General features: G+C 52.6%; 65 protein-coding genes, 1 riboswitch and 1 other annotated feature (2 of these 67 only partly in view). Of the genes, 60 read left to right on the top strand and 5 right to left on the bottom strand.

Annotated features, from left to right (window positions below):
- The 11 genes from NSQ46_RS19430 to NSQ46_RS19380 all read left to right on the top strand — a co-directional run.
- Positions 1-847, top strand: partial view of a site-specific tyrosine recombinase gene (locus tag NSQ46_RS19430; protein ID WP_342574433.1) — the 3' portion only. Its footprint begins 38 nt before the window's first position; 847 of the gene's 885 nt are visible here — the last part of the coding sequence; its start codon lies off the left edge, out of view; the stop codon is at positions 845-847.
- A gap of 66 nt (positions 848-913) precedes the next feature.
- Entirely contained in the window at positions 914-1,738 is an 825-nt protein-coding gene (locus NSQ46_RS19425; RefSeq protein WP_007129761.1) for a purine-nucleoside phosphorylase, read from the top strand.
- 180 nt (positions 1,739-1,918) lie between these two features.
- Positions 1,919-3,106, top strand: a complete 1,188-nt coding sequence (locus tag NSQ46_RS19420) for a D-alanyl-D-alanine carboxypeptidase family protein (protein ID WP_007129762.1) — start codon at positions 1,919-1,921, stop codon at positions 3,104-3,106.
- Positions 3,107-3,197: 91 nt separating this feature from the next.
- Positions 3,198-3,551, top strand: a complete 354-nt coding sequence (spoIIAA, locus tag NSQ46_RS19415; protein WP_007129763.1) for an anti-sigma F factor antagonist — start codon at positions 3,198-3,200, stop codon at positions 3,549-3,551.
- Complete coding sequence (spoIIAB, locus tag NSQ46_RS19410) at positions 3,548-4,006, top strand: anti-sigma F factor (protein ID WP_007129764.1); 459 nt, start codon at positions 3,548-3,550, stop codon at positions 4,004-4,006. The genes spoIIAA and spoIIAB overlap by 4 nt, the downstream gene beginning before the upstream one ends.
- A gap of 11 nt (positions 4,007-4,017) precedes the next feature.
- Positions 4,018-4,773 (top strand): RNA polymerase sporulation sigma factor SigF, encoded by a 756-nt coding sequence (sigF, locus tag NSQ46_RS19405; protein WP_007129765.1) that lies wholly within the window; start codon positions 4,018-4,020, stop codon positions 4,771-4,773.
- 222 nt (positions 4,774-4,995) lie between these two features.
- The gene (locus NSQ46_RS19400; RefSeq protein ID WP_007129766.1) at positions 4,996-5,640 is read left to right on the top strand and encodes a stage V sporulation protein AA; all 645 of its coding nucleotides are present in this window, start codon (positions 4,996-4,998) and stop codon (positions 5,638-5,640) included.
- Positions 5,637-6,065 (top strand): stage V sporulation protein AB, encoded by a 429-nt coding sequence (locus NSQ46_RS19395; protein WP_007129767.1) that lies wholly within the window; start codon positions 5,637-5,639, stop codon positions 6,063-6,065. The genes NSQ46_RS19400 and NSQ46_RS19395 overlap by 4 nt, the downstream gene beginning before the upstream one ends.
- Positions 6,066-6,090: 25 nt before the next feature.
- Positions 6,091-7,728 (top strand): spore germination protein, encoded by a 1,638-nt coding sequence (locus tag NSQ46_RS19390; protein WP_007129768.1) that lies wholly within the window; start codon positions 6,091-6,093, stop codon positions 7,726-7,728.
- A gap of 117 nt (positions 7,729-7,845) precedes the next feature.
- Complete coding sequence (gene lysA / locus NSQ46_RS19385) at positions 7,846-9,177, top strand: diaminopimelate decarboxylase (protein WP_007129769.1); 1,332 nt, start codon at positions 7,846-7,848, stop codon at positions 9,175-9,177.
- A 304-nt stretch (positions 9,178-9,481) separates the two neighbouring features.
- On the top strand, positions 9,482-9,913 hold the full coding sequence (locus NSQ46_RS19380; RefSeq protein WP_007129770.1) for a peptidylprolyl isomerase: 432 nt from the start codon (positions 9,482-9,484) through the stop codon (positions 9,911-9,913).
- Between the two features lie 397 nt (positions 9,914-10,310).
- Here NSQ46_RS19380 and NSQ46_RS19375 read toward each other — a convergent pair whose 3' ends face one another.
- Positions 10,311-10,715 (bottom strand): thioesterase family protein, encoded by a 405-nt coding sequence (locus NSQ46_RS19375; RefSeq protein ID WP_007129771.1) that lies wholly within the window; start codon positions 10,713-10,715, stop codon positions 10,311-10,313.
- Between the two features lie 208 nt (positions 10,716-10,923).
- Positions 10,924-11,075: riboswitch (FMN riboswitch) on the top strand.
- A gap of 260 nt (positions 11,076-11,335) precedes the next feature.
- Here NSQ46_RS19375 and ribD point away from each other — a divergent pair.
- Genes ribD through NSQ46_RS19360 form a run of 3 tightly spaced genes read left to right on the top strand, consistent with a single transcriptional unit; the run spans position 11,336 to position 14,427 of the window.
- Entirely contained in the window at positions 11,336-12,439 is a 1,104-nt protein-coding gene (gene ribD / locus NSQ46_RS19370) for a bifunctional diaminohydroxyphosphoribosylaminopyrimidine deaminase/5-amino-6-(5-phosphoribosylamino)uracil reductase RibD (protein WP_007129773.1), read from the top strand.
- Positions 12,440-12,466: 27 nt separating this feature from the next.
- Positions 12,467-13,132 carry a riboflavin synthase gene (ribE, locus tag NSQ46_RS19365; RefSeq protein WP_007129774.1) on the top strand — a complete coding sequence of 222 codons (666 nt, stop codon included), beginning with the start codon at positions 12,467-12,469 and terminating at the stop codon, positions 13,130-13,132.
- 53 nt (positions 13,133-13,185) lie between these two features.
- A complete protein-coding gene (locus NSQ46_RS19360; protein ID WP_007129775.1) occupies positions 13,186-14,427 on the top strand; it encodes a bifunctional 3,4-dihydroxy-2-butanone-4-phosphate synthase/GTP cyclohydrolase II in 1,242 nt (413 codons plus the stop codon).
- A 245-nt stretch (positions 14,428-14,672) separates the two neighbouring features.
- On the opposite strand, the gene NSQ46_RS19355 is transcribed toward NSQ46_RS19360, so the two are convergent.
- Positions 14,673-14,936, bottom strand: a complete 264-nt coding sequence (locus tag NSQ46_RS19355) for a hypothetical protein (RefSeq protein ID WP_342574429.1) — start codon at positions 14,934-14,936, stop codon at positions 14,673-14,675.
- 675 nt (positions 14,937-15,611) lie between these two features.
- Between NSQ46_RS19355 and ribE (NSQ46_RS19350) the strand changes: the two genes are divergently transcribed.
- The 16 genes from ribE (NSQ46_RS19350) (at position 15,612) to NSQ46_RS19275 (ending at position 30,059) form a co-directional block, all read left to right on the top strand.
- A complete protein-coding gene (ribE, locus tag NSQ46_RS19350; RefSeq protein ID WP_007129777.1) occupies positions 15,612-16,079 on the top strand; it encodes a 6,7-dimethyl-8-ribityllumazine synthase in 468 nt (155 codons plus the stop codon).
- A gap of 51 nt (positions 16,080-16,130) precedes the next feature.
- The gene (locus tag NSQ46_RS19345) at positions 16,131-16,940 is read left to right on the top strand and encodes a segregation/condensation protein A (RefSeq protein WP_186311073.1); all 810 of its coding nucleotides are present in this window, start codon (positions 16,131-16,133) and stop codon (positions 16,938-16,940) included.
- Positions 16,909-17,511 carry an SMC-Scp complex subunit ScpB gene (gene scpB / locus NSQ46_RS19340; RefSeq protein WP_007129779.1) on the top strand — a complete coding sequence of 201 codons (603 nt, stop codon included), beginning with the start codon at positions 16,909-16,911 and terminating at the stop codon, positions 17,509-17,511. Before NSQ46_RS19345 ends, scpB begins: the two co-directional genes overlap by 32 nt.
- 271 nt (positions 17,512-17,782) lie before the next feature.
- Positions 17,783-18,466 (top strand): DUF2953 domain-containing protein, encoded by a 684-nt coding sequence (locus tag NSQ46_RS19335; RefSeq protein ID WP_210094618.1) that lies wholly within the window; start codon positions 17,783-17,785, stop codon positions 18,464-18,466.
- Complete coding sequence (ytfJ, locus tag NSQ46_RS19330) at positions 18,439-18,888, top strand: GerW family sporulation protein (RefSeq protein ID WP_007129781.1); 450 nt, start codon at positions 18,439-18,441, stop codon at positions 18,886-18,888. Before NSQ46_RS19335 ends, ytfJ begins: the two co-directional genes overlap by 28 nt.
- 179 nt (positions 18,889-19,067) lie before the next feature.
- The gene (locus NSQ46_RS19325) at positions 19,068-20,186 is read left to right on the top strand and encodes a D-alanyl-D-alanine carboxypeptidase family protein (RefSeq protein WP_244152701.1); all 1,119 of its coding nucleotides are present in this window, start codon (positions 19,068-19,070) and stop codon (positions 20,184-20,186) included.
- Between the two features lie 63 nt (positions 20,187-20,249).
- Positions 20,250-20,882 carry a nucleoside recognition domain-containing protein gene (locus NSQ46_RS19320; RefSeq protein ID WP_007129783.1) on the top strand — a complete coding sequence of 211 codons (633 nt, stop codon included), beginning with the start codon at positions 20,250-20,252 and terminating at the stop codon, positions 20,880-20,882.
- A 6-nt stretch (positions 20,883-20,888) separates the two neighbouring features.
- Positions 20,889-21,422, top strand: a complete 534-nt coding sequence (locus tag NSQ46_RS19315) for a spore maturation protein (protein WP_007129784.1) — start codon at positions 20,889-20,891, stop codon at positions 21,420-21,422.
- Between the two features lie 161 nt (positions 21,423-21,583).
- The gene (locus tag NSQ46_RS19310; RefSeq protein ID WP_007129785.1) at positions 21,584-21,925 is read left to right on the top strand and encodes a hypothetical protein; all 342 of its coding nucleotides are present in this window, start codon (positions 21,584-21,586) and stop codon (positions 21,923-21,925) included.
- A gap of 21 nt (positions 21,926-21,946) precedes the next feature.
- On the top strand, positions 21,947-22,702 hold the full coding sequence (locus NSQ46_RS19305; protein ID WP_007129786.1) for a pseudouridine synthase: 756 nt from the start codon (positions 21,947-21,949) through the stop codon (positions 22,700-22,702).
- A 124-nt stretch (positions 22,703-22,826) separates the two neighbouring features.
- Positions 22,827-23,354, top strand: coding sequence for a redoxin domain-containing protein (locus NSQ46_RS19300; protein ID WP_342574421.1), 528 nt, complete (start codon positions 22,827-22,829; stop codon positions 23,352-23,354).
- Positions 23,351-25,045 (top strand): cytochrome c biogenesis protein ResB, encoded by a 1,695-nt coding sequence (locus NSQ46_RS19295; protein WP_007129788.1) that lies wholly within the window; start codon positions 23,351-23,353, stop codon positions 25,043-25,045. Before NSQ46_RS19300 ends, NSQ46_RS19295 begins: the two co-directional genes overlap by 4 nt.
- Positions 25,042-26,295, top strand: coding sequence for a c-type cytochrome biogenesis protein CcsB (ccsB, locus tag NSQ46_RS19290; protein ID WP_342574420.1), 1,254 nt, complete (start codon positions 25,042-25,044; stop codon positions 26,293-26,295). The genes NSQ46_RS19295 and ccsB overlap by 4 nt, the downstream gene beginning before the upstream one ends.
- Before the next feature lie 98 nt (positions 26,296-26,393).
- Positions 26,394-27,110, top strand: coding sequence for a response regulator transcription factor (locus NSQ46_RS19285; RefSeq protein WP_007129790.1), 717 nt, complete (start codon positions 26,394-26,396; stop codon positions 27,108-27,110).
- Between the two features lies 1 nt (position 27,111).
- Positions 27,112-28,542: an ATP-binding protein gene (locus tag NSQ46_RS19280; protein ID WP_007129791.1), complete on the top strand. Its 1,431-nt coding sequence runs from the start codon at positions 27,112-27,114 to the stop codon at positions 28,540-28,542.
- 156 nt (positions 28,543-28,698) lie between these two features.
- Positions 28,699-30,059 (top strand): IS1182 family transposase gene (locus tag NSQ46_RS19275; RefSeq protein WP_251535842.1). Its coding sequence is split into 2 segments (ribosomal slippage): positions 28,699-29,266 and positions 29,266-30,059, totalling 1,362 coding nucleotides; the frame shifts between segments, so codons are not numbered across the junction.
- Between the two features lie 156 nt (positions 30,060-30,215).
- Here the strand turns inward: NSQ46_RS19275 and serA are convergent.
- The gene (serA, locus tag NSQ46_RS19270; protein WP_028403649.1) at positions 30,216-31,808 is read right to left on the bottom strand and encodes a phosphoglycerate dehydrogenase; all 1,593 of its coding nucleotides are present in this window, start codon (positions 31,806-31,808) and stop codon (positions 30,216-30,218) included.
- 186 nt (positions 31,809-31,994) lie between these two features.
- Positions 31,995-32,227 (bottom strand) — a binding site (T-box leader).
- A 237-nt stretch (positions 32,228-32,464) separates the two neighbouring features.
- On the opposite strand from serA, the gene NSQ46_RS19265 reads away from it, so the two are divergent.
- Genes NSQ46_RS19265 through NSQ46_RS19255 form a run of 3 tightly spaced genes read left to right on the top strand, consistent with a single transcriptional unit; the run spans position 32,465 to position 34,276 of the window.
- Positions 32,465-33,064, top strand: a complete 600-nt coding sequence (locus NSQ46_RS19265; protein WP_007129793.1) for a CPBP family intramembrane glutamic endopeptidase — start codon at positions 32,465-32,467, stop codon at positions 33,062-33,064.
- Entirely contained in the window at positions 33,051-33,464 is a 414-nt protein-coding gene (locus tag NSQ46_RS19260; protein ID WP_342574415.1) for a hypothetical protein, read from the top strand. Before NSQ46_RS19265 ends, NSQ46_RS19260 begins: the two co-directional genes overlap by 14 nt.
- Positions 33,461-34,276: a metallophosphoesterase gene (locus NSQ46_RS19255; protein ID WP_342574413.1), complete on the top strand. Its 816-nt coding sequence runs from the start codon at positions 33,461-33,463 to the stop codon at positions 34,274-34,276. Before NSQ46_RS19260 ends, NSQ46_RS19255 begins: the two co-directional genes overlap by 4 nt.
- A gap of 61 nt (positions 34,277-34,337) precedes the next feature.
- Here the strand turns inward: NSQ46_RS19255 and NSQ46_RS19250 are convergent, their stop codons facing one another.
- Complete coding sequence (locus tag NSQ46_RS19250) at positions 34,338-35,252, bottom strand: polysaccharide deacetylase family protein (RefSeq protein ID WP_342574411.1); 915 nt, start codon at positions 35,250-35,252, stop codon at positions 34,338-34,340.
- 93 nt (positions 35,253-35,345) lie between these two features.
- Between NSQ46_RS19250 and NSQ46_RS19245 the strand changes: the two genes are divergently transcribed.
- The 6 genes from NSQ46_RS19245 (at position 35,346) to NSQ46_RS19220 (ending at position 39,790) form a co-directional block, all read left to right on the top strand.
- Positions 35,346-35,717 carry a hypothetical protein gene (locus NSQ46_RS19245; protein ID WP_007129797.1) on the top strand — a complete coding sequence of 124 codons (372 nt, stop codon included), beginning with the start codon at positions 35,346-35,348 and terminating at the stop codon, positions 35,715-35,717.
- A gap of 202 nt (positions 35,718-35,919) precedes the next feature.
- A complete protein-coding gene (locus NSQ46_RS19240; RefSeq protein ID WP_007129798.1) occupies positions 35,920-36,531 on the top strand; it encodes a genetic competence negative regulator in 612 nt (203 codons plus the stop codon).
- A 57-nt stretch (positions 36,532-36,588) separates the two neighbouring features.
- A complete protein-coding gene (gene prsW / locus NSQ46_RS19235; protein WP_007129799.1) occupies positions 36,589-37,284 on the top strand; it encodes a glutamic-type intramembrane protease PrsW in 696 nt (231 codons plus the stop codon).
- Between the two features lie 76 nt (positions 37,285-37,360).
- Positions 37,361-37,507: a hypothetical protein gene (locus NSQ46_RS19230; RefSeq protein WP_007129800.1), complete on the top strand. Its 147-nt coding sequence runs from the start codon at positions 37,361-37,363 to the stop codon at positions 37,505-37,507.
- An 89-nt stretch (positions 37,508-37,596) separates the two neighbouring features.
- Positions 37,597-38,946 carry a germination protein YpeB gene (ypeB, locus tag NSQ46_RS19225; protein WP_028403646.1) on the top strand — a complete coding sequence of 450 codons (1,350 nt, stop codon included), beginning with the start codon at positions 37,597-37,599 and terminating at the stop codon, positions 38,944-38,946.
- A gap of 181 nt (positions 38,947-39,127) precedes the next feature.
- On the top strand, positions 39,128-39,790 hold the full coding sequence (locus NSQ46_RS19220; RefSeq protein WP_342574408.1) for a flagellar brake domain-containing protein: 663 nt from the start codon (positions 39,128-39,130) through the stop codon (positions 39,788-39,790).
- 56 nt (positions 39,791-39,846) lie between these two features.
- Here NSQ46_RS19220 and NSQ46_RS19215 read toward each other — a convergent pair whose 3' ends face one another.
- Positions 39,847-40,035, bottom strand: coding sequence for a hypothetical protein (locus NSQ46_RS19215; RefSeq protein WP_040738557.1), 189 nt, complete (start codon positions 40,033-40,035; stop codon positions 39,847-39,849).
- Between NSQ46_RS19215 and NSQ46_RS19210 the strand changes: the two genes are divergently transcribed.
- The 21 genes from NSQ46_RS19210 to NSQ46_RS19110 form a co-directional block, all read left to right on the top strand.
- Positions 40,018-40,158: a YpfB family protein gene (locus NSQ46_RS19210; RefSeq protein ID WP_245255945.1), complete on the top strand. Its 141-nt coding sequence runs from the start codon at positions 40,018-40,020 to the stop codon at positions 40,156-40,158. The two genes, NSQ46_RS19215 and NSQ46_RS19210, sit on opposite strands and share 18 nt — an antisense overlap.
- 192 nt (positions 40,159-40,350) lie before the next feature.
- On the top strand, positions 40,351-41,049 hold the full coding sequence (cmk, locus tag NSQ46_RS19205) for a (d)CMP kinase (protein ID WP_186332844.1): 699 nt from the start codon (positions 40,351-40,353) through the stop codon (positions 41,047-41,049).
- On the top strand, positions 41,046-41,639 hold the full coding sequence (locus tag NSQ46_RS19200) for a lysophospholipid acyltransferase family protein (protein ID WP_007129804.1): 594 nt from the start codon (positions 41,046-41,048) through the stop codon (positions 41,637-41,639). Before cmk ends, NSQ46_RS19200 begins: the two co-directional genes overlap by 4 nt.
- 117 nt (positions 41,640-41,756) lie before the next feature.
- Positions 41,757-42,980, top strand: coding sequence for a 30S ribosomal protein S1 (rpsA, locus tag NSQ46_RS19195; protein WP_007129805.1), 1,224 nt, complete (start codon positions 41,757-41,759; stop codon positions 42,978-42,980).
- 209 nt (positions 42,981-43,189) lie between these two features.
- Positions 43,190-44,512: a ribosome biogenesis GTPase Der gene (der, locus tag NSQ46_RS19190; RefSeq protein WP_007129806.1), complete on the top strand. Its 1,323-nt coding sequence runs from the start codon at positions 43,190-43,192 to the stop codon at positions 44,510-44,512.
- Positions 44,513-44,523: 11 nt separating this feature from the next.
- On the top strand, positions 44,524-45,153 hold the full coding sequence (gene plsY, locus NSQ46_RS19185; RefSeq protein ID WP_007129807.1) for a glycerol-3-phosphate 1-O-acyltransferase PlsY: 630 nt from the start codon (positions 44,524-44,526) through the stop codon (positions 45,151-45,153).
- On the top strand, positions 45,146-46,186 hold the full coding sequence (locus tag NSQ46_RS19180) for an NAD(P)H-dependent glycerol-3-phosphate dehydrogenase (RefSeq protein ID WP_007129808.1): 1,041 nt from the start codon (positions 45,146-45,148) through the stop codon (positions 46,184-46,186). Before plsY ends, NSQ46_RS19180 begins: the two co-directional genes overlap by 8 nt.
- 64 nt (positions 46,187-46,250) lie before the next feature.
- A complete protein-coding gene (locus tag NSQ46_RS19175) occupies positions 46,251-46,526 on the top strand; it encodes a stage VI sporulation protein F (RefSeq protein ID WP_007129809.1) in 276 nt (91 codons plus the stop codon).
- Positions 46,527-46,670: 144 nt separating this feature from the next.
- Complete coding sequence (locus NSQ46_RS19170) at positions 46,671-46,850, top strand: DUF2768 family protein (protein ID WP_007129810.1); 180 nt, start codon at positions 46,671-46,673, stop codon at positions 46,848-46,850.
- Between the two features lie 42 nt (positions 46,851-46,892).
- Positions 46,893-47,483, top strand: a complete 591-nt coding sequence (locus NSQ46_RS19165) for a hypothetical protein (protein ID WP_342574402.1) — start codon at positions 46,893-46,895, stop codon at positions 47,481-47,483.
- 60 nt (positions 47,484-47,543) lie between these two features.
- A complete protein-coding gene (locus NSQ46_RS19160) occupies positions 47,544-47,903 on the top strand; it encodes a 2Fe-2S iron-sulfur cluster-binding protein (RefSeq protein ID WP_007129812.1) in 360 nt (119 codons plus the stop codon).
- Positions 47,904-47,921: 18 nt separating this feature from the next.
- Entirely contained in the window at positions 47,922-48,680 is a 759-nt protein-coding gene (locus tag NSQ46_RS19155) for a hypothetical protein (protein ID WP_312889585.1), read from the top strand.
- A 459-nt stretch (positions 48,681-49,139) separates the two neighbouring features.
- The gene (spoIVA, locus tag NSQ46_RS19150) at positions 49,140-50,618 is read left to right on the top strand and encodes a stage IV sporulation protein A (protein WP_007129814.1); all 1,479 of its coding nucleotides are present in this window, start codon (positions 49,140-49,142) and stop codon (positions 50,616-50,618) included.
- Between the two features lie 258 nt (positions 50,619-50,876).
- On the top strand, positions 50,877-51,149 hold the full coding sequence (locus NSQ46_RS19145) for an HU family DNA-binding protein (protein WP_007129815.1): 273 nt from the start codon (positions 50,877-50,879) through the stop codon (positions 51,147-51,149).
- An 85-nt stretch (positions 51,150-51,234) separates the two neighbouring features.
- On the top strand, positions 51,235-51,459 hold the full coding sequence (gene mtrB / locus NSQ46_RS19140) for a trp RNA-binding attenuation protein MtrB (protein ID WP_007129816.1): 225 nt from the start codon (positions 51,235-51,237) through the stop codon (positions 51,457-51,459).
- A gap of 172 nt (positions 51,460-51,631) precedes the next feature.
- Entirely contained in the window at positions 51,632-52,174 is a 543-nt protein-coding gene (locus NSQ46_RS19135; protein WP_007129817.1) for a hypothetical protein, read from the top strand.
- Between the two features lie 110 nt (positions 52,175-52,284).
- Positions 52,285-53,145 (top strand): heptaprenyl diphosphate synthase component 1, encoded by an 861-nt coding sequence (locus tag NSQ46_RS19130; protein ID WP_007129818.1) that lies wholly within the window; start codon positions 52,285-52,287, stop codon positions 53,143-53,145.
- 3 nt (positions 53,146-53,148) lie between these two features.
- Entirely contained in the window at positions 53,149-53,910 is a 762-nt protein-coding gene (locus tag NSQ46_RS19125; protein ID WP_007129819.1) for a demethylmenaquinone methyltransferase, read from the top strand.
- Positions 53,903-54,775, top strand: coding sequence for a UbiA-like polyprenyltransferase (locus NSQ46_RS19120; RefSeq protein ID WP_007129820.1), 873 nt, complete (start codon positions 53,903-53,905; stop codon positions 54,773-54,775). Before NSQ46_RS19125 ends, NSQ46_RS19120 begins: the two co-directional genes overlap by 8 nt.
- Positions 54,775-55,377, top strand: coding sequence for a flavin prenyltransferase UbiX (locus tag NSQ46_RS19115; RefSeq protein WP_007129821.1), 603 nt, complete (start codon positions 54,775-54,777; stop codon positions 55,375-55,377). The genes NSQ46_RS19120 and NSQ46_RS19115 overlap by 1 nt, the downstream gene beginning before the upstream one ends.
- Before the next feature lies 1 nt (position 55,378).
- Positions 55,379-56,114, top strand: partial view of a menaquinone biosynthesis protein gene (locus NSQ46_RS19110; protein ID WP_007129822.1) — the 5' portion only. The gene runs 128 nt beyond the window's last position; only the first 736 of its 864 coding nucleotides appear in the window; it begins with the start codon at positions 55,379-55,381; its stop codon lies off the right edge, out of view.

Genomic DNA, 56,114 nt, shown 5'->3' with positions numbered 1-56,114 from the left:
AGAGTCAAAACGATTGTCGCCGCGAACGATTGAGTCGTACCGGACGGACATCATCAGCTTTATCGCGTTTGCGGCCGAGAGGGACGTCACGGAACCAGGGGATGTTAATCGTGCGCTGCTCGGAATATACCTTGGCCGAATGCGCCAGCAGGGGAGGGCGGCTTCGACCCAGCTGCGCTGCATCGCGTCGCTCCGGTCTTTTTTTCAGTATTTGGTCCGCCGGGCCGTCATCATCCAGGATCCCACCTTGCTGCTGGAATCGCCCAAGCCGGAGCGCAGGCCTCCTAAGGCTCTTGAGGAGCAGCAGGTAGACAAGCTGCTGGCGGCTCCGGATTGCGATTCTCCGCAAGGGGCAAGGGACAAGGCGATGCTCGAGCTTCTCTATGCCTCCGGAATTAAGGTTTCGGAGCTAGTGTCGCTGAGCCTGGACGACGTGGATCTACGGATGCGATTTTTGCGCTGCGCGGCAGGTGAGGGTAAGGAACGGATCCTGCCGATCACAAGAACCGCTGCCCGGCATGTGGAATTTTATGTCCATGAAATGAGGGACAAGCTGCTCAAGGATGATGGGGAAGACGGACTGTTCCTGAATACGCAGGGCAAACGGCTGTCGAGGCAGGGCTTTTGGAAAATTATCAAGAAATACGGCAAGTCGGCCGGTATCGAGGAAGAGATCACGCCTCACACGCTCCGGCATTCCTTTGCGGTCCATTTGCTGCAGAACGGAGCTGACCTGCGCTCGGTACAGGAAATGCTTGGGCATTCGGCACTTTCCACGACGGGCATGTACCAATCGGCCAAGAAGAGCATGAAGGAAGTGTACGACCACTTTCATCCCAGGGCTTGAATATAGACGGCTTTGCATATGATCTGCAAATCATAATCGATAACCACACAGTTAGGGGAGAACGAGATGAGTTCAGTAAACCAAGCAAGCATTAAAGAAGCGGCGGAATATATCCGCCGGCAGCATGACGTCAAGCCCGAGGTAGGTCTCATCCTGGGTTCGGGTCTTGGCGTCCTGGCGGATCTGATGGAGAATGCGGTATCGATCAACTATCAAGACATCCCGCATTTTCCGGTATCGACGGTTGAAGGTCATGAAGGCGAGCTGCTGCTGGGAACGATTCACGGCCGGAGCGTCGTGCTGATGAAGGGCCGGTTTCACATGTATGAGGGCTACGGCCCCGAGCTGACTGCCTTTCCTGTCCGGGTCATGAAGGAACTTGGGGTGCAGAGCCTGCTTGTCACCAATGCGGCCGGCGGCATCAACACGTCCTTCGAGCCGGGAGATCTCATGCTGATCTCGGATCATCTGAATATGACGGGAAAAAATCCGCTGATCGGACCTAATGATCCGGCGCTGGGCGTCCGGTTCCCGGATATGTCCGAGGCATACAGCCGCAGACTGCGGCAGCTGGCGAAGGAAATTGCCGTGAGCCAGAGCGTTGTCCTCAGAGAAGGGGTTTACGCCGGCTTGCTGGGTCCAACCTATGAAACGCCGGCCGAAATCCGGATGCTGCGTACCCTTGGCGCCGACGCGGTTGGCATGTCAACCGTTTCCGAAGTGATCGTAGCAAGACATGCCGGACTAGAGGTGCTTGGCATTTCCTGTATCAGTAACATGGCAGCGGGAATTTTGGATCAGCCGCTTTCCCATGACGAGGTAATGGAGACCGCGGAGAAGGTACGAGAGAAGTTTCTCGGTTTGGTCATGGCGATTATCCCGAAAATGTAATCCATCTTACGGAAGAACAGAAGACCTGTACTTGCGAGGCGAATAACGCTGTCGTTTAGTACGGGTCTTTTTTTGCATCCAGCCTAAATACTGGAATAATTTGTTTCCAACCTGACGACAATGGTTAGAGAGACCCGTATACGTACGGGATGCCATTACGAGTGTCAGGAGGGGACGGAATTGAAAAAAGCGTTAATCGCTGGACTGTTTGCTTTCATTGTTGGATGGTCCAGTGCGGCAGTTCCAAGCTATGCCGAGGAAAACAGTAATACCGGCGGATTATCCCAAGGGGAGCTGGCGCCTAGTGCCCGTTCCGCCATCTTGCTTGATGCGGATACCGGAACCATCATTTACGAAAAAAACAGCCATGATAAGCTGCCTCCGGCCAGCATCACAAAAATTATGACGATGCTGCTGACGATGGAGGCGATCGACGAAGGACGTTTGAAGTTAACCGATAAGGTTCGCACCAGCGAGTATGCCGCTTCGATGGGGGGATCCCAAATCTTCCTCGAGCCCGGGGAAGAAATGACCGTCGAAGAAATGCTCAAGGGGATCGCTATGGCATCCGGCAACGACGCTTCCGTTGCGATGGCAGAGAAGATTGCAGGCACGGAGGAAGCCTTTGTCAAGCTGATGAACGAGAAAGCGGCGGAGCTCGGGATGAAGGATACGCATTTCGTCAATTGCAACGGATTGCCGGCAGACAACCATTATACTTCGGCGCATGACATCGCCCTGATGAGCCGCGAGCTGCTGAAATACGAGGGAATCACGAAGTATACCGGCGCCTATCAGGATTATTTGCGAAAGGATACGCCAAAGCCGTTCTGGCTGGTCAATACGAACAAGCTGGTCCGTTTTTACACGGGGGCGGACGGTTTGAAAACCGGCTATACCTCGGAGGCCAAATTTTGCTTGTCGGCAACGGCCAAGCGGGACGGATTGCGCACGATCGCGGTGGTGATGGGAGCTCCGGATACGAAGACGCGCAACAATGAAGTGTCCCGGTTATTCGATTATGCCTTCTCCCAATATGCGATGCATTCCATTTATAAGCCGGGTGAAGTGCTCGGGGTCCTGAAGGTACAGAAGGGCAGCGTGCCGGAGATTACCATTCAGGCCGACAAAGAGTACAACGTGCTGGTCAAAAAGAATGCGAAAACCGAGGATATCCGGCATGAGCTTCAATGGACCGAAGGTCTGAAGGCTCCGGTTGCCGCCGGGCAAGTGATCGGAAAGCTGTCGGTTTACCAAGGGGACGCGCTGGTGAAGGAATTTGAACTGACGTCACCGGTCGAGGTGAAGAAAGCCGGATTCTGGAAGCTTTTTAAACGGACGACAGGCAAGTTGTTTCATGTAGATTGATAGGAGTTTTCTTCTAGTTTTGTCGGGGAGCAGGAAAGTCTTTTTCCATTGTAGAAATCTTTGTTCATGTCAGGGAGGAGAGTGAGCAAACATGAATCTGCATGTTGATATGGAGCATCACAGGCATGTGCTGATCGTTCGTTTGTCCGGGGAACTCGACCATCATACGGCCGATTCGGTTCGTCTTCAGCTGGATGAAGCCATCCAGCGGCGGCAAACGGAGCACTTGGTGCTAAGCTTGAAGGATCTGGAGTTTATGGACAGCTCGGGTCTTGGCGTCATTCTGGGACGCTATAAATTCATCAAGCAAAAAGGCGGCAAGATGGCGGTCTGCGACGTCAAACCGCAGGTTTATCGTCTGCTTGAAATGTCGGGCTTGTTCAAGATCATGCCGATCTATGAGAACGAGGGTACGGCGCTCTCGGGTTTGGAGGTAGTGTCATGAGTGAAGGTAAGTCGCAGCATAATTTTATGACTCTGCAGTTTGCCGCCAAGTCGGAAAACGAATCCTTTGCCCGTGTTGCCGTGGCAGCGTTCATATCCCAGCTGGATCCGACGATGGATGAGCTGAGCGACCTGAAGACGGTCGTATCCGAAGCGGTGACCAACTGCATCATTCACGGATATGACAGCAATCCGGAGGGGATCGTGAAGATCGAAGCTTCGATTGACGGAGATATCATCACCCTCTGTATTGAAGATGACGGCAGAGGCATCGAGGATCTGGAAATGGCCAAGCAGCCGCTGTACACGTCCAAGCCTGAGCTGGAGCGATCCGGTATGGGGTTCACGATTATGGAGAACTTCATGGATGAATTTGAAGTGGTCAGCCAGCCGGGCAGCGGCACCTCGATCAAAATGAAAAAGAGGATCGAATCTAAGAAAGCTTTATATAATTAGGGGTTGGACAAATGGATGCCGATGTGAAAAAAACTTCGCAGACTTATTTGGACGACGCGGAGGTCAAACGACTCATTGCACTCAGCCAAAACGGGGATCATGTTGCCCGGGATACGCTTGTCAATTGTAATATTCGGCTTGTCTGGTCTGTCGTTCAGCGGTTTATGAACCGGGGGTATGAGCCGGATGATCTTTTTCAAATCGGCTGTATCGGTCTCCTGAAGTCCGTGGACAAGTTCGATCTCAGTTATGACGTAAAGTTCTCTACCTATGCCGTGCCGATGATTATCGGGGAGATTCAGCGCTTCCTGCGGGATGACGGGACCTTGAAGGTCAGCCGCTCCCTCAAGGAAATGGCCAATAAAGTCAGGAAGAAGCGGGACGAGCTGTCCAAGCAGCTCGACCGTCTGCCGACGGTGAAGGAGGTTGCCGAGGAGCTGGGGGTAACGCCGGAGGACGTGGTGTTTGCCCAGGAAGCCAACAAGCCGCCGACCTCCATTCATGAAACGGTATTCGAGAATGACGGGGATCCGATTACGCTGATGGATCAGATAGCCGATGATTCGCAGGAGCGCTGGTTCGACAAGCTGGCTTTGAATGAAGCGATCGGAAGCTTGACCGAACGGGAACGCCTTATCGTTTATTTGCGGTATTACCGGGATCAGACGCAATCGGAAGTGGCCAGCCGGCTCGGGATTTCCCAGGTACAGGTGTCGAGGCTGGAGAAAAAAATACTGCAGAGCATTCGGAATGAAATCGCGCAGTAGCGCAATTGCCGATTCCGGTATGCTGTGTGCTCGATACGAGCGCCTCTTTCGAAATGGAGAGGCGCTTTTTCGTGCTCGCGAAGAGGTATAGGCTATGCTCCTTTCTTTGTGAATGCAGCATTATTGGATCATTTGAGGGCGCAGTCTTTTTGGAGAAATGGAGTAGAATCCACAGCGATTTCCCATACTAACGGTAATTTAGCAGTAAAGGAGTGTTTTTGGATGAAGGTCAATCCCACTCCGACGGTGTTTCTGCAGCTGCGAAGCCGCATACGTATTCCGAAAGACCAAACCGTCAAGCTTGGCGATGTCGCTTTCATCGTCTGCGATCCGGAATGGGAAGAACGGCTTGCCGCCCTTCCCCTCGTGCAGCCGAAGGACATGGACGGCAATCGGATGGTGATGGACTTGATCCAGATCATACCGAGGATCCGGCAGCTCATTCCGGACGTGCATATCGAGCCGATGGGCAACCACCATACGCTACTCGAGCTCACCGGACCGGAGAGCAGAAGCTCCAGGCTGTGGTTCCCGCTCGTTTGGCTGCTGCTGTTTTTTGGGTCGGCGCTTACGATTATGAATTTCCATGCGGACGTCAATATGCTCGAGGTGCAGATCCGAATAGTCGAGATGGTAACGGGAGAAAGGGATGAGCATCCTTACCTGTTCCAAATTGCCTATTCCCTTGGTCTTGGGTTCGGCATGACGGTATTCTTCAATCATTTGTTCAAGAAAAAGTGGAACGAGGAGCCGACACCGCTGGAAGTCGAAATGTATCTGTATCAGGAAAACCTGGACCAGTATGTCGTGGCCGAAGAGTATCGGAAAATGAATAAGGCGGCAGAAGGGCGCGGGAATGAATCATGATGACCTCGATGCTCCAGGGAATATTTACGTGCGTGCTTGGCGTGGCAGGGGGGATCGCGGTCGGAGGCGGAGTCATTGCCCTGATCATCGTGCTCGATATCATCCCGCGGCTGTCCCAGTTAACCTCGACCTATCACCGGGTCCATTGGTATGAGGGAGCGCTGATTTCCGGCTCCTTTATCGGCACGCTTGCGGACTTCTGGCATTGGTCGGTTCCGCTCGGGCCGGTTGTGAGCACGATCATCGGGCTGATGTGCGGCATCTTCATCGGCATGCTGGCAGCAGCACTGACGGAAGTATTGAATGTTCTGCCAATTTTGGCGAAGCGGCTTCGTTTAACCGGTTATTTATTCGGGCTGCTGATGGCGATGGTTGCCGGAAAGGTCGCCGGCTCGCTGTTCGATTGGCTTATATACAATCAATGATAGTTACTCGATCAGGAGGTATAGAATGGACGAGAATACAACCTATAACGAAGGCATAGAACCGGACATCCCGGTAATCCCGCCATCCGAAATCAAGGAGCTGGAGGAGGAGGCGCTTAAGGAAAAGAGAAATGCGGAAACCTCGGACAGCACGGAGGAATCGGTCATATACTGGCAAGGCGAGGATCGGGTGCCGGAGAAGATCAGCGTCCTGAAAGAGACGCTGAAGGAAGTGATGGGCTACGGCGTTTCCTTTGACGTCATCATCCGCGAGATGACCTTTGCGGGAAGGCCGGCAGCGCTCTTGTTCCTAAACGGCTTCACGAATGATGTCATCGTTTCCGAAATATTAACCCGTCTTACCTACCTGACGCCCGAGGATGTCAGGGACGGCCACGCGCTGAACGATATGATGAAGGCGTATATTCCTCATGTCCAGGTTGAACAGGTGTCGAAGCTGAGCAAGGTGATCAATGACGTGTTATGCGGAATTTGCGCGTTGTTCATCGAGGGCGCTAGCACCGCCATCCTGCTGGATACCCGGAAATATCCCGTGCGCGGGCTTGAAGAGCCGGCGGTTGAACGCGTCGTTCGTGGAGCTAGGGACGGGTTCACGGAGACGATCGTAACCAATATCAATCTCGTGCGGCGGCGGGTCCGCGACCCGGGGCTTCATGTGGAGACGATGAAGGTAGGAAGACGGACCAAGACGGATGTGAGCCTGCTCTTTATCGACGATATTGCCGATCGCGTGCAGGTAGAAGCGATTCGCCGGAAAATAAAGCAGCTTGATCTCGAAGGGCTGCCGCTCGGCGACAAGCAGCTGGAGGAAGCAATCGTGAATAAGGGCTGGCATCCGTACCCGCTCGTCCGATACTCGGAGCGGCCGGACGTGGTAGCCTCACACCTTCTGGAGGGACGGATCGTCGTCATGGTCGATACATCGCCCAGCGTAATGATTATGCCGACGACCTTCTTCGATTTATGCCAGCATGCCGAAGAGAACCGGCAAACCGCGTTTATGGGCACCTATTTAAGATGGATCCGCTTTGGCGGCATCTTCGCCTCGATGTTCCTGCTTCCGCTCTGGATGCTGCTTGTCGTCCATCCGGAGCTGAAGCCGCCGGCGCTGGATATCCTTGGGCCGCAGGAGAATGCCAAGATTCCGATTATCGGGCAATTTCTGATCGTCGAATTCGGCGTCGATCTGCTGCGTTTGGCGGCCGTTCATACGCCGACGCCGCTCGCCTCGGCCATGGGCTTGATCGCTGCGATTCTGATCGGCGATATTGCCGTCAAGACCGGGCTGTTCGTCAATGAGGTGGTGCTTTATATGGCCGTTGCAGCTATCGGCATGTTCGCCACGCCGAGCTACGAGCTCGGGCTCGCCAACCGGATGGTCCGGCTCGTCCTGCTCGTAGCGACGGCGCTGTTTGGTGTGAAAGGGTTCGTGATCGGCAGCACGCTGCTGATTCTATCCTTGACGACGCATCGCTCCTATAACTCGTCGTACTTATGGCCGTTTATACCATTTAGTGCAAAGGCCATGGGCGAGATTTTATTCCGTAAACCGCTGCTGACGTCAACGAGACGCCCGGCGCTCAACAAGACGAGGGATCACACCAAAATGGGGACTGAAATGAATTCCAAAGGAAGGCATTGATAATAACACAAATGATGTGTTGAAAAATCCATTTTGCTTACGTTTCGTTGTCTGCTATACTGTGAACAATTATTCGATTATCCTATTTTTGATAAAGCGATCGGAGGAATTGTAAGCATGTTTCTACACGGTACCAGCAAGATTAACGAACAGGGACGTTTGGAGATCGGCGGATGCGACACATCCGAATTGAAAGCCCAGTACGGTACGCCTCTATATATTGTGGACGAGCAAGCGGTCCGGAATCGCTGCCGGGAATATATTGAAGCCTTTAAGGCTTCCGGTTTGAAGTTTCAAGTCGCGTACGCCAGCAAAGCGTTCTGCGTGATGGCCATGTGCCAGCTCGCTGAGGAGGAAGGGATGTCGCTGGACGTCGTTTCCGACGGGGAGCTGTACACGGCGCTGCAAGCCGGCTTTCCGGTACAGCGGATCCATTTTCACGGCAACAACAAGACGCCTGAAGAAATCGAAATGGCCATTGATGCCGAAATCGGCTGCTTCGTCGTGGACAATGTAGTCGAGCTGCATATGCTGCAGGCGATCGCGGCCGAGAAGAACCGGAAGGTGAACATTCTCCTTCGTTTAACGCCGGGCGTTGAGGCGCATACCCATGAATATATCTCGACCGGCCAAACCGATTCCAAATTCGGATTCGATATCGGAAACGGCTCGGCGTTTGAAGCGGTGAAGCTGGCAGCGGCACAGAATAACATTCAATTGATCGGCATCCATTCCCATATCGGCTCGCAAATTTTCGAAGTCGAAGGATTCCAGATGGCCGTTGGGCGCGTTGCCGAATTTGCGGCGAAGGTCAAAGCAGATCTGGGCATTACCTTCAAGGTAGTCAATCTTGGCGGCGGATTCGGAATTCGCTATGTCGACGGAGATACCCCGCTGCATGTTTCCGACTACGTTAAAGCGATTACGGATGCGGTGAAGACCCATTTTGCCGGCATTGGCAGCGAGCTGCCTGAGATTTGGGTAGAGCCTGGCCGCAGTATCGTGGGTGAAGCAGGCACCACGCTGTATACGGTAGGGACCAGCAAGGACATTCCGGGCGTGCGGAAATACGTGGCCGTAGACGGCGGAATGACTGACAACCCGAGACCGGCCCTGTACGAATCGAAATATGAGGCCATTCTGGCCAACCGTGCAAACGAGAAGCCAGAGGAGACGGTTTCGATTGCCGGCAAGTGCTGCGAGAGCGGTGACATGCTGATCTGGGACCTGGATCTGCCTAAGGTTAACACGGGAGACCTGCTGGCCGTATCCTGCACAGGCGCTTATAACTATTCCATGGCAAGCAACTACAACCGCATCCGCAGACCTGCCGTCGTTTTTGTTAAGGATGGCCAGAGCCGGCTTGTCGTTCGCCGCGAGTCGCTCCAGGATATTATCAGCAATGACGTCGTTTCTGCCCGGATTGCCAAAGAAACCGTTACAAGCTAAGTTGTTTCGATCGGCAGAACCAACACCTTACAGGGTGTGAGCCAGGATTCGACGATTCCTTTAAAAGCCCGCCAGACCGCTTGATCGGTTTGGTTGGGCTTTTTTACAGACCACGGAGCCTTCGCGGACGATGGACGCTGAAAGCATCTAAGCGTGAAGCCCCCCTCAAGATGAGATTTCCCAGTATGTAAGACTAAAGATGCGGGTTCATTTTGCGTCCCAAGTTATTTCATAGTAAACTAGAACTTGCATGTTTTATGAAATGCGTATCTTAGGGAATGTACATCGAAAGGAGATATTCGATATGGCAAAAAAAGCGAGAATCACACTGGAAAACGGCAAAGAGGTACTGCTCGATCTGTTTGAGAAGGATGCGCCGAACACGGTTGCTAATTTTGAAAAGCTTGCGAATTCCGGCTTCTATAACGGTCTAGTATTCCACCGCGTCATTCCGGGCTTCGTCGCTCAAGGCGGCTGCCCGAACGGAACAGGTACAGGCGGACCGGGCTACACGATCGATTGCGAGATCAACCCGAACAAGCATGAGCGTGGAAGCCTGGCTATGGCGCATGCCGGACGCAACACGGGCGGAAGCCAGTTCTATGTATGCTATGAGCCGCAGCCTCACTTGGACGGACAGCATACCGTATTCGGCAAGGTCGTTGAAGGCATGGAGCATATCGATGCTTTTAAAGGCCGCGACAAGATGGAAAAAGTCGAAGTATTCGAAGCGTAACATGTAAGTGTTGGATGGACAGGCCACTCTTGTGGGGGCCTGTTTTTTTATGCGTGGGGTTCGGCCATGTATGGAACTTCCTGGCGGACAGCATGTGCGCGGCTGTCCAATACCTAGCCGTCGGTGATAGACTGCTCATGAGAGGTGCAAAGCCGGTGTACTAGGGTTACTGCAACACGGAGACACCCTTAAAAGGCAGAAATCAACGGAGCAGGCGGAATTCCTCAGAAGAAGCGAAGCGTGCCCCTATATTCCCGGATTTCGGCATTGGGAAGTCAATTCAACGAAATCCGGGAATAACAGGGATCGTAGGAGGGATCCGCATGCGGAATTTTGAGTTACCCAGAGGCCTTGAAGGGTTATCCGCAAGCATAGCCGCTAATTAGTTTACTCCAGATCAAGACGAAGCCGGTAGAAACAACGCCCGCAGTTCTTCCGGAACCGGTCGGCTCTTGCGGGTGCGGATATCGATCGTCACGATCGTTACAGCGGCATCGGCGCAAAGCTCCCCGTCCGTGTTATGGATCTGCTGAAGCAGCACAAAGCTGCTTAGTCCAAGCTTGTGAGACTCGGTTGAAATGTTCAGGCGCTCTCCCTGCCTGCATTCCTTCCTGTAATTAATATTAATGTTGACCGTGACAGTCTGCACACCCAATCCTTTCAGTACATCGTAGTGCAGATTCCCCGCCTCGTACCATTCTTCTCTTCCCCATTCCAGGTACTCCAGATATTTGGCGTTATTCACATGACCATTCACATCGATTTCCGTCGGTCTTACGATGATGTTAAGCGAGGTTTTCATTTACATGATCTCCTTTAACCTATACAATTCACGGTTTATCCTCCGCATTACTTGGTTCTCGTTGAGCGCACCGATTTCCTCCCGAACCTGCAACGGATATGAATTTATACAACCAAAAAGTTACTGACTAAATAAAAGTGAGTTAATTATCTTGCTTTTTTGCCTATGGAGTGTTAAGATTCATCGTAAGCAACAGCTAATTTCATATTGAATCCTTCGGGGCAGGGTGAAATTCCCTACCGGCGGTGATGATTGCAGCTCCGGCTGCGACTTAGTCCGTGACCCGGATACGTTATCGTATGCGGTGGACCTGGTGAAATTCCGGGACCGACAGTATAGTCTGGATGGGAGAAGGAACGAAAGTGGACTTGAGAGCATGTACAATAGCTATCTCTTGTCTTAGCTTTCTGATGTCATGCGTTATGTGAGGCTTTTCACATATGACGATTCTAGAGCGGGGGTGCTTTTTAAAGCGCCGCTTCTTTGGACGTTATATGAGAACCTCGGAACTAACGGTTATTTATGATGTCGTAAAGTGAACTGGTTTATTACGCCCTGTTTTGGATGAATCGCTTATCCTGAAACAGGGCTTTTTTATTCTGGAAAGGGGCTTGGGTAGCATGGAAGTCGTCAACGATGAATTTTATATGTCGCTTGCGCTGGATATGGCGGAACGCGCGCAAGGCCAGACCGGCATTAACCCCGTCGTCGGCTGTGTCGTCGTGAAGGACGGTGCTCTTGCGGGCGTCGGCGCCCATCTGGAGCGGGGAACGCCGCATGCTGAGGTCCATGCACTGAATATGGCCGGGAGCAAGGCGGCCGGAAGCACCGTGTATGTAACCCTTGAGCCCTGCAGCCATTACGGAGCGACTCCTCCATGCAGCGAGAGGCTCATAGCGGAAGGTGTTAAACGGGTCGTTGTCGCCTGCCAGGACCCCAATCCGCTGGTTGCCGGCCGTGGTCTGCAGATGCTGCGGGCAGCGGGCATTGAAGTGACGACAGGCGTCCTCGAAGAGCGGGCCGTCCGGTTGAACGAAGCCTTCAACAAATTTATTACGACCGGACTGCCGTTCGTCACCTTGAAGACAGCCAGTACGCTGGACGGGAAAATCGCCTCAAAGACCGGCGACAGCAAGTGGATATCCAATGAGGTGTCCCGGGAGCTGGTGCACACTCTCCGGCATCGACACCAGGGAATCATGGCAGGGGTTGCCACCGTTATTGCGGACGATCCGTCGCTGACGACGAGACTCCGCGTTGAAGGTCTTCAGCCCGTACGAATCATCGTGGATTCGCAGCTTCGCATCCCTTTGAATTGTCGTGTAGTCAGTGATGGCGCTGCCAAAACAGTCGTGCTGGCCACGGAGCTGGCCGACAAGGCGAAGCGGACCGCGCTGGAAGAACGGGGGGTGCAGATTCTGGTCTGCGGTCCCGGCCCGAGAGTCGACCTGCAGGCTGCGCTTATGGAGCTTGGTCGCATGGGCATCGCCTCCATCCTGGTTGAAGGAGGAGGAACCTTAAGCGGAAGCTTGCTGGAGAACAAACTGGTGGATCGCATCATCCAATTCATTGCCCCGAAGATTATTGGAGGGTTCGATGCACCGGGAAACTATATGTTCAGCGGGTATGAGCTGATGAGCGAAGCGATTGAGCTGACAGGACTCGAGACCCAAAGACTTGGCGACAATATTTATGTGACCGGCCAGCCGGTATGGAAGTCGTAAACGATTGAATGAAAGGAGGGATAGGATATGTTTACAGGGCTGATTGAAGAGATCGGCGAGATGAGACGAATCGGCCGCCAAGGCGAAGCGATGGTGCTCAGCATTTCGGCAAGCAAGGTCCTGGATGATCTAAAGCTAGGCGATAGTGTTGCTGTCAACGGGGTTTGCTTGACCGCGACAACGATCGATAAAGACAGCTTTACCGTCGATGTCATGCCGGAAACGTATCGAAACACCAATCTGAAGCAGCTACAACCGGGAAGCAAAGTCAATCTGGAACGGGCCATGGCAGCCGGAGGACGATTCGGCGGTCATATCGTACAGGGACATGTGGATGGGGTCGGCGTGATTCGAAGCGTGAGATCCGATCAGAATGCGGTCGTCTATGAAATTGCCCCGTCGAACGACGATGTGTTCAAATATATCCTTCCGAAAGGGTCCGTAACGCTGGACGGAATCAGTCTGACCGTCGTTCGAACGACGGATCATTCCTTCACCGTCTCCATCATTCCCCACACGCTTGCCGAAACGGTGCTGGCTTATAAGGGACCGGGGGATACGATTAACATCGAGTGCGATATTTTGGGCAAATACGTCGAGCATCTGCTGAATTACGGCAGTGAAGGAAACAGCTCCAGAAGAAGCAAAGCGGGGATCAGCCGGGATTATCTAGCCGAGCACGGATTTGCTTGATCGAAGCATCAGATTGACCCGAACGTTTAGACTTACGAGAAGGAGGAGTAGGAATGGAAGAGCGATTTTCTTTTCATACCATAGAAGAAGCTTTGCAGGATTTGAAGGAAGGGAAGATCGTTATCGTCGTTGACGATGAAGACCGCGAGAATGAAGGGGATTTTATCGCTCTAGCCGAAAAGGCAACCCCCGAGGTGATCAATTTCATGATTACGGAAGGGCGTGGATTGGTGTGTCTCCCGATGACGCCCTCGCGGGCTCAGGAGCTGGATCTGAAACCGATGGTTAGCCAAAATACGGACTATCATGGAACGGCCTTCACCGTTTCCATTGACCATAAAGATACGACAACCGGCATATCGGCCTATGAGCGCTCCGTAACGGTTCGCGGCATTATGGACCCGAATGCGACCGCAGCGGATTTCCGCAGACCGGGCCATATGTTCCCGCTGATTGCCAAAGAAGGGGGCGTCCTTCGCCGGGCAGGTCATACGGAGGCGGCTGTCGATCTTGCGAAGCTGTGCGGCTCTTACCCTGCCGGTGTCATCTGCGAAGTCATCAAGGAAGACGGAACCATGGCGCGTCTGCCGGATCTGATCGAAATATCGAAGAAGCACGGGATGAAGCTGATCAGCATCAAGGATCTGATTCATTACCGCAATGAGAAGGAGAAGCTGGTGCAGCGGGAAGTGGCGGTGCGGATGCCGACGGATTACGGGGTATTCCAGGCGGTGGCTTACACGAACGATGTCGACAACAAGGAGCATGTAGCGTTGGTCAAAGGCCAGATTAACGGCGATGAGCCGGTGCTGGTTCGCGTCCATTCGGAATGCCTGACCGGGGATGTCTTCCACTCCCACCGCTGCGACTGCGGCCCGCAGTTCGAGGCCGCGCTGCGGCAGATCGAGGAGGCCGGCAACGGCGTGCTGCTGTACATGCGCCAAGAGGGACGCGGCATCGGCTTGATCAACAAGCTGAAGGCATATAAGCTGCAGGAGGAGGGCTTCGATACGGTCGATGCCAACCTGAAGCTGGGCTTCCCGGCGGATTTAAGAGATTACGGCATTGGAGCGCAGATACTAAAGGATCTCGGCATTCGGAAGATTCGGCTGCTTACCAACAACCCGCGGAAGATCAAGGGCCTGGAGGGATATGGGCTTGAAGTTGTGGAGCGGGTGCCGATCCAGATGCCGGAGAACGAGGACAATACCGGATACCTGCATACAAAGCAGGCTAAGCTTGGGCATATGCTGAAGTTCGACGATTTGGAGCAGAACGAGAGCGCCAATTCTTAAGGGATATGACTCCCGCCGAGTAGAAATTGCATCACAGACGACACACATTTCAATCGATGATGCCTCCGCCGCATCGGCCAAAAGCTCGAAGCAGTTGCCCGCGCCCTCATCGTTGATTAACCCAGCCGAGCGAAGCTCGCCCTGCATCTTGCAACCTTGAAAGGGCCCAGCGGAGCGGCGGAATGCAGCAGGAGAAGCGAAGCGTTCGCCTTTGCCGCCGGATTCCTACCTTGTGTGTGAGTCATTCAGGGAATCCGGTGGCAACAGCGATCGGAAGCAGCATCCGACGCGCAGCGGACAATTCGAAACGCGCCCACCAATTTAGGGTGGGCACGAATCCCCAACTCCGCAAGCGTAATGGTCCATGATGCATTCGCAAACGCCGACGAGCCTCGAAGCAGCAGCCCCGCATCGGCAACCTGAATTGGACCCAGCGGAGCGGCGGAATGCAGCAGGAGAAGCGAAGCGTTCGCCTTTGCCTCCGGATTCCTACCTTGTGTATAAGTCATCCAGGGAATCCGGTGGCAACAGCGATCGGAAGCTGCATGTGACGCGCAGCGGACAACTTTCTGAATAAATGCGCCCACCAATTAAGGGGGCATGAATCCTCCAACTCTACGACGTAATGGTCCATGATGCATTCGCCAACGCCGACGAGCCTCGAAGCAGCAGCCCGCATTTGCTACAAGAATGGACCCAGCGGAGCGGCGGAATGCAGCAGGAGAAGCGAAGCGTTCGCCTTTGCCGTCGGATTCCTACCTTGTGTGTGAGTCATTCAGGGAATCCGGTGGCAACAGCGATCGGAAGCAGCATCCGACGCGCAGCGGACAATTCGAAACGCGCCCACCAATTTAGGGTGGGCACGAATCCCCAACTCCGCAAGCGTAATGGTCCATGATGCATTCGCAAACGCCGACTAGCTCGAAGAGTCAGCCCGTATTTGCTACCAGAATGGACCCAGCGGAGCGGCGGAATGCAGCAGGAGAAGCGAAGCGTTCGCCTTTGCCGCCGGATTCCTACCTTGTATATGAGTCGTTCAGGGAATCCGGTGGCAACAGCGATCGGAAGCCGCATCCGACGCGCAGCGGACAATGCAAGAATCGCATCAACGAGCGCTCATCGAGCGCAAAGTGCAGCATGCATCGACAATAACAATACTCCCATTTGAAAGGATGACCATAACCATGGCAAACATTTTCGAAGGCAATTTAGTATCGGAAGGCTTGAAATACGGAATCGTAGTAGGCCGTTTTAATGAATTTATTACCAGCAAGCTGCTGAGCGGCGCGCTTGACGCGTTGAAGCGTCACGGCGTGCAGGATGATGAGGTGGATGTAGCATGGGTGCCGGGCGCATTCGAAATTCCGCTGATCGCCCAAAAAATGGCAGAAAGCGGCAAATACGACGCCATCATTACCTTGGGCACCGTCATTCGCGGATCGACAACCCACTACGATTACGTGTGCAATGAAGTGGCGAAGGGCGTGTCGGCGATCAACCTGAAGACCGGCGTGCCAACCATCTTCGGCGTCGTGACGACGGAGAACATCGAGCAGGCCGTTGAACGCGCCGGAACGAAGGCTGGCAACAAAGGCTGGGATTCCGCGATGGCGGCGATCGAAATGGCAAACTTGACGAAAAGCTTAAAATAGTGCTTATTTAATGTAGTGCTCTTTTTCATCAGAGCACTGCATTTTATTTTTATGGCGGGAGGATTCACCGTGAGCGTATTATATAAGCTGGAGACGTTTGAAGGACCGCTCGATCTGCTGCTTCACCTGATTGATAGAGCGGAAATCGACATCCAGGATATCCCCGTCAGCGAGATTACCGAACAATACATGGCCTATCTGCACAACATGCAGGAATTGGAGCTTGAAATTACAAGTGAATTTCTGGTGATGGCGGCGACGCTGCTGTCTATTAAATCGAAGCTGCTGCTTCCAAAGCCTCCGGTTATCGAGATGGACGAGTTTGATTTTTACGAAGAGGAAGATGTGGATCCGAGAGCGGAGCTCGTTCAGCGGCTGATCGAATATCGTAAATACAAGGGAATTGCTCAGCATCTCCATGAGAGAGAATGGGAGCGGAGCATGATTTACTCGAAAGAGGCGGAGGATTTAACGCCCTACATGCCGGAAGCCCAGGAAAACCCGGTCGAAGGGCTCCACGTTGCCGATTTGATCCGCGCATTCCAAAAAGCCTTAAGCAAAGCCGTAAGACGAACTTCATACGCACGGATACAGCGCGATGAAATATCGGTTAAGGATCGGATTCGCCAGGTGATCGATACGCTCGAGCAAGCGGGGCCGGGAGGAAGGGTGTTGTTCTCCAAGCTGCTTCATGAGGAGATGGAGCGGCATGAAATCGTGGTTACCTTCCTGGCGATTTTGGAATTGATGAAGATGAAGCAGATCGTTTGCTATCAGGAGCGGCTCTTCGAGGATATTGTGATGGAATGGAGAGGGGAAGAACGCATTGATGGATTATCCGAAGCTGAAATCGATTATTGAGGGACTGCTGTTCTTGGCGGGCGAGGAAGGCCTGTCGGTCAAGCAGGTCGCTGAAATTACGGAACAGTCCACGGGGCTGGTGGAAGAAGCGCTTGAGGATATGAAGGAGGAATGGGCGCGCCAGGAGCGGGGATTGCAGATCGTCCAAATCGCCGGCAGCTACAAAATGGCGACGCTTGCGGAGCATGCGCCATATTTCGAACGTCTGGCATACTCGCCTTCGCGCTCCTCCCTGTCCCAGGCGGCGCTCGAAACGCTATCCATTGTCGCTTACAGACAGCCGATCACGCGGGTTGACATCGAGGAGATCCGGGGTGTCAAATCCGAGCGGGCGATTCATACGCTGACCACCAAAGGCTTGATTGAAGAGGTGGGCCGTGCAGAAGCGATCGGCAGACCGATTTTGTATGGCACGACGAAATTATTCCTCGATTACTTCGGGCTCGCCAGCATTAAGGATTTGCCGGAGCCGTCCCAATTTGAGGATGCCGAGTCGCTCGAGGAAGAGACGCAAATGCTGTTTGATAAGCTGGATGGTCATCAGCTGACATTTGATGATGTGGAGAATTGATCGATAAACGGATGTTCTATACGAAAATTCGAATCCCGAGCGGAGGTTGGCTCGGGATTTTTTTGCGTTGCATAGGTTCCTTTCCAATTAGCACCCCGTTCGATCTGCTCCACCACCATCCTAGATTAATGGCTAAGGGAAGCACAATCCATTCATTATCCCCGGTGACAGGAGAGGACGAAGGTGAGCGGGTTCGCATTATTTACCTGGCGATTTGCCATACTAAGCCAAGCGGATGTATTATATCAAGCTCGTTGCTGGGGGTTACGTTGTGAGCATTTGGATTTATCTTGCGATCGGACTTGTAGTACTGCTCATTGTGCTGGCTGTCATCGTGTTGAACTCGGCCGTGACGGTCAGGCTGGATATGGTCATGCGAAAAAATGAATACAAGCTCCATGCCGAGGTAAAGATGGTCTATGGCATGATCAAGCGGATCTATGATCTGCCCTTTCATCTGGCGAACGGCGGCATTGAATTCAATCAAGAATCGGTCTTCAAGCAGGGGATGACATTTGGACAGGATGAACAGGCGGATCAGAGACAAAAAAGTCGTACCATTCGGTTTCGGCAGTATTCAACAGCTATAATGGCCACCAAAGGATTTAAGAAATGGCTGCGGCAGACGTTGGCAAACGTCCATCTCCGGGACATCCGGTGGTCGACGGAGGTGGCCCTTGAGCATGCCGCCGATACGGCCGTCGCTTCCGGGCTGCTGCACGCCGTTAAACATACCCTGCTCGGCTGGTTGTCCTATCGCCTGATTATGGAGGAAAAACCGGCCGTCGATGTCGTACCCCGCTTTAACGGACCGCCGCATTTTTCCACAGAGCTGAACTGCATAGCGAAAATCTCCTTCGGAAAAGCTATGGTTGCTGGACTGGTATTCATAGTTCGCGTGTTAAAGGTGAAAGGAGGAGTTAGATCATGGCAGAACACCCTATTCAAGGCTTGATGCAAACCGCGATGGAGAACATCAAGGGAATGGTGGACGTGAATACGATCGTTGGCGATCCCGTAAACACACCTGACGGCAGCGTAATTTTGCCAATCAGTAAAGTGGCGTTTGGCTTTGCGGCCGGCGGAAGCGACTACAACATTGAAGCCGGAGGCACCCGCCATCCCGCAGACGGGACGCATGGCCATTCATACACGCACCCGTTTGGCGGCGGAAGCGGCGGCGGCGTATCCATCAGACCGATTGCGTTCCTTGTCGTAGGCAAGGAGGGCGTCCACATCGTTCCGCTCGACAATCAGACGCATCTGTTCGAGCGCATTATCGATGCGACCCCGTATTTGCTGGAGCAGATCCAAGCGATGTTCCAATCAGGCAGCAACGCCAATGCCAACGGTGGCGGTAACGGGTCGACGTACTAAGCGCTGCATAGCAAATCCCCTCTCGCATGAAGCGATCTGGGGATTTTTGCATGTGGACATACTTTCTGGAGGGACAACATATACTTGTACAAGATTTCTGAACACCGGAGGATAAAATAATGAAAATGAAACGGACGAATTGCAAGTCCTTGTTATCCATATTGCTGGTGGTTTGTCTGATGGCCGCGGCCGGCCCTGCCTATGCGGATCATGAGAAGGGGCCGGCGAATCACGCCCAGGCGGCCGCGTTGATCGATGTTACATCGGGCAGGCTGTTGTACAGCAAAAATGGGGACGAGCGGCTGCGGATCGCCAGCCTTACCAAAATCATGACGGCGATTGTAGCCATCGAGCACGGCAAGCTGAACGACCGGGTCACGGTTTCGAAGAACGCATTTGCCAAGGAAGGCTCCTCCCTCTTCTTGAAGCTTGGCGAGGAGATGACCTTGGAAAACCTGCTCTATGGCTTAATGCTCCGTTCGGGCAATGACGCCGCCACCGCCATTGCGGAGCATGTGGGAGGGACGGAGGAAGGCTTCGTCCTGCTGATGAATCAGAAGGCCCAGGAGCTCGGGTTAACCAACACGCATTTTATGAATCCGCACGGGCTGGATCATGACGAGCACTATTCCTCCGCCAATGATGTTGCCAGGATGACCGCCTATGCGCTTCAGAACCCGACGTTCAAAGAAATCGTGAAGACACCGACCAAGCGGGCGCCGAACCCGAACGAGTCCTGGGATTACAAATGGGATAATAAAAATAAAATGCTGCGCCTCTACGAAGGAGCTGACGGCGTTAAAACCGGTTTTACGAAGAAAGCGTTCCGCTGCCTGGTCAGCTCGGCCACGCGGAACGGTCAGCAGATCGCTGCGGTTACGCTCAATGACGGCAATGATTGGAATGACCATGCCAATATGCTTGATTACGGCTTCAACCATTTTCCGCTGAAGCAGGTTATCGAGAAAGGGCAAAAAATACAAGGCTACTCGCTCGTTACCGGAAGCACGTTTAAGTATGCATTTACCCATGACGAGGAAACCCGGCTAGTCAAAAGGCTCGTTCTTCACAAGCAAGGCTCGCCGGATGTGTCCTTCGGACTCAGAGGACACATCGAGCTGCTGCTGAACGGTGTCAGCATCGGCAAAGTTCCTGTATACGAGCAAGGCGCCAGACTTCCTGAGCCGCCGTCCGCCTTGCAGAAGTCCAGGAGCGCCTCCGCGCAGGGAGCTGCCTTGTCGTTATGGCAATCGGCCGCCGAAGTGTTCAAGCATCTGGTGCGTGCCAATCATCATTAGATTTCGCTAAGAGGGGAACTCCTCTCGATACGGCGAGTCAAAGAACGGGGGCGTAGAAGAGCTATGATCAATATGATTTGGATGGGGATGATCCTGATCGGGTTTGGCTTTGCGGCGGTGAACGGAAATATCGACGCGGTGACCAAAGCCGTGTTTGATGGAGCTCAAACAGGCGTTACCGTGTCCTTCGGGCTGATCAGCATCCTGGTCTTTTGGCTTGGCATGATGCGGATTGCCGAGGATTCGGGGCTTCTGAAGAAGGTTGCCGTCATGCTTGGACCGGTCGTACGGTTTCTGTTCCCCGACGTGCCGAAGGACCATCCGGCGATAGGGTATATCTTATCGAATATGAGCGCGAATTTGTTCGGTCTCGGCAATGCGGCAACGCCGATGGGAATCAAAGCGATGCAGGAGCTGCAGAAGCTGAATCCGGATAAAGACACCGCGACACCGGCCATGTGCACGCTGCTGGCGCTTAACACAGCCAGTATTACGCTGATTCCGACAACGTTGATAGCCATCCGCTTGAATTACGAATCGGCAAATCCGGCCGAAATCGTAGGAACGACGCTGCTGGCTACGGCCATTGCGACAGCGGCAGCCATTCTCGCCGACAGATGGTATAGAAGGCGTACGATTCGGCGGAAGCAGCCGTCCGGAATCGGGGCTGGAAGGAATCCGGATATGAAAGGGTGATGAACATTGCTGTCATGGATTAGCGTCATCTCGGCCTGGTCTATTCCCATTATGGTCGCGTTCATCCCGCTTTATGCCTATACCCGCAAAGTACCGGTATATGAATCGTTTGTGGAAGGAGCCAAGGACGGCTTCTCCACTGCAATCGGCATCATCCCCCATTTGGTGGGGATGATGGTGGCGATCAGCGTCTTCCGATCATCCGGGGCGCTGGAGTTCTTTGTGGGATGGACGGGCCCGTTTCTGCAGTCCCTCGGGGTCCCGGGCGAAATTTTGCCGCTCGGCCTGCTTCGTCCGCTGACTGGGACGGGATCGCTCGCTTATACAACCGAGCTGATCCGCGCTTATGGGCCGGATTCGATGATCGGCCGGATCGCTTCCACGATCCAAGGAAGCACGGATACGACTTTGTACGTGCTGACTGTCTATTTCGGCGCGGTTGGCATCCGCAACGGCAGATATGCGCTAAAAGTCGGACTGTTTTCGGATCTGGTCGGGTTTATTGCCGCAATCGCCGTATGTCTGCTCGTATTTGGATAGTGACATTGCAATTATACCAGCTTCATTTCCCCTATTTCGTGCTTATGACTGCGCGGTAATCGGGGATTTTTTGTTTTGATAAGGGAACACGCGCCTATACCGCCGGGGCCGCAATGTCATATACTGCTGAATCAAATTTGTGCGGCAGAGGTGATGATGATATGGAATTCGAAGGCTTTGTAATCCATCATTCCGAATGCGAGCAGGAGCCGCGGGTGAGGTTCGATTTTACAATACATGCGGACGGATCGGTCACGTCTTCCCCGATGCTTCTGCATCATAAACTGATTCATATCTGTCTGGAAGGCAATTTCAACCGTCGCTACGAGCTCATGAGCCTTGAGCAGAAGAGCCAGCTGTTTACCGCCAGCAAAATCATTATGGAGCTCTCGAGACTGCATGATATTTCCCCGTTATATCTGTTTCCACATGCAGAGAGCTGCCCTGGAGCGGATTTTCCGTGGAACGCGCTTGTGATTTATCCTGTCGATGGTTATCATTAGGGATGAGGTGACCTATCGAACATGGAGAGATTACAGAAAATTATGGCACAGGCCGGAGTCGCATCCCGCCGAAAGTGCGAGGAACTGATTCTGGAGGGCAAGGTGCAGGTGAACGGGGAGACCGTTACCGAGCTCGGCACGAAGGCCGACCCCGACCAAGATATCATTACGGTTTCAGGGAAACCGATCAAGCATGAGAAAAAGGTCTATTTAATGTTGAATAAGCCAAAGGGAGTTATTACGAGCGCATCGGATCCGGAAGGCCGGAAGATCGTATCGGACTATCTCAAGGGCGTAAAGGAGCGCGTCTACCCGATCGGCCGTCTGGATTACGATACGGAAGGGCTGCTGCTGCTGACCAATGACGGCGAATTCGCCAATCTGCTCAGCCACCCCAAGTATCATGTGCCGAAAACCTACCTGGCAACGGTGAAAGGGGTGCCCCACGGAACCGAGCTGGACAAGCTGCGTCAGGGCATCATGCTGGAGGACGGAATGACCGCTCCGGCCGAAGTCGAATACCGCGACGTGGACCCGGACAACAAGCAGTCCGTCATCACCATTACGATTCACGAGGGACGCAACCGCCAGGTGCGGCGGATGTTCGAGGCGATCAATCATCCGGTCATCCGGCTTAAGCGGATCGCGTACGGCGATCTGCTGCTTCAGAATCTGAAGCGGGGCCTGTACCGTCACTTGACGCCAAGTGAAGTCAATGAGCTGCAGCAGATGGCCAAGGCGGCGAAACCAGGCGGTAAACCGAAGAAAAAACGGTAACCCGACACATAATATTCAAAATGGCGAGCGGCGTTTATGACGAATTTCGTTATAATTGTTCATAGGATGTTCACACCCGCCTGCACATTTATGATGAAAGTCATAGAAAGGAAGCTGCTGCACTATGGGCAAATCGAAGAAAAGCATTCAGATCGTTATCCTGGTTGCCATCGTTCTAATCGGCGTGTACGCCGTTGCAACCGTTGTATTCGGCTCCGACGAGGTGCCTAAGGTCGGTGAGAAGGCGGCGAATTTCGAGCTTCTGGGCATGGATGGCAATGTACATACCATGAGCGAATACGAAGGCAAAGCCAGAGTTATCAATTTCTGGGGGACCTACTGCCCGCCTTGCGTCCGGGAGATGCCGGCGCTGCAGGCACAGTGGGAGAAGTGGAAGGATCAAGGGGTCGAAATCGTTGGGATCAATGTGGGCGAGAACAAAATGACGGTTGAAAATTTTGTGGCCCAAACCGGCGTGAAGTTCCCGATCCTGATGGATCCGGACCGGGATGCGGTGGCCAGCTACGGCGTTGGCCCAATGCCCACGACCTTCTTCGTGACGGCTTCCGGGAAGATTCACCATATTCGTATCGGCGAGCTGGATCTGGACACGCTGGATAAACAAATTGAACAGTTGGTGAAAGCAAAATGAGTGAAGGTTCCAAGCCTTTGATCCAAAACACGAAATGTGAATGCGGACATCAGAATCCGCCCGGAACCGTCCTGTGCGAAGCCTGCGGGAAACCGCTGACAAAGGAAGCGGAAGCCCAGCAGATCCTGGAAATGCGTTACGACGGGGTGGCCCGCCGCTCGCAGAAAGCCAACCCCGGCTTCATCGACAAAGTCTGGAATTTCTTCTCCTCGGTGAAGGTTGCGATCTATTTGATCCTGCTGACGCTGATCGGCTCGTCGCTCGGAACCATCCTGCCGCAGGAGAGCACATTCCTTAACATTGACCCCTCTGTCTACTACAAAGAGGAGTACGGACAGCTGGGGCATATTTATTATCTGCTCGGGCTGTCCCATACATATACATCCTGGTGGTTCGTGCTTCTGCTGGTCATGATCGGCGCATCCTTGGTCATCTGCAGCCTGGACCGCGTCCTGCCGCTGTACAAGGCGCTAAGCAGACAGCGCATACCGAAGCATATGTCGTTTCTGACCCGCCAGCGGGTGGTGTACCAGGGGACGGTTGAACAAGACGGTGCCGAGTGGGTTGAGCGGGTGAAGCCGCTGATCAAGAAAAAAGGATACCGCGTCCGCACGGACGGGGGCACGCTGCTTGCGGAGAAGCAGCGGTTCAGCCGATGGGGGCCGTATGTGCTCCATATCGGCCTGATCATTTTTCTTTTAGCTGTCCTTGGACGGAATTTGCCGGGCCTTCATATGGACGAGCATATGGCATTTCCCGAAGGCGAGCCCGTGCACATCAAGAACACGAGTTATTATTTGATGAATGACGGATTCAAGGTAGAGTTCTATACGGAAGAGGATATGCCGAATGAATTCAAAGGCAAGGGCAAGGTGCTGCCTAAGAAATTCGAAACGGAGGCGATCCTGTATGTGTGCGAGTCCAATTGCAATACACCGGGCCAAGAGCCGCAGCTTAAGGAGGTCACCCGCCATAACATCGAGGTGAACCACCCGCTTAACTACAAGGGGCTGAAGGCGTATCAATTCGATTATGATTTGACTCCGATTCTCCGAACCGTATCCCCGATGTTGATTGACAGCAAAACCGGGGAACAATATGGAAAGATCGATCTGTCGATCAAGGATCCCGTACGAGAGTACAAGGCAGGGGATTACACCTTGACGCTTACGCAGACGTTTACGGATTTCGGCCTCGGTGACGACGGGAAGCCGGTCAATCTGTCGCCGAACCCGAACGCACCCGCGTTCCTGTTCCTGATCAAGGGACCGAACCTGCCGGCGGACGGCATTCAATATTTCTACTTCCCGAAACAGGTCGACAAGGAGCGGTTCCAGCAGGATGCGATCAATGCGCAGCTTGCCGGAGGCGAGAATCTCGTAACGCTGGACGTACTGAGCATGGATGACGTCGACTTCGCGGAGTCAACGACGTATTTGAACATCCGCGTGGATAAGGCGATGCCTTTCATCTGGGTGGGCGCATTTATCGGCATGATCGGACTGGTTATGGGCTTCTATTTCCATCATCGCCGGATTTGGCTGCGGGTCGATGACGGAACGCTGACGCTCGGTGCCCACACGAACAAGAACTGGTTCGGTCTGCGCAGGGAAGTCGCCGCCATCCTGAATCAGATGAATATCGAGGTCGACGAAAAGTCGCTGGAGAATAACAGGGGGAGTCAAGCATGAATCTAATCGATTTTAGCGGTGATGCATTTGTTGTGTCCTTTTTGCTATATTGTGCATCGTTTATCATGTATGCCATTGCGGTGATGGGACGCCGCTTCCGGAAGCGGGAGCCCGAGGCCCATCTTGCCAAATGGGGCAAGATCGCATTCGTGACAGCATCGATCGGCCTGATCGGCCATCTGCTGTACTTCTTCACCAGATGGGCAGGCTCCGGGCATGTGCCGGTGAGCAACATGTACGAGTTTATGTCGTTCCTGTCCATGGCGATCATGATTGCATTTCTGGTGCTGTATTTTATTTACAAAAAATCGCTGCTCGGCCTGTTCGCGCTGCCGCTCGTCATTCTCATTATGGCGTATGCGGCCGTGTTCCCTCAGGAAGTGCAGCCGTTGATTCCTTCGCTGCAGTCGTATTGGCTCGGCATTCACGTCACACTGGCCGCGCTCGGCGATGCGTTCTTCGCCGTCGGCTTTATCGCTGGTCTGATGCACCTGCTGCGGACGGTCAACTTCACCGCTACGGATCAAGGTTCGCGGAGGGAGCAGCGCTGGATTGAGCTCTGCATGTTCGTGATCGTCGTCCTGCTCGGCTTCATTTTGTCGGTCTACAGCTTCCGCACAGCCGGTTACGAAGCCGTGTTCAATCAGACGCAGATTGACCCTAAAACGGAAACCAGTAAAATAGTAAAAGTGGAGTACAATATGCCTCCGATTGTAGCCCCGTATCAGAGCGAGACGGAAAGCATGCAGTCATTCCTGGGCATGAAATCCCCGCTGTTCGAAGCTCCGTCATGGATGCATGGCGTGAACGCGGGAAGAAAGCTCAACACCGTGATCTGGTCGCTGGTGAGCGGCATCATCCTGTATGGGCTGCTGCGGCTGATCATCCGTAGACCGATCGCGAAGTTCATTCAGCCTGCGCTGAACAAGCTGAATCCGGATGACCTGGACGAAATCAGCTACCGTGCGATTGCGATCGGGTTCCCGGTATTTACGCTGGGCGGGCTCATCTTCGCCATGATTTGGGCGGAGATTGCATGGGGTCGCTTCTGGGGCTGGGATCCGAAGGAAGTATGGGCGCTGATAACGTGGCTCTTTTACAGCGTGTACCTGCATTTGCGGTTGTCCCGCGGATGGCAGGGCAAGTACTCGTCCTGGCTGTCGGTTATCGGATTTATCGTCGTGATGTTCACGCTGGTTGGCGTCAACCTGATCATTGCCGGTCTGCATTCCTATGCCGGAACGGATTAAGATGAAGTTTAATAGCAATGGATTAGAAAATCAGGAGGGCCCTTACGATTCGAGGGCCGTTCTGATTTTCCCCTATAACAATGAAGGAGCTGCTGTCAATGTCTGAGCATGGTAACCGCATACTCGTAGTCGATGATGAAGAGCGTATTCGGCGTTTGTTGAAGATGTACCTGGAGAAGGAAGGATATGAGATTGAAGAGGCTGAAGACGGGGAGACTGCCCTTCGCAAGGCAACGGGTGAGGATTACGGACTTGTCATATTGGATGTGATGCTGCCGGGTATGGACGGAGTCGAGGTATGTACGCGTCTTCGTCAGGTGAAGTCGACGCCGATTCTGATGCTGACTGCCAAGGGAGAAGAAATCAACCGTGTTCAAGGCTTCGAGGTCGGCGCGGACGATTATGTCGTCAAGCCGTTCAGCCCGCGGGAGGTCATCTATCGGGTCAAGGCGATTCTGCGCCGCTCTTCGGCAACGGCTTACCTTAGCAAAGAATCCAACCCGAGCAACAGCATTGTCTTCCCTCATCTTGTCATTGAGCACGACGCCCATCGGGTAACGGCGGGGGGACAGGAAATCAGCCTTACGCCGAAGGAGTATGAGCTGCTGCATTATTTGGCCTCGTCGCCGGATAAAGTCTTTTCCCGGGAAGAGCTCCTGAAGGATGTTTGGAATTATGAGTTTTTCGGTGATCTGCGCACCGTCGATACGCATGTGAAGCGGCTGCGGGAGAAGCTGAACAAGGTATCGGCGGAAGCTGCCGCGATGATCACAACCGTATGGGGAGTAGGCTACAAGCTGGAGGTTCCGAAGTAACGTGAACTTCTGGAGATCGCTTGTCGGCAAGCTGTGGATCACGATTACGTGCTTGGTTGCCTGCGTGCTGTTGACGCTAGGATTATTTTTGCTCCCCTACATTGATACGACCTTCACCAATTCCAGTGCAATCAAACGTTTGTTTACGTATGTGTCGATCATCGGATTCTCGATGACGACCTTTTTCGGGCTTTTCCTGTTAACGAAAATCACTCAGCCGATGCAGCAGCTGATCGAGGCTGCAAATGACATCCGCAAAGGCAAGTACGGAACCCGTCTCAATCTGGTGACGAGCGATGAAATCGGCGAGCTTGCGAATACGTTCAACCATATGGCCGCCGAGCTGGAGACGAATATCCGCAATCTTAATCACGAGAAGGAGCATTTGTCCAGCGTGCTTCGAAGCATGAGCGACGCCGTGATTACGTTTGACAACCACGGGCAGGTTATTCTCGTCAATCCCCCCGGACAGGAAATTATGAAGACCTGGAAGGGACTTGAATGGGATGATGATCTGCAAGGGGGCGGCTGGGCTGCAGACGTGATGCCTAAGCCGCTGAGCGAGCTGTTCTACAGCACGGTGAACGAAGGCCGGGATCAGAGCGCGGATCTGCATGTGAACCAGGGGATCTGGTCGGCCCACATGGCACCGCTCTATTCGGATGACGTGATACGGGGCGCTGTCGTCGTGCTCCGGGATATTACCGAACAGGTTAAGCTGGAGAAGATGCGGACCGATTTCATCGCCAACGTATCGCATGAAATTCGCACCCCGCTCTCGATGATGCAGGGATACAGCGAAGCGCTGCTCGACGGGATGGCTGCTTCGCCTGAAGAGGGCCGGGAGCTGATTCAGGTCATCCATGAGGAATCGCTGCGCATGGGCCGTCTGGTGAAGGACTTGCTGGATCTGACGCGAATGGAGGCGGGACACGCCGAGATGTCGCTGCGGCAGGTTGATGCAGGCGAACTGTGCGAGCGTGTGTACCGTAAGTTCTCCGTAAGAGCCAAGGAACAGGAGATTGATCTGCAGCTATCCCTGCATTCGGACCTCATCCTTGAATCTGCTGACGAGGATAAGCTCGAGCAGGTGCTGACCAACCTGTTGGACAACGCTTTCCGGCATACGCCGTCCGGCAAGCAGGTGAAGATCCAGGCACACCGGGTCAAAGCGCCGAAGGGCGATGCGCTGCAGGTGATCGTCTCCGACCAAGGCGTCGGCATACCTGCAGGGGATTTGCCATTTGTGTTTGAACGTTTCTATAAGGCCGATAAAGCCCGCGTCCGCGGCGAAACCGTCGGAACGGGGATCGGTCTGGCTATTGTCAAAAACATCGTGACTGCCCATCACGGCACGATTACAGCAGCTAGTGAAGTAGGGAAAGGCACCGTGTTTACGGTGACGATTCCTATCAATGCGGCAGAATCTTAGGAAAAGAACGCCTAAAAGACAAAACACGCTCCAATCGGAGCGTGTCAGGCTGTCGAGAAAGTCTCGACAGCCTTCTTTATGTTTATTTATTTTAAGACAGCACCGCGTTAATGTTGTATAATATAGATAACTACTCATGAACGGATGGTGTCTTGAATGCTGAGATCTAATCGGGAAAAACAACAAAGCTACGAATTCGTGTCAATTGAAGAGCTGGTTCCACAGGATCATTTGCTGCGGAAAGTGGACAAGTATATCGACTTCTCCTTTATTGACGATAAGGTTCGTCCTCTTTACTGCGCAGATAACGGGCGGCCAGCCATTGATCCGGTCGTTCTGTTTAAGATGATTTTTCTCGGTTATTTTTATGGCATTCGCTCCGAACGCCAGTTGGAACGCGAGATTCAAACGAATTTGGCTTACCGCTGGTTTTTAGGTCTTGGTCTAACCGATAAAGTCCCAGACCACTCCACCATTAGCTGGAACCGGCGGACTCGGTTTAAGGATACTGACATTTTCCAGGAGATCTTTGACGAAATCGTCCTCCAAGCGATCTCGCACAAAATGGTGGGCGGGCGTGTGCTCATTACCGATTCGACTCACGTAAAAGCCAATGCCAACAAGCACCACTATACCAAGCAAGAAGTTCTACAAAACACCAAGGACTATATTGACGAACTCAATGAGGCTGTGACGGAGGACCGCAAAGCGCACGGAAAAAAGCCCTGAAAGTACGAGAGGAAGTGAATGGAACCAAAGAAATTAAAGTGAGCACCACCGATCCTGAAAGTGGCTATATGATTCGCGACGGTAAGCCAGAGGGGTTCTTTTATCTCGACCACCGGACGGTGGATCTTAAATACAATCTCATTACCGATGTCCATGTTACGCCAGGAAATGTCCACGATTCGGTTCCGTATTTGTCGCGATTAGACCGCCAAAGAGAACGTTTTGGATTCAAGGTTGAAGCTGTAGCCCTGGATTCCGGTTATTTAACTACGCCCATTTGCCGAGGTTTACAGCAGCGAAAGATTTTTGCCGTTATTGCACACCGGAGATTTCATCCGAAGCAAGGTTTGTTTGCCAAATGGAAGTTTACTTACGACGCTGAAAGTAACACCTATATCTGCCCGGAAAAACACCAACTGACGTACCGGACTACCGACCGGAAGGGTTACAGGCAGTATGCGTCAGACCCGGAACATTGCAAGACCTGTCCGATGCTTGCGCAATGCACTCATTCCAGGAACCACCGGAAGGTACTGACCCGACATGTCTGGGAAGACAGCAAAGACTGGGTGCGAAATAACCGGCTAAGCCGAGACGGCAAGCAGTTGTACCGCAAACGAAAAGAAACGATTGAGCGAAGCTTCGCGGATGCCAAAGAGCTCCATGGGTTTCGCTATTGCCGTTTGCGCGGACTCTCGAACGTCACGGAACAAGCGTTGATGACGGCCACCGTGCAGAACATGAAGAAGATGGCGATCCACCTGGATCGCCTGGAAAAGAGGGGGTAACCCTTCTTTTTTAGGCTTTTTAGCAACTGCAAATGAAAATAAGAGAAACCCAACGTCTACAAGACGTGGGTTTCTCGACAATCTGACACGCTCCAATCGGAGCGTGTTTTTTGTTGAAATTCGTGGGCTAATCTTGTTCAACGTGGAACATAGGGATTAGCTGAGCACGATTTGTTGAGCTGTATTGAGTTCTGGAAGTCCGGTCAGCTTCACGAGCACTTCCTTAGGGACGTCTTTGTCAACGGTCAGGCACATGATGGCTTCGCCGCCGATGACCTTCCGGCCGACCTGCATCGAGGCGATATTCACGTCGTTCTCGCCGAGCAGGGTGCCGACGCGCCCGATAATGCCTGGCTTATCGTTGTGCGAGATCAAGATCAGATGGCCTTCAGGCGAAACGTCGACCGGGAATTTGTCGAGACGCACGATCCGTTCGCCGTATCCGAGAAGCAGGGTGCCTGCAACGATGCGTTCCTGCCCGTTTTGCGTTTTTAGCGTTACGGTAACGAGGTTCGCAAAGTCCTTTGTTTTCGGAGTTTGAGAAACGACAACATGAAGATCGCGGCTCTTTGCCAAGTGCATCGAATTGACGATGTTCACTTCGCTGCCGAGATGACGCTCCAGCACGCCTTTCACAATGTAGCGGGTGAGTGCTTGGGTATCGACTTCCGCCAGCTCGCCTGCATAATCGACATGAATCTCTTTCACGGCATGAGCGGTAATTTGAGCCGCTACGCTGCCCAGCTTCTCGCCGAGGGAGAAGTATGGCTGCAGCTTGTTCATGACGCTAGCCGCGACAAGCGGGAAGTTGACGGCATTTTTGAACGGCTCGTTGCGCAAAATATGAAGGACCTGCTCCGATACGTCAATGGCCACGTTCTCTTGGGCTTCGATGGTGGATGCGCCAAGATGCGGAGTGACGATGACCTTCGGATGGCTAAGGAATGGATGGTCGCTTTCAGGCGGCTCATGCTCGAACACGTCAAACGCGGCTCCAGCCACAATGCCTTCGTCGATCGCTTCGACCAATGCGCGTTCGTCGATAATCCCCCCGCGGGCACAGTTCACGATGCGCATGCCGCGCTTCATGACCTCGAATTGCGGGCGGGCGATCATATGACGGGTTTCCGGAGTCAGCGGCGTATGAACCGTGATGAAATCGGCGCTGCGGATAATGCTGTCTACGGATGCGAGCTCAACGCCGAGCTTGTCGGCGCGTTCCTCGGTCAGGAACGGGTCGAATGCCATGATATTCATGCCGAATGCCTTCGCACGCTTTGCGACTTCGCTGCCGATCCGGCCCATCCCCATAACGCCCAAGGTTTTGTTGCGCAGCTCCACTCCGAGGAAGGATTTGCGGTCCCATACGCCGTTGATCGTCTTGGCATAGGCCTGCGGAATATGGCGGGCCAGAGCGATCATCATGGCAAACGTATGCTCAGCGGTCGTGATCGTGTTTCCGTCTGGAGCATTGATAACAACAATACCGCGCTTCGTGGCGGCTTCGAGGTCGATATTATCCACTCCGACTCCGGCGCGGCCAACCACTTTCAGCTTCGTTCCGGCACTCATAATACGCTCGGTTACGCGGGTCTGGCTCCGGACCAGAAGGCCGTCGTACTCTCCGATTATGGCAGTGAGCTCATCTTCGCTGAGCCCTGTCTTTTTGTCTACCTGCACATCGGCTGCATCCATCAATTGCTGGATCCCCAAATCGCTGATCGGATCCGATACCAAAACTTTAAACATGGTTTCACTTCCTCCTTAAATTCTCTATAAATAGTGCTGCAAATATTGAATAAGGAGCGCGCCGGTTAACGCGCATCCGTTATACCGTTGGTTTGGTAAGGCTTGGTTTCTTATAGCAATTGACGCGGTGTCGTAGCAAAGGACCGGGAAATATAAAAACTCCCGACTCCGCATACTACCTCCGTAGTAAGGGACGAGAGTTATTCGTGGTGCCACCCTTATTCGCTGTCCGTAAACTCGAACAGCCTCAAGCGGTCTTATCAGACCATGATTGGTAACGGAATCATCCGATTTGCGCCTACTATTGATTTCAGCGAAATATCTCAGGAACGCTCAAGAATAACCTTCCGCCGCCGATTCTCACCAACCATCGGCTCTCTGCAGGCGTAACAGCTTCTTATTTCCATCATCGGTTTTGTACGAGATTAATTTTTTCATAATGTATCATGGCTTTTACATTGTGTCAATAGGTGGCGATCATCGGTATAATAGGGCAATAAACGGTCTTATGCTTACGGCAGCCTTGAATGTCATGCCAAGAATTTGCTATGATGCATATGCCCGCCATATTTCGCATTAGCCCTGGATTTGTCGGATTTAGGGTGAAGAAGCATCGAACCGTTCAAATACAAAGATGAAAGACAGGCACAACTTCTATGAAAAAATTTAAAATAAGAGTGAAAAGAATCGAAGCTCACCAGCTAAACGACCGACTTCTTCTTATTAATTTGTACCTGACCCAAGCGCTCACGCTCATTGTCGGCCTGATCTGGATTTTGTTCCAGGGTCGGAACCCACTGGCGCTTCTCGCTGTGCCGAAGGAGCTGGAGTTTCTGTATTGGGGGCTGGGGCTTGCAGCGGCCATGCTTGTTGTGGATTTGATACTATCCCGCTTTGTGTCCGAGGACAGTATGGATGACGGGGGAATCAACGAGATGCTGTTCCGGAATCGGCCAGTATGGCATATTCTCGTTATAGCGATCGTCGTTTCCGTATGCGAGGAGCTTCTGTTTCGGGGAGCGATTCAGCATGCATTCGGGCCATATTGGACCAGCATTTTATTTGCATTGATCCATGTCAGGTATCTGAAGCATTGGCTTCCGACCGGCTGGGTATTCTTGAGCAGCTACGGTCTTGGTCTTGTCTATATTTATACGGGAACATTATGGGCACCGATCCTGTGCCATTTCCTGATCGATTTCATTTCGGGAATGCTGATTCGATTTCGGAGGAAAGAGGAGAATGAACGAACTTAGCAGAATGGAAAGACACCGGAGCCGAAACAAAGGCCGGAAGAACAAAGCATCTTCTGTCTCGCCTCCATCGCCGGCAGCAAAGCCGACAAGACAGGATGCTGGTGAATATACCGGGCTTAGCCGGTCTAAGCCGAGGATGGCCGAAGAGCGGCGGACATACACAGCCAGCGCGGAAGAAGGGTTATCACGGTCCCGCAGAAAGCAATCGGCCACCCAGGACAACATGGAGGAAGCCACAGCTCCGCGGCGAACGCATACATATTCTTCCTACCGTGTTCGGATGAGCAAATGGTTTGTGAACTCATTAATCGTCATATTTATTTTATTGATGGCCAGCTTGCTGTGGTGGGGGCTGATCGGGGCGCCGCCCGTAAGCGAGCTGATAAAGGAGTTATTATGAGCATATGGTTGTGGCTGTCGGGTGCTGCGGCAGCGGGAGTCGGTGTTCTAGGCTGGATGAGCGCCGAAGCGAAGGGCTACCGGGTCCGCGAGGAAGAAGTGGTGACGGAGCGAATCCCGGCGTCCTTTGACGGATTCAGGATTCTGTTCCTGACCGATATCCATCGGAGGGAGTTGTCGGAACGGAAGCTGATGGCTGCGCTGCAGCCTGTAGACTGCGTCCTGCTTGGCGGCGACATTACGGAGCGAGGCGTTCCCCTGGAGAGGCTGAGGCATAACATGGAGGTGCTCCGGCGGGTTGCACCCGTCTATGCGGTCCTCGGCAACCACGATTTGTACGCAGGCAAGGATGCGGTGAAGAAGGTGCTGAAGGAAACCGGCGTGACCCTGCTGAGCGATAAAACGGTCCGGATCACGGTCGGGAATGACTACGTCTCCCTTAGCGGCATTCGCCAGCCTAAGAGCAAGCGGCATCCTTATTCCCAATTCAAAGGCAGCCTGCACGGCGACGAATACCATATTTTGCTCGTGCATGATCCGGTTTGGCTTAAGGGCAGGGAAGAGGCGAATTGTGATCTGCTGCTTGCCGGCCATACGCACGGCGGACAAATCGTGCTTCCGCTTGCGGGCGCGGTCCGGCTCGAGCGTTTCTACAAATCCTTTAAGTCCGGCTGGTATTCGATCCCAAGGGCTGCAAGCGAGAAGCTTCCGGACACGCGCATGCTGATCAGCCGGGGCTTCGGAACCTCGCACATCCCTCTACGGCTGTTATGCCCGGCGGAGTACCATGTGCTGACTTTGCGTAAAATGTGAAAAAGCCTTCATTCTTCCTTCCAGATAAAGCAAGGAGAAGAAGGCTTTTTTTGTGTTGTAATCAGCGGATCTGAGGCTCAATCGCCCGGGGATCCACGAAACCATAACCTTTGGCTTCCAGCTTGGTCAGCAGATCATCGAGCGCTTCGACCGTCCAGGGAAGCTCATGCATCAAAATATTGCTGCCCGGATGGAGCTGCTCCAGCACGTTGTTGATGACCGCCTCGGGCTTGTTTTTATTTTTGCTCTCCCAGTCCAGCGAGCCGTTCGACCATGTCATGTACAGCAAGTCATTCTCTGAAGCGATATCCTTGACGGCATCTCCGCCCGACCCGAACGGAGGTCGGAAGAACGCAGGCTCCGTACCGATCGTATCCTTTACAATTTGCTGTACATCTTCAATTTGCTGACGGACCTTTGCTTGGCTCTCCTGCTTCAAGTCGATATGGTCCCAAGCGTGATTGCCGATGATTTGCCCCCGGTCATGGATGATGCTGAGCAGCTCGGGATTGGCTTTTACACGGTATCCGTTAACGAAGAAAATAGCCTTGGCCTGGTGCTTGTCCAGCGTGTCGATCAGTCGGTTGATCATGTCCGCATCCTTCGGTCCATCGTCGAAGGTGAGCAGCACGACCTTAGAAGGCACGGATTCGTCATTCGGGACGATGCGGTACACCTTATTCATGTGATACTTGAGTTCCGGCTTCTCATCAGCTGCCGGCTGCTCGCTGGCTTGTTCATCAGCAGTGCTGGGTACTTTCGTACCGCCGGCAGTTCCGCTCGACTCCTTATCGGCGGCAGCAGGAGGGGCTTCTTGTTCCTGAGGCGTCACCGGCTCAGCCGTTTTCGTATCTGGCTTAATCGGATTGCCTGATTCAGCGGGCACGCTATGGTTCTGGCCGTTTCCTTGGTTTCCGCAAGCGCTGAGCAGAATGCAGCAGGCCAGCAGGATGATCTTTGTTGTCGTTTTAACCATGATTCCATCTCTCTTTCCTGTATTTATGTAGCATGAGTTGCCTCCGGCGCGAGAACACTAACCCTGAGTTTAACATAGAAGGAGGTATCATTTGTGAAGACTTCGTCATTTCTGTACGGTGTAATCATCGGTGCGGTAGCAAGCCGTATGATATCCCGCAAAGGCAGTTTGTCACTTGCCTCGATGATGAAAGACGTTAATGTTGGCCGTTTCGCCGACACCGCTTTAAGCAAGATTCAAAACGGAATCGGGAATAACAATGGCTCAAGCCAAGAAAGCGTGCGTCCCAGTTCAAGCCGACATGATTCCGCTAATCCCGTTGGAGCTGCAGGGGTATCGTCATCGTCTAATTCGAAGGCTGCCAACCTGAAGCAGCTGAAGGATTTTATCCGCAGCAATCCGGACGTGAAACAAGAGGTTGAGCAAATCTTGAAAGAAACGCATACCGTCTTACCGGGATTGTAAACGATGCAATTCTTTTTGAATCATTCCGTGGGGAAACCATCCTTCCATCCCTGTGAATGATTCTTTTTTCTTAAACTACATATTTACGTGCATTTACGGGTATTAAATGATAAAATCAATTATATAAAACCATTTTTATCACGTCATAATCCAGACATCATAATTTGTTATAAACTTTTGTATACGTTAGGAGGATCCTGTCATGAAAATAGAACGTTTGAGTCAAGATAAGATACGGATTTTCCTCACGTTTGACGATCTGAGTGAGCGTGGGATCCAGAAGGAAGAAATGTGGCAGGAAATACCTAAAGTTTATGACCTGTTTACAGAGATGATGGATCAGGCATACAGTGAGCTCGGATTTGATGCCACCGGACCGCTTGCCGTTGAGGTGTTTGCACTGCCTGCCCAGGGCATGGTGGTAATTGTGACGAGAGGGAAGTACGATCATCATTTCGGCGGCTTGTCCGAAGACGATATGCCGGACGAGATTTATGAAATGGAAGTAACGCTGGATGAAAGTGATAAAATCGTCTATGTGTTCCAGGATTTCGAAGTGCTCATTGAAGCTTCGCATATGCTGAAGGACCTCGTGGACGGAGCAGGTACGCTTTATCACTATATGGATAGATGGTTTTTGTATCTGGAGCCAGAGGAGCTTCAGAGCGACAAGTTGCCGGCGATCATTGCAGTTCTGGCAGAATTCGGCGAATCCTCCTCGGTAACGGAGGCTATGCTGGAGGAGTACGGGAAGAAGATCATGCCTCAGCAAGCGATTGAGGTTATTTGCAGTCACTTCCAGCGTCAGCATTAATACAATGTGGGCGTGAGTGCCGGACTAGAGGCTCGAAACTAACGGAGGGGAATTTTGGTGCTGGTGTTCTCGATCATAGCGTCGGCTTTGGCGCCGGGACTCGCGTTGCTCACGTATTTTTACCTGAAGGACAGGTATGATCAGGAACCTTTGCATATGGTCATCAAGGTATTTCTGCTTGGGGTTCTGATCGTGTTTCCTGTCATGATTCTGCAGCGGGGAATGATACTTTGGCTCGGCGATCATCCGGTTGTCCAATCATTGCTCGTATCTGCGGGCATTGAGGAGTTTTTGAAATGGTTTGTCATGTATCACATTATTTTCAACCATACGGAATTCGATGAGCCTTACGACGGGATTCTATATGCTGCGGCGATTTCGTTGGGCTTTGCTACAGTAGAAAATTTGCTGTACGCATGGTACAGCCAGGCTGCATTCGGTCCCATGTTCCTTCGAGCGCTGCTCCCGGTGTCCGGTCACGCCATGTTTGGCGTTATTATGGGCTACTATATCGGGCACGCCAGGTTTTCAGGGGAGAATCGGAAGAGGTTTTATCTGGCTCTTTCGTTCATCGTCCCTTGGATATGGCATGGACTGTATGATTTGATTTTAAACCTCTTGACGCATACGTGGATCTGGTTTATCGTTCCGCTGATGGTACTGTTGTGGTACGGAGGCATGGGGAAAATCTCCAGAGCAAACAATCGCTCGCCTTTTCGTTTCATCAACCGGGAGGAAGAGATTAACACGTAATCAAAAAGGACACACTGGGGCTATAGGCGCTTACGCTGACGGCATAAACGCCAATATAGCTCTGGAGGTGTCTTTTTTGCGTATCAAGGTGAAAATTTTGTGCAAGGATTGCGGCGAGCGCTTCATTCTTCGCGGAAAGAAGGAGCACGGCCGGATCGAGACCGGCTTTAAGCAATGCTTATGCAACAATCGTGATCATTTCGAGATTGAGGAAGATTTCTAAAACATGAAGTGATCGTACAGCGATGCATAAGACTTCTTTTTTCTAGTCAAACTAACGGCAGTGAGTAGAAGAAAGGAGACTAACGCATCATGTATAAACGACTTAGCGCGATTCTGTTCCCTGTCGCCACCGTTTTGTTGATCGGGGCTTTGGTGTGGGGATATCAGGAGAACAAAGAGAAGAACGCGATATTGATTAATGCAGAAAACCAGTATCAACGCGCCTTTCATGATTTGTCCTATCATATGGACCGGCTGCATACCGAGTTAGGGAATACGCTCGCCGTCAGCTCCACTTCTCAGGGAATGCACCGGAAAGGCCTCATGAACGTTTGGCGCATTACGAGCGAAGCTCAAAATGAGATCAACCAGCTGCCACTGGGTCTGCTGCCGTTCAACAAGACGGAAGAATTCCTGTCCCGCATCTCTAATTTCGCCTATAAGACAGGCGTTCGTGATTTGACGAAGGAGCCGCTGAGCGAAAATGAAGTCAAGACGCTCAAAACACTCTACGCCAATTCCGGTGAAATTACGAAGGATCTTCAATCGGTGCAGAACAAGGTCATTGCCAGCGGGCTTCGCTGGATGGATGTCGAAACTGCGCTCGTGTCGAACAATACGCAGGACAACTCCATTATCGACGGCTTTAGAACCGTTGACAAAAAGGTCGAAGCTTATCCCGAGCTGGACTGGGGCCCTTCGGTCAGCAGCATTTACGACCGCAGGTCCGTGAAGCAATTGGCCGGCATGCCTGTCTCCGCAGAGGACGTCAAACGCAAAGCGCTGAAATTCTCGGATTCGGACGGGAACGCCAGGGTACGGGTAACCCAAAACGGGAAGGGGACCGATTGGTCATCCTATACCGTTCATGTGAATCAAAACCGGGGCCACAAGATCAGCATGGACTTCACCGAGAAGGGCGGCCAGCTGATCGCGTACACGAAGGAGCGCAATGTGGGCGCGAAGAAAGTTTCCGTGCAGGATGCCATCGATAAGGCACAGGATTTTCTTGCTAGAAAAGGCTATACCGATATGACGGCGGTGTCCGCAGACCAATATGACAATATGGCCAACTTCTCCTTCGTGCGTGAGGAGGACGGCGTTCTCATCTATCCGGAGAAGATCACGGTCCGTTCAGCCATGGACAACGGGGAGGTCCTCGGATTTCAAGCAAGCGATTTTGTGTACGAGCACCAGATCAAGCGCGAGATTCCGCAGCCTAAGCTGAAGCTCGCCCAAGCGAAGAAAACGCTGAACCCGGAGTACAAAATTCTGTACAACCGCAAGGCGTTAATCAAAAACGACCGCAACGAGGATGTGCTGTGCTATGAATTTGGAGGGCGCATCAACGGGTCGCAGTATCGGATCTATATCAATGCGGATACCGGACTGGAAGAGACGGTTGAAGTCGTAAAAGACGCGCAAGCCGGAATTCGATAAAATAACAAACGGACGTTTTGAGGGCGGGCCGCTCAAGCTTCATTGCTTGGGCGGCTTTTTGTATGATGGAGAAACATGGAAGGACAAGGCTCGACAGACCGCGCGAAATTCGTTCAAATTATCCCATAAAGACCGCCTGCCCGTGATATAATGGGAAATATTGATTATGAAGAAATAGTAGGTGAGCGCTTTGTATCCGAAGATCAATGAGGTCCTCTATATCCAGCTCGATACGGGGGATCAGAAGGAAGCCGAGGTCTTGTATAAATCCCGCATTTCCGACATGGACGGCGAATCGATTTATATGGAGGTTCCCCTTCAAGAAGGAACAGGAAGACTGAAGAAGCTTTATATCGGCGATGAGATATCCGCTTACTTTCTGACCGAAGGCGGTGTAAAGAATTATTTTAATTCCTATGTGCTGAGCCACCATGAGGACGTCATCAAGCTGGTGCGGATCAAGAAGCCGGAGTCCGACCAGATTACGAAGGTGCAGAGAAGAGGCTTCCTACGGGTACAATCCGAGCTGGAAGTAGCCGTGACGGCAAAGGACGGAGCCCGGTTTCTAACCAAGACCGAGGATGTCGGGGGCGGCGGCATCTCGCTTTATTTGGAGCCAGGCCAGTCGCTCAAAGAGGGGGATCTTCTGGATTGCTGGATTCTGGTTCCCTATAAGAACGGATCGGTTGAGCATATCCCATTCGAAGGTGAAGTCGTCCGGTTGAAAGAGCTTCCCATGGGCCGGAGCATCGTTATGATGAAATTCACCCAGATTCTGGACATGGAACGTCAAAAACTGATCCGGTACTGCTTCGAGAGACAGTTTGATTTGCGAAATCGATAATCTCTGACCGCCTGGATGCATATATTCGTTCAGGCTGTGGCACACTACCGGAAATTTCATGATGGAAGGAATGTTGTGTCATAACCGAGGAGCAAAGCAAATCGATCAGGGGGCAGCGGGAAATAGAGCCCGGTGAAGCGCAAGATTCGATCGGACAAGCCCTGGAAGCGCTGGCCGGAAAGCTGCTCTTCCGCGTGCTGATCGGTCTCGCGGCAGCTTTGGTGATCATGCAGCTGCTGCTGCATTATGAGCCTGCCAGGCCCTATATTTCGCCGGTTCAGCAGATGGAGGGAGTCCCCGTAAACGAGCAAAATGTCAACGATTGGATGGGGGGAAACACCCCTTCTCTTTTGCATCACTCCAGCTAGTGTGGTATAATTTTCACGTCGCAGGCAGGCGCCTGCTTTTTTCTTGAAGGTTAAGAAGGTATGAGTCTAATCTTGCACTTTCTTATCTTATTTTCTCTAAAATCATCTGTCATTTGATCCGTTTCATGAAAAATGCTAGAAGCGACAGATGGGCTGGAGACGTACGTTTTGAGGAGGAATGCCCCGTTGGTTATGCAGGGGACAGGTTACCAGGACAGAATCAATATTGCCATCGACGGTCCTGCAGGGGCGGGTAAAAGCACAGTAGCACGTATGGTGGCCAGCAGGCTTCAATACATCTATGTGGATACCGGCGCCATGTACCGGGCGGTCACTTGGTTTATGCTGAATCAAGGAATTGATGCAGAAAATCACGAAAAAGTGCTTCAACATGCGCAAAATATGGTGATTGAATTAAAACCGCATGAAACAGGCCAAATGGTGTTGTTGAATGGGGAAGATGTCACACCGTATATCCGATTGCATCAGGTGAGTGCATCCGTTTCCAAGTATGCGCGGATCGAAGGCTTGCGGACCAAGCTTGTCCATCTGCAGCAGCAAATGGCGACACAGAAAGGCGTCGTCATGGACGGACGCGACATCGGCACTACGGTTCTACCGGACGCTGAACTCAAGATCTTCATGACGGCCAGCGTCAAGGAGCGAGCGCTCCGCCGGTTCAATGAGCTTCGCGACGAGAGCATTACGCTGGAACAGCTGGAACATGATATCGCAGAGCGCGACCGTCTCGATGCAGAGCGTGAAGTATCGCCGCTTCGATGTGCGGAGGACGCCATCGTTCTGGATACGACGCATATGGATATCAACCAGGTGGTCGAAGCGATTCTTTCATATTGCGAAACTGTATTGGATGGGGAGAGGAAGGCATGATTTACGTTTTTTGCAGAGCGGTAGTCCGCGGTTTGTTCGCTATTCTGTACCGGTTTGAATCTGTCGGCGTACATAATATCCCTTCCGAGGGCGGCGTACTGATCTGCAGCAATCATCTCAGCGTGCGCGACCCGATTTCGGTCGGCATTCACGTGAAGCGCCAGGTTAAATTTATGGCGAAAGCGGAGCTGTTCAAAATTCCGGTATTCGGATGGCTGATTGACAAGCTTGGCGCATTTCCGGTAAAGCGCGGCGGCGTCAGCAAGGAATCGATCAAGACCGCACTGACCATTCTGCGTCAGGGTGAAGTGATGGGGATTTTCCCGGAGGGCACCCGGAATTCGGATGCAACGGCAGCGAAGCGGGGGGCGGCAAGCTTTGCGCTCCGGAGCGGCGCGACGGTCATTCCGGCGGCGATCATCGGAGATTACAAGCTGTTTCGGAAGGTTAAGATCATTTACGGAGCACCCGTAGACTTATCCCGTTTCGAAGGCGACAAATCGCCGGAAGCGCTCGATGCCGCAACTGAAATCATTATGAGTAAAATCCATGAAATGCGGGCAACCGGTAAGCCGACCGTGAACGGATGAATCGGTTTGATGCATAAAAAGCGCCATTTTCATGGAAAGATACTACAGCAATTATGTTTTGAACTTCGCCTATGCGAGTTTAAATAAATGGGGTTTGAATTGAGGAGGTTATTTGACATGTCGGAAGAAACAAGAAATCAAGAGTCTGCTGAAATGCAAAGCCAGGAGCAGCTCGACCAAATCGTATCCTTGAAAAAAGGGGACACCGTGAAAGGGACGATCGTCAAATTGGAGGACAACCAGGCTTATGTAAGCATTGGATATAAATACGACGGCGTAATTCCTGTTCGCGAACTGTCTTCTGTACAGCTGGACAACGCATCCGATGCGGTTCAGGTTGGCCAAGAGGTTGAGTGCAAGGTTGTCAGCATTAACGACGACAAGGAAAGCCTTGTTCTGTCCAAGCGCGCAATCGACGCCGAGAACGCTTGGGATGAACTGGAGAAGCATTTCGAAGCACAAGACGTGTTCGAAGTGACTGTTGCAGACGTCGTTAAGGGCGGTCTTGTAGCAGACGTTGGCGCACGCGGCTTTATCCCTGCTTCCATGGTAGAGCGTCACTTTGTAGAGGATTTCAGCGACTACAAAGGCCGCACGCTTCGCGTAAAAGTGAAGGAGCTTGACCGTGAGAACAACAAGGTGATCCTTTCCCAGAAGGACGTTCTGGAAGAGGAATTCGAAGCCAACAAGCAAAAGGTGATGGCCGAGCTTAAAGAAGGTCAAGTGCTCGAGGGCACGGTGCAGCGTCTGACCCAATTCGGCGCATTCGTTGACGTAGGCGGCGTTGACGGACTGGTTCACGTATCCGAAATCGCATGGAACCACGTGGATAAGCCTTCCGACGTATTGTCCGAAGGAGATCAGGTTCGCGTGAAGGTGCTTAAGGTTGACCCTGAAAAAGGAAAAATCAGCCTCAGCATCAAGGCTGCCGGCCCAGGACCTTGGGAAACTGCAGGCGAGCAATTCCACACCGGCGACATCGTTACAGGCGTCGTTAAGCGTCTTGTAAGCTTTGGCGCATTCGTTGAATTGGCTCCTGGCGTAGAAGGCCTGGTTCATATTTCTCAAATCTCGCACAAGCACATCGGCACTCCGCAAGAGGTGCTGAAAGAAGGACAGGAAGTTCAAGTGAAAGTTCTTGACATCAATCCTTCCGAGCAGCGCGTAAGCTTGAGCATTAAAGAAACAGAGGAAGCGCCGGCACAAGCTCCTAGAGCAGAAAAACCGTCCAAAGGTCCTAAAATCGATCTGAAAGACAACCCGAACGTTTCTTTGAACAATCAGGGTATGAGCGTAACGCTTGGAGAGCGCTTTGGCGATAAGCTGAGCAAGTTCAAGTAAGCCCGAAAATTGTCATGTACGGTCTATTGACCTGTCATAACGAGTCGGCGAACCCACATTTCTGGGTTCGCCGTTTGTTTTTGTTAGGGACGAAAGCAAGCGGATGTTGTAACATGGGGAAGAGCATAATAGAAATGATATGAAAGGTTAGCCAATTGAAACGATTTTTGCTATGATGATAATCGTAAGAATTGACAGGAGGAGTGAATATGGCAAGACCCGTAGTGGCCATTGTCGGAAGGCCAAATGTTGGCAAATCAACGATTTTTAACAGGCTGATCGGCGATAGACTGGCCATTGTTGAAGATAAACCGGGCATAACCCGAGACCGGATATACGGAAGCGCCGAATGGAACGGCAAAGCGTTCAGCGTGATCGATACCGGAGGAATTGAGATCGACGGAGACGACATGATCTTGAAGTCGATCCGGATGCAGGCTGAGCTGGCAATCGAAGAAGCAGACGTCATTATTTTCATGTGCGATGCGAAGACCGGTGTGACGCAATCTGACGAGGAAGTGGCACAGATTCTGTTCCGGTCGGGCAAACCGGTCATTCTCGCGGTTAATAAAGTGGATAATTTGAAGCGCGCTGAAGATATTTATGAATTCTATTCCCTTGGCTTCGGCGATCCGGTAGGCATATCCGGAAGCCACGGCACCGGGATCGGAGATCTGCTGGATGTGGTCGTTGAGAACCTGCCGGATCTGGCGGACGACGACTATGATGAGGACGTGATCCGTGTCGCGCTGATCGGACGTCCGAACGTTGGGAAATCGTCGCTTGTCAACGCCATCCTAGGCGAAGAGCGGGTCATCGTCAGCGATATTGCCGGCACTACCCGCGATGCGATCGATACCCCATTCGAGAAGGACGGTCAGCGTTATGTGTTGATCGACACGGCCGGCATGCGAAAACGCGGCAAGGTGTACGAGACGACGGAGAAATACAGCGTCATGCGCGCCATGCGCGCCATTGAGCGGGCGGACGTTGTTCTGGTTCTGATTAACGGCGAAGAGGGCATTATCGAGCAGGACAAGCATATCGCCGGCTATGCGTACGAGGCCGGAAAAGCTTCCCTGTTCGTTGTCAACAAATGGGATGTCGTCGAGAAGGATGACAAGACGATGCAGCAGTTCGAGCGCAAGATCCGGGACCATTTCCTGTTCATGACCTATGCGCCGATCGTATTCCTGTCGGCCAAGACCAAACAGCGGCTGCATAAGCTGCTGCCGGTAGTCAAGCATGTGGCAGAGCAGCACTCGCTGCGCGTCCAGACGCATCTGCTGAATGACGTTATCTCCGATGCGATTGCGATCAACCCGCCTCCTACAGACAAAGGCAGAAGATTGCGCATTAACTATTCAACACAGGTAGCGGTCAAACCGCCGACGATGGTTGTATTCGTTAATGACCCGGAATTGATGCACTTCTCTTATGAACGATATCTGGAGAACAAGATCCGGGCCGCATTTGATTTTGAAGGTACACCCATCAGGATATTTACACGAAGAAAGTCTGATGAGAGTTAGGGGAGAATAGCTTGGTTCTGGAGATCGTAGCGATACTTGTATGTTATTTATTGGGTTCGGTGAGCTTTAGCGTGCTGTTTGCCAAGTTTCTCAAGGGAATCGACATACGGCAGCACGGCAGCGGCAACGCAGGGGCGACCAATACCCTTCGTGTCCTTGGAAAGGGACCTGCAATCCTGGTGCTTGCACTCGACGTTCTCAAAGGCATTGCAGCCGTATGGATTGGCCGGTGGCTGGGCGGAGACAATGAATGGCTGCCGGGTCTTTGCGGCATTGCAGCCATAATTGGCCATAATTGGCCGCTTTATTTCCGCTTTCGCGGGGGCAAAGGCATCGCGACGGCGATCGGCGTGCTTGCAACGCTCTGCTTCCTGCCTGCGCTCTATGCAGGCATCATCGCCATTTCGTCGATTGTATTTACCCGGTACGTTTCATTGGGGTCTCTTATTTTCGTTGTGCTTACACCGATATTTTTGCTGATTGCCGGGTATCCTTGGCCGGTATTTTGGACAAGTCTCATAATATGCATATTCGCCTTCTGGCGACACCGCAGCAACATTGTGAAGATCGTACAGGGCCGCGAGAACAAGCTCGGCTCCGGCGGTAAAGGCAAGGATAAAGGAGGAAAGCGCGTTGTCTGACAAAGTGGCCGTTCTCGTTGCTGGAAGCTGGGGAACAGCGCTGGCAAGCGTTCTCGCTTCCAACAACCGGGAAGTGTGGGTTTGGACCAGAACGGAGGAGCAGGCTCGGGAGATTAACGAATCACACACCAACAATCGGTATCTGCCGGGGATAACACTCCCCTCCAATATACAAGCGACTACCGATATGAAAGCAGCCGTTCAATCGGCAGCTGCCGTCGTGATCGTCGCTCCATCCTCAGCCATGCGTGAGGTTGCCGGGCAGCTTAAGGAGCACTGGAATGACGAGATGCTTGTCATCCATGCAACGAAGGGCTTCGAGCTCGATTCGTTAAAGCGGATGTCAACGGTAATTGCCGAAGAACTCGGCTGTGAGGAAGGACGGATCGTCGTGTTATCGGGGCCGAGCCACGCGGAAGAGGTGGTAAGACGGTGTCCGACGACCGTAGTCGTGGCTTCCGCGGATGCGAACGCGGCCGAAGCCGCTCAAGATTTATTCATGAATACCTATTTCAGGGTGTACACGAACCGGGATATGCTGGGCGTTGAGCTGGCAGGTGCCTTAAAGAACATTATCGCGCTCGGAGCGGGCATGTCCGATGGGCTCGGCTTTGGCGATAATGCGAAAGCGGCGCTGATTACGAGAGGCATTGCCGAGATGCTGCGCGTCGGCATGGAGATGGGGGCGAACCCGTTAACCTTTGCCGGCCTCGCGGGAATCGGCGATCTCGTCGTCACCGCGACGAGCCGACACAGCCGAAACTGGCGTGCAGGCTCCATGCTGGGACAGGGCAAGAGCCTGGATGAGGTGTTAAGCTCCATGGGGATGGTTGTGGAAGGCGTTCGGACGACCAAGGCAGCCTATACCATCTCTCAAAAGTACGGCGTCCAGATGCCGATTGCGGACCAGTTATATCACGTGCTGTTCGAAAACCGCGACCCTCGAAGCGCTGTGGAAGGGCTGATGGGACGCGGGCCGAAGACCGAGATGGAAATGATGCCGCTCGAAACTTGGGAGCAATGGCATACCTAGCTTATTCACCAATCCGAGGACTTCCTCATATATTAAGTTGAGGATGCCCGGAGGAGGGGTGGAAATGAGCAAAAGCTTTCACAAGGATGTTTTGAACGCGATTAACAAAAAAAGCGGCAAAAAAATTTCTGCAGGGGCTGTCAATAAGCTGGCTAGTACGGTAAAACCGTCTACCATGCAAAATGAAGCCCAGCTCCGTCAGCTGATCAAGCAGGTATCGTCCATGGCGAATATACCTGTCAGTGAAGATACGGTTCAGGAAATTATTGCAGCTGTTAAGAAGAGCGGGATGAATCCGAGCAATATGGAAGCCTTGATGAAAATGATGATGAACAAATAGGTTCGCATAAGCGTGTTTGGCGCCGAAGCCGCGCCCGTTCTCGGGTGGCGGCTTTTGCTTTTTGGGCAGCGCTTGGATGAGCGGATGCGGTTTTCATGGTATAATAGGTTGAATATTACATGAGAGAATGGAGAGTTTCGTGACATGGATCCGATGCAAAAGATGTGGCTGTCCCTTGTCGCATTGTTGATTATGGCTCTGTCCGTCATCGTCGTTACGCTTGCGCGAAGCAAGACCAAGGGGTTTATACGCGGTGGTTTGTCGTTCGTGGCCTTTATGATGATGATCGTGGGCTTCATCATTGGACTGGCTTCAATTATTTAACAACAGGAAAGGATCGCGTCAAGATGGTAAAAGGGGTGCCGAATGAAGCTGAGTGATCTGCCAGGGCTTGAGAGCCTGCTGTACGAGACTGTCTGCAAGCTGAACCTTACGGATCAGCCGTGGGTGCTTGGAGGAAGCTGCAGCTTGCTTCTTCAAGGCGTACAGCTGGACAAGCCGCCGAGAGATATCGATATTTATACGGATGCGGAAAGCGTCCATGAGCTGCATGCCTCGCTTGCCGATTGGGCGGAAGACGCGCCTCACCTGGATCAAGAAGGTATGTATGCCTCCATATTGAGCCACTATGGTCGGTACGGCGTATCTATCGAGCTGGTGGGTGGCTTTACCGTCATGACGGGGGGATCCGAATATCGTGTGGAAATCGGTCCGCTGCTGCATCATGCGGCGCCGGAGCATCGGATTCAGGGCACGGTTGTCCGTTTAATGCCGCTGTCGCATGAATTGGTATTCAATGTGCTGCGAGCCAGGCCGGACCGGTATGAAGCGACTGCCGCTGCCATCCTGCTGAACCCGAATGAGCATCTTCCGCTGCTCTCGAAGATCTTAACCCGGAACAGGCTCAACATGCAGCATCGTTCGACCTTGAGCGGTCTGCTTGACCATTTGATTTGAGTGCCGATGGTGCTCTGCACGGTCCCATACATACAAGGCAGGAGAGGAGTGCACTAGCCATTGGATTACGAGGTGCTGTTTCAGCCGGATGGCAAGAAGGCCAAGGTTCGTCCATTGACGAACGTGCTGGACGCCTCCCGCCGGGCCGGCGTGCGCATCCCGACCCGCTGCGGCGGCAAAGCCGGCTGTTTGATGTGCAAGGTGATCATCCCGGAGGGAGAGCGCGAGTCGTGCCTGCCCCCTGAGGACAAGGAGCGGAGGAAGCTGGGCTCCGCCCTGCTGGAGCAGGGCTACCGGCTGTCCTGCCAGACGAAGATCACTGGAGACTTACAGGTAAGCATTCCCGAGGATCCGCTGAAGGCGGCTATCCGCAAACAGCTGGAGGCCGCACGAAACCGGGATGCGGATGACTTTATTTAAGCGAAGGATGATGTTGATTTGAATAGGATCAATCGGATGATTCCTACTGCAGAAAGTGCAAAGCCCCTTTTTGCAGCCCTGGTCCTGGTGTTGTTCTCATTGCTGATGACCGGATGCTTGTATCCTGACGAGGGAGCGGGCGAGAATAAAGTTTCTTATAGAGAGAGTGTTAAGCGGATTCAATCCGCGGTTGATGATTACTTTAAGGAGCAAGGGGTGCTGCCTATCATTACGGCAGGGCCAGAGGTGCCGCGTTATGAGAAGTACCGGGTAGACCTTGAACTGCTGAAGAACCGCGGATATATCGATCAAATCCCGGCGACCGCCTTTGAAAAAGGAGGAACCGGCTATTTTCTGATCATTAATGAAGAAAGTGATCCGACCGTCAAGGTGATGGATTTGACAACCGTTCAAGCGGTCAACGATGTACAGCGTGCCGTCAATTTGTACAAAATGGGCAATGACGGAGCCCTGCCGGCCGGTGAGACGCTGTATCCCGGCTATAAGGCGGTGGACCTGTCAAAGACCGATGCCAAATCGTTGAAGCTGATGAGCGTATTCTCCGGCCAGGAGATGACCTTCATCATGGATGAGGCAGGCAAGGTGTATGCCGATTATGCCTTCGATATTATGCAGGCCGTCCAGAAGGATGGCTCTGAGCCCAAAGAAGGCGAGGACTTAAGGATTTTCCTGGAGAAGGAATCCTATTTCGTTCCGGTGAAATCCGTGCCGTATGCCTGGATGAATCAACAGCCGGTTGCGCAGCCGGCAACCTGAATAATTCGATAGAGCATTCCCTTCGTAGGTTAAACTACTGGGGAATGCTCTTTTTCTATCGATCAAAAAGTTTATCCATATTGCCAATCTAGTGGAATATCTATCAAGATCGCGACATACACATAATCTGAAAGAGTCGTGCGGGCATGATGCCGGTTGCCCATAGCATGATCGAGTTAAGAGAAGTATCTATCAAAGCAAAAAAAATGGACGGAGACATCGTGGGCAACCGTCATATTTTTAGACCCGGTACATAAGATGTTACTAGTCCAAATGCATGTACGAGTTACGCCGCTTTGCCGTTTCCATCCATAAACCCATGGAATCTACGGCGGCGGACTGCTGGCGACAAAGGTGAAAGCTGCTCATCTGTTGCAATGGCTTTGGCTATGAGTGGAACACGAAGCGGATGCTCTTAAAGCATTTTTCCTTCGGAGTAATTTGAGGAGGGGATCTCTTTTGGAAAAAGTGGACATTTTTAAGGACATTGCCGAACGGACCGGAGGGGACATTTATTTAGGTGTCGTCGGGGCCGTCCGTACGGGAAAATCAACCTTCATCAAGCGTTTTATGGAGACGGTTGTACTCCCGAACATTACGAACGAGGCGGATCGAGTAAGAGCTGTCGATGAGCTGCCTCAAAGCGCTGCAGGAAAAACGATCATGACCACCGAACCGAAATTTGTACCGAACAATGCGGTGCAGATCAAAGTAACGGAAGGATTAGAGGTCAACGTAAGACTGGTGGACTGCGTCGGGTATGCCGTGGAAGGGGCCAAAGGCTATGAGGATGAGAACGGTCCGCGAATGATTTCCACGCCATGGTTTGAGGAGCCGATTCCGTTCCAGGAGGCGGCTGAAATCGGAACCCGCAAGGTCATCCAAGAGCATTCCACGCTCGGCGTTGTCGTCACGACCGACGGAAGCATCGCGGAAATCCCGCGCAGCTCCTATGTCGAGGCGGAAGAGCGGGTCATTGAGGAGCTCAAGGAAGTTGGCAAGCCGTTCGTTGTCGTCATCAACTCCACCCGCCCTCGAAGCGAGGAGGCGCTGCAGCTCCGCAACGAGCTGGCCGAGAAATATGATATTCCGGTCATGACGCTCAGCGCGGCCACGATGACCGAGGATGATGTCACTGGGGTTCTCCGTGAAGTATTGTATGAATTCCCGGTTCATGAAGTGAATGTCAACCTGCCGAGCTGGGTCATGGTGCTGAACGAGAACCATTGGCTGCGCAGCAACTATGAGAACTCGGTAAGGGATACGGTGAAGGATATCCGCCGTCTGCGCGATGTCGACCGGGTCGTAAGCCAGTTCATGGAATATGACTTTATCGACCGGGCCGGACTTAGCGGCATGAATATGGGGCAGGGTGTGGCCGAGATTGACCTCTTCGCGCCGGACGAATTGTACGACCGCATTTTGATGGAGGTCGTCGGGGTAGAAATCCGCGGCAAAGACCACCTGCTGCAGCTGATGCAGGAATTCTCCCATGCGAAGCGCGAGTATGACCGATTCGCAGAGGCGCTTGAGATGGTCAAGACGACCGGATACGGCATTGCCGCACCTTCCCTTGCCGAAATGGCGCTGGATGAGCCTGAGCTGATCCGCCAAGGCACCCGCTTCGGGGTCAGACTGAAAGCGACCGCGCCGTCCATTCATATGATCCGCGTCGATGTCGAATCGGAGTTCTCGCCGATTATCGGCACCGAGAAGCAGAGCGAGGAGCTTGTCCGCTATCTGATGCAGGACTTCGAGAACGATCCGATCAAAATTTGGGAATCCGATATTTTCGGCCGGTCCCTCCATTCCATCGTCCGGGAAGGCATCCAGGGCAAAATCGCGATGATGCCGGACAATGCCAGATACAAGCTTCAGGAAACGCTGGGGCGGATTATTAACGAGGGCTCCGGCGGTCTGATCGCAATCATTCTGTAAGTGAGCGCCAATATGGTGGTGAAAACGCAGTCGCTAACGGGCCAAAAGTCCCGATTAGCGGCTGTTTTTCGTGTTTTCTCCGGTCCGCTAAAGCAAAACGCTTGAAATTATGAGATGGCTGTATTACTATAAATTTGTTCCGCGTCATGCATTCGAAACGCGAAATAGGGGAAAATACCCGATTGCACGTATAATTTGCGGTAAAACGGAAACAGTGTATAGCAAGTGGAGCACATTCCTAGTTAGGGAGGTGAAAGAATGAATAAATCGGATCTGATTACTCAAGTAGCTGAATCTGCTGAGCTTTCCAAGAAAGATGCGACTAAAGCGGTTGATGCCGTTTTCGATGCAATTTCCGAAGCACTGCAAAACGGGGATAAAGTCCAATTGGTTGGTTTCGGCAACTTCGAGGTTCGCGAGCGTTCCGCACGGAAAGGCCGCAACCCGCAAACAGGTGAAGAAATCGAAATCCCTGCGAGCAAAATTCCTGCATTTAAACCTGGTAAAGCGCTCAAAGACGGAATCAAATAAAGATTTCTACATATTACCTAAGAGCACAGGTCGTGAATTCGTTCACGGCCTTTTCTTTTAGATTTACGGCGAGGAGGTCTGGGGAATGGAGAACGTTCAAAACGGCGATTATTTCGTTGTCAAGGCGCTGGATCACGGCGTACAGGTGATCGGCCTTACGCGCGGGCAGGACACACGGTTTCATCATACCGAGAAGCTGGACAAAGGCGAAGTCATCATCGCCCAATTTACGGATCATACATCGGCGGTGAAAATCCGCGGCAAAGCTGAAATCATCACGAAGCACGGCAAGATCGAATCCGGCAGCTGATTTTTAGGGCAGATTATTCGAGAACGCTATGACCGATGAGGGCTTAAGGCAAGATCATCGAACATTCATCTATTGTTTTCTTTTGCAGCAGGCATAGCCTGCTTTTTTTCTTTATACAATGAGGTATGGACTTAAGAGGAGCGGAAGAAACTAAGGCTAGGGGGTATTCGACATGAGGCAATGGCAAATTGTACGGGCTGTGCTTGTACCGGCCGCGATCGCATTCATGATGCTCGTCATCCTGCTGGAGTTAAAGTCGCATGCGCGCCAAAAAATCGAGACGGTCACCGCTGCGGTCCCTTATCACAGCCGTGAGCTGACGGATGCCGGCTTGGTCGACTCGCTGATGAATCTTCCGCTTCATCTTAAAATAAGCCGGGCGGATTATGATGACGGCTCACTGACGATGGATATCAAGCTGAGTGATCCCGGGGAGGACGTCGGCGACGTGTATGAGGATATCGCCGGCATTATGTCCTTCGCGTTCGAAGGAACGGATAATGTGAGGCAGCTGTACTTGAGAGTGATCGCGATCGATCGCTGGGGCGGGAAGCGGTATCTGCTTCTTGCTTCGAATATGAACAGAGAATCCTGGGAGCCGCGCTACGCAGAAGCGCTGAGCCAGCTTCGAAACGGCGATGTGCCGCCATCCTTGGCAGCCTCGCTCAATTTAACTTTTACGAATCTTTGGCAGAAGCAGTTCAGCAGTCCGTGAAACGGTTAAAATAGTAAGTGACAGGCATGTACGTGCCCGGAACATGTGTTATAATAGATTGGATTGTTGGCTCAATAGACCATAGAACATCAAGTGCACGGAGGCTGAGGATGAAACCGTATCGCGTACCAGAACTGGCAGAGAAATATATAAATTATGATATGATCCAGAATCACACGGAACTACCGGACTTTCCGGACGCCCGTGTTCATTTGCTATACATATTTTTGAAGGACTCGGGAAGAAATATTGCCGGACTCGAAGAATTATACGCGCTGGTCGCCTCGCTGGTTCAGATGGGTCTTGATACGCATGAGAGCATCGACGTTGCCGAGGGCAACCAAGGGGAGGCCATGATGCGCTCCCGTCAATTAAAGGTGCTCGCCGGGGACTACTTCAGCAGCCGGTTTTACCAGCTTCTTGCACAGAAGGGCGAAATTGCGGTCATCTCGCTTTTGAGCCGGGCGGTAAGCAGTGTTAATGTGATGAAAATGAACCTGTATGGCAAAATGAAAGATACGCTGGTGCCTTCTGAAGAATATTTACGGCAAACGGTACAGCTGAATATGCAGCTGTTTCTTTCTTTTACCCCCCTGCTAGAAAAATCGGTTCACGAGACATGGAGGACGCTGCTGAAGGAATTCACGCAGTGCGAAACCCTGGTTCAAGAGATGAAGCGCTGCGTCTCTCCGGATTCGGGAAGATGGAGCTACAGTTATTGGCACTTGATCGAAACGGCAAGCGAAGAGGAACGCAGGCTGCTGGTCGGGAAGAAGGCGGACCCGAAGGATTGGAAGAAGCTGATTCTGAAGTACAAGGCTGCCGAGCGGCTCCTGGACAAGCTGCGGGAGACGGTGGCCAACCTGCAGCAGCTGCTTGCGGGACGGTCTGGGGATTGCCCGTACAGTTGCTTGCTGGAGCCGTTCCTGCACCGGCTTGGCACCGTTTCGTCTGTTGTAAGGGGAGGATAGGTGATGTCAGTGGATAAACAAACGATGACGCCGGATTCCCGGCGTAACGGCAGCACGCCGAAAGAGGAGCATGTCCATTCCGTATTTGAGAGCATTGCCGGCAAATACGATATGATGAATGACATTCTCAGCTTTAGAAGACACAAGGCCTGGCGCAGGTTCACGATGAAGAAGATGAATATGCGCCAGGGCGATACCGCAATTGACTTGTGCTGCGGAACTTGCGACTGGACGATTAGCATGGCCCAGGCAAGTGAAACTGGACACATAGTCGGGCTGGATTTCAGCGAGGGGATGCTGAAGGTCGGCCGGGAGAAGGTTGCCAGGAACGGTCTTGAGAGGCAGATTAGGCTTGTGCAAGGCAATGCGATGGAACTGCCGTTCGAGGACAATCAATTCGATTATGCGACGATCGGTTTCGGACTGCGGAACGTTCCGGATTATATGCAGGTTCTTCGCGAAATGCAGCGTGTGGTGAAGCCGGGCGGGATGGTTGTATGTCTGGAACTGTCCAAGCCGACCTGGCAGCCGTTCAAAGGACTTTATTATTTCTATTTTCAACAACTGCTGCCACGCATGGGACAACTGGTGGCGAAGCGCTATGAGCAGTATAAATGGCTGCCCGACTCGCTGAAGCTGTTTCCCGGCAGAGAGGAGTTAGCCGAAGCTTTCCGTCAGACCGGACTTAAGGAGGTCCAGGCCTATCCCTTGACTGGTGGCATCGCAGCCTTACACATTGGGATCAAGGAGAATCGGAATGTTTAAGAAAATTGGGACTTATCTGGAAATGATCAAAGTGGAGCATACCTTGTTTGCTCTGCCTTTCGCATTTATGGGGGCGATTCTGGGGTCGGCCGTGGTGTTCGATCACCTGCCTTCCTGGGGAGACATCGGATGGATTTTTCTGGCCATGTTCGGAGCGCGCAGCGCCGCGTTCGGACTCAACCGGCTAACCGATCAATATATTGACGCCAAAAACCCGCGGACAGCAGGACGGGCCATCCCGGCTGGACTGCTTAAACCGTTTGAAGTCATCATTTTTATTATTTTATCGTTCGCCGTCTTTTTCTGGGCGACCTATGAGCTGGACCCGTTTGCTTTCCGGCTGCTGCCGATCGCTATCTTTTTGCTTATTATTTATTCCTTTACGAAGCGCTTTACCTGGCTGTGCCATGTCGTGCTTGGCTTGACCACCGCGCTTGCGCCGCTGGGAGGCTGGGTCGCCGTTACAGGTCAGGTGGATTGGAAGGCGCTGCTCTTTTATGTCGCGCTGGCGTTCTGGACGGCCGGATTCGATGTGATCTATGCATGCCAGGACCAGGAGTTCGATGAGAAGGAAGGCTTGTATTCGATCCCTTCCCGTTTCGGCTTGCATCACGCGTTATGGTTCGCCCGCGGCTTTCATGCCGTTACTGCCTTGGGCTTTATCGTTCTATTTTTCATCACACCGCTCAGCTGGTGGTATCTCATCGGGATGATTATCGCTCTTGGCATTCTGTTCTATCAGCATTACATTCTGTCGCCGAACGATATGAGCCGCCTGCAGACCGCCTTCTTTACGATGAACAGCACGCTGAGCATCGTCCTGTTCGTCTTTACTCTGATTGATTTGGTGGTGCGTTACCTGTGATGGAGGCCGTGCGGAGAAAAAGCTGGGTTGTCGGAATAACGGGCGCAAGCGGAAGCATATACGGCGTGCGTCTCACGGAAAGCCTGCTGTCGCTTGGATATGACGTTCACCTCGTCATTACGAATGCCGGATGGCGTGTGCTGAAGGAGGAGATGGGCTTCGAAGCGGCGAGCCGGGAGGCTGCCGTTCTCGAGCGTTTCGGAGGGTACGAGGGACAGATCGTTTATCATCCGATCGCTGATATCGGGGCCACCATTGCCAGCGGCTCCTATCTGGTCGAGGGCATGATCATTATGCCATGCTCCATGGGCACATTATCTTCCGTGGCCCACGGCGCTTCCGATAATTTGATGGGACGGGCCGCCGACGTCATGATGAAGGAAGGGCGCCCGCTCGTGCTCGTTCCGAGGGAAACGCCGCTGCATGCGATCCACCTGGAGAACATGCTGACGCTGGCCCGGCTCGGGGTGAAGATCATTCCGGCGATGCCGGCATTTTACTTCGGGCCGCAAACGCTCGATGATATCGTGAATTTTATGGTGGGCAAAGTACTGGACAGCTTGAGAATCGAACATCATTTGTATAAAAGATGGGGTGACTAATATGCCGGGGGAAGACAACAAAACCATCATCGGCAAGATCAGTTATACCAACGCTTGGCCCGTGTTTCATTACGTGGATCCTGCAGCGCTCGGCACGCCGGCGGATATGGTCGCGGCCGTTCCGGCCGAGCTCAACCGGAGAATGCACGAGGGCAGCATCCAGATCGGCGCATTATCCTCATTCGCCTATGCGGAGGTAGCGGATCGCTTGCTGCTTCTGCCGGATTTATCCGTGAGCGCGGACGGGGCGGTTAACTCGATCTTCTTGTTTACGAAGGTGCCGCTTCAGCAGCTGAAGGAAGCTAAAGTCGCGCTTACGAACACGTCGGCAACGTCGATCAACTTATTGAAAATATTATTGGAGAAATCGCTCGGCGGTACTTACTCCTACATCACCTGCGAGCCGGATCTGACCGAAATGATGGCCCAAGCGGATGCGGCCCTTCTGATCGGCGATCATGCGATCCGGGCTTCATGGAGCAATACGGAATATTACAGAACGGATCTTGGCCAGTGGTGGAAGGATTGGACGGGATGCAGCATGACGTTTGCCGTCTGGGCGGTCAACCGGGACGCCGTGGAGCGCAACCCGGAGGGCATGGCGGAAATCGCCGATATGTTCCTTGAGAGCAAGCGACGGAGCTTGAGCGATTTGACCCCGATCGTTGAGGAGGCTGTCAGCCGGATCGGGGGAAGCGCGGCATACTGGAAGCATTACTTTACGAACCTGTGCTACG

The organism is Paenibacillus sp. FSL M8-0142, assembly GCF_038597315.1.
GTDB classification, from domain to species: Bacteria; Bacillota; Bacilli; order Paenibacillales; family Paenibacillaceae; genus Paenibacillus_AQ; species Paenibacillus_AQ lactis.
Note: the sequence above shows the minus strand (reverse complement) of the source record. Positions and strands in the feature narration are given on the sequence as shown.

Bases quoted from the DNA above. Each gene is read 5' to 3' on its own strand.
- NSQ46_RS19425 (WP_007129761.1), top strand. From the start codon at position 914: ATGAGTTCAGTAAACCAAGCAAGCATTAAAGAAGCGGCGGAATATATC.
- spoIIAA (WP_007129763.1), top strand. From the start codon at position 3,198: ATGAATCTGCATGTTGATATGGAGCATCACAGGCATGTGCTGATCGTT.
- spoIIAB (WP_007129764.1), top strand. From the start codon at position 3,548: ATGAGTGAAGGTAAGTCGCAGCATAATTTTATGACTCTGCAGTTTGCC.
- sigF (WP_007129765.1), top strand. From the start codon at position 4,018: ATGGATGCCGATGTGAAAAAAACTTCGCAGACTTATTTGGACGACGCG.
- NSQ46_RS19400 (WP_007129766.1), top strand. From the start codon at position 4,996: ATGAAGGTCAATCCCACTCCGACGGTGTTTCTGCAGCTGCGAAGCCGC.
- NSQ46_RS19395 (WP_007129767.1), top strand. From the start codon at position 5,637: ATGATGACCTCGATGCTCCAGGGAATATTTACGTGCGTGCTTGGCGTG.
- NSQ46_RS19390 (WP_007129768.1), top strand. From the start codon at position 6,091: ATGGACGAGAATACAACCTATAACGAAGGCATAGAACCGGACATCCCG.
- lysA (WP_007129769.1), top strand. From the start codon at position 7,846: ATGTTTCTACACGGTACCAGCAAGATTAACGAACAGGGACGTTTGGAG.
- NSQ46_RS19380 (WP_007129770.1), top strand. From the start codon at position 9,482: ATGGCAAAAAAAGCGAGAATCACACTGGAAAACGGCAAAGAGGTACTG.
- NSQ46_RS19375 (WP_007129771.1), bottom strand. From the start codon at position 10,715: ATGAAAACCTCGCTTAACATCATCGTAAGACCGACGGAAATCGATGTG.
- ribD (WP_007129773.1), top strand. From the start codon at position 11,336: ATGGAAGTCGTCAACGATGAATTTTATATGTCGCTTGCGCTGGATATG.
- ribE (WP_007129774.1), top strand. From the start codon at position 12,467: ATGTTTACAGGGCTGATTGAAGAGATCGGCGAGATGAGACGAATCGGC.
- NSQ46_RS19360 (WP_007129775.1), top strand. From the start codon at position 13,186: ATGGAAGAGCGATTTTCTTTTCATACCATAGAAGAAGCTTTGCAGGAT.
- NSQ46_RS19355 (WP_342574429.1), bottom strand. From the start codon at position 14,936: ATGACTTATACACAAGGTAGGAATCCGGAGGCAAAGGCGAACGCTTCG.
- ribE (WP_007129777.1), top strand. From the start codon at position 15,612: ATGGCAAACATTTTCGAAGGCAATTTAGTATCGGAAGGCTTGAAATAC.
- NSQ46_RS19345 (WP_186311073.1), top strand. From the start codon at position 16,131: ATGGCGGGAGGATTCACCGTGAGCGTATTATATAAGCTGGAGACGTTT.
- scpB (WP_007129779.1), top strand. From the start codon at position 16,909: ATGGATTATCCGAAGCTGAAATCGATTATTGAGGGACTGCTGTTCTTG.
- ytfJ (WP_007129781.1), top strand. From the start codon at position 18,439: ATGGCAGAACACCCTATTCAAGGCTTGATGCAAACCGCGATGGAGAAC.
- NSQ46_RS19325 (WP_244152701.1), top strand. From the start codon at position 19,068: ATGGCCGCGGCCGGCCCTGCCTATGCGGATCATGAGAAGGGGCCGGCG.
- NSQ46_RS19320 (WP_007129783.1), top strand. From the start codon at position 20,250: ATGATCAATATGATTTGGATGGGGATGATCCTGATCGGGTTTGGCTTT.
- NSQ46_RS19310 (WP_007129785.1), top strand. From the start codon at position 21,584: ATGGAATTCGAAGGCTTTGTAATCCATCATTCCGAATGCGAGCAGGAG.
- NSQ46_RS19305 (WP_007129786.1), top strand. From the start codon at position 21,947: ATGGAGAGATTACAGAAAATTATGGCACAGGCCGGAGTCGCATCCCGC.
- NSQ46_RS19300 (WP_342574421.1), top strand. From the start codon at position 22,827: ATGGGCAAATCGAAGAAAAGCATTCAGATCGTTATCCTGGTTGCCATC.
- NSQ46_RS19295 (WP_007129788.1), top strand. From the start codon at position 23,351: ATGAGTGAAGGTTCCAAGCCTTTGATCCAAAACACGAAATGTGAATGC.
- ccsB (WP_342574420.1), top strand. From the start codon at position 25,042: ATGAATCTAATCGATTTTAGCGGTGATGCATTTGTTGTGTCCTTTTTG.
- NSQ46_RS19285 (WP_007129790.1), top strand. From the start codon at position 26,394: ATGTCTGAGCATGGTAACCGCATACTCGTAGTCGATGATGAAGAGCGT.
- serA (WP_028403649.1), bottom strand. From the start codon at position 31,808: ATGTTTAAAGTTTTGGTATCGGATCCGATCAGCGATTTGGGGATCCAG.
- NSQ46_RS19265 (WP_007129793.1), top strand. From the start codon at position 32,465: ATGAAAAAATTTAAAATAAGAGTGAAAAGAATCGAAGCTCACCAGCTA.
- NSQ46_RS19260 (WP_342574415.1), top strand. From the start codon at position 33,051: ATGAACGAACTTAGCAGAATGGAAAGACACCGGAGCCGAAACAAAGGC.
- NSQ46_RS19255 (WP_342574413.1), top strand. From the start codon at position 33,461: ATGAGCATATGGTTGTGGCTGTCGGGTGCTGCGGCAGCGGGAGTCGGT.
- NSQ46_RS19250 (WP_342574411.1), bottom strand. From the start codon at position 35,252: ATGGTTAAAACGACAACAAAGATCATCCTGCTGGCCTGCTGCATTCTG.
- NSQ46_RS19240 (WP_007129798.1), top strand. From the start codon at position 35,920: ATGAAAATAGAACGTTTGAGTCAAGATAAGATACGGATTTTCCTCACG.
- ypeB (WP_028403646.1), top strand. From the start codon at position 37,597: ATGTATAAACGACTTAGCGCGATTCTGTTCCCTGTCGCCACCGTTTTG.
- NSQ46_RS19210 (WP_245255945.1), top strand. From the start codon at position 40,018: ATGCAGCTGCTGCTGCATTATGAGCCTGCCAGGCCCTATATTTCGCCG.
- NSQ46_RS19215 (WP_040738557.1), bottom strand. From the start codon at position 40,035: ATGCAGCAGCAGCTGCATGATCACCAAAGCTGCCGCGAGACCGATCAG.
- cmk (WP_186332844.1), top strand. From the start codon at position 40,351: ATGCAGGGGACAGGTTACCAGGACAGAATCAATATTGCCATCGACGGT.
- NSQ46_RS19200 (WP_007129804.1), top strand. From the start codon at position 41,046: ATGATTTACGTTTTTTGCAGAGCGGTAGTCCGCGGTTTGTTCGCTATT.
- rpsA (WP_007129805.1), top strand. From the start codon at position 41,757: ATGTCGGAAGAAACAAGAAATCAAGAGTCTGCTGAAATGCAAAGCCAG.
- der (WP_007129806.1), top strand. From the start codon at position 43,190: ATGGCAAGACCCGTAGTGGCCATTGTCGGAAGGCCAAATGTTGGCAAA.
- NSQ46_RS19175 (WP_007129809.1), top strand. From the start codon at position 46,251: ATGAGCAAAAGCTTTCACAAGGATGTTTTGAACGCGATTAACAAAAAA.
- NSQ46_RS19170 (WP_007129810.1), top strand. From the start codon at position 46,671: ATGGATCCGATGCAAAAGATGTGGCTGTCCCTTGTCGCATTGTTGATT.
- NSQ46_RS19165 (WP_342574402.1), top strand. From the start codon at position 46,893: ATGAAGCTGAGTGATCTGCCAGGGCTTGAGAGCCTGCTGTACGAGACT.
- NSQ46_RS19145 (WP_007129815.1), top strand. From the start codon at position 50,877: ATGAATAAATCGGATCTGATTACTCAAGTAGCTGAATCTGCTGAGCTT.
- mtrB (WP_007129816.1), top strand. From the start codon at position 51,235: ATGGAGAACGTTCAAAACGGCGATTATTTCGTTGTCAAGGCGCTGGAT.
- NSQ46_RS19135 (WP_007129817.1), top strand. From the start codon at position 51,632: ATGAGGCAATGGCAAATTGTACGGGCTGTGCTTGTACCGGCCGCGATC.
- NSQ46_RS19130 (WP_007129818.1), top strand. From the start codon at position 52,285: ATGAAACCGTATCGCGTACCAGAACTGGCAGAGAAATATATAAATTAT.
- NSQ46_RS19125 (WP_007129819.1), top strand. From the start codon at position 53,149: ATGTCAGTGGATAAACAAACGATGACGCCGGATTCCCGGCGTAACGGC.
- NSQ46_RS19120 (WP_007129820.1), top strand. From the start codon at position 53,903: ATGTTTAAGAAAATTGGGACTTATCTGGAAATGATCAAAGTGGAGCAT.
- NSQ46_RS19115 (WP_007129821.1), top strand. From the start codon at position 54,775: ATGGAGGCCGTGCGGAGAAAAAGCTGGGTTGTCGGAATAACGGGCGCA.